This window comes from Chitinophaga oryziterrae, from assembly GCF_009758125.1.
Taxonomy (GTDB): domain Bacteria; phylum Bacteroidota; class Bacteroidia; order Chitinophagales; family Chitinophagaceae; genus Chitinophaga; species Chitinophaga oryziterrae.
The window spans coordinates 979,859-1,037,529 of sequence record NZ_WRXO01000002.1; the positions used below are offsets into that span (position 1 = coordinate 979,859).

The following is a 57,671-nucleotide window of genomic DNA, read 5'->3' on the forward strand; positions in this document are numbered from 1 at the left end:
TCAAACACAAAAGCTTTTCCTGTTTTACGGTAGTAGTTGAGTTCTTTGCCAGGAGTAAGTACTACATCGTTGATGACTTTCCTTTTATTGACAGATCCTTGTACCAACACTTTCCCGCTGTTCAGTCTTACGCTGATCATATTTTCTCCGGGAATGGCTTTTACATGAAAAAAGGTGCCCAATACGGTCGTATATAGTTCGCCGCTATACACTACGAAAGGATGTAATTCATCGGCGGCTACAGTAAAATCGGCTTCTCCTGTCAGGTAAATGTTCCTGTTTTCCCTGAATTGTTTGTTATATACCATGGTGGCTGCCGGCAGCAGCCGTACTACAGAACCATCTGGTAATACGATGGCCATGGTTTTATGGCTGGTGTTGGTGGTCTGTTGCTGTTGTTCGGAAGGAATCGTTACTGTCATTCCCGGGTTAACAACAACTATTTTTTGATGGTCACGGCGGAGCAGTAACATGGTTCCGCCAACTAATACACCAGCTGATACTGCCGCGATGGCCAGTCGTTTAATCCATTTCTTCCGGTTATCAGCCGATACTGTTTGTTGATGAATATTTTTCAGCCACTGCTGGGAAACGGTTTCCGGGAAGTGGCCGCCTTCCTGTAATTGCAGGAATTCCCCTTCCGGCAGGTATTTCTCCAGCATATCAGAATGCTCCTGCAGGTAATTGGCTATCCTGCGGGTTTCTTCCGGTGTGCATTGATTGCTGAAGAACCGCTTCAGTAATTCATCATTTATCATATTATATACGGCTGATAGATAAGTAATACGTTTGTAACGCGCGAACTACGTAGTCTGATTCAAAAATATTTTAAAACCGGCTAAACCAGGCCAGGAGAGATACCATGAACCCGAGATAATGTTTTATCTGTTTGATAGCCTGGAAAATATGTGTTTCCACAGTTCTGGATGATAAGGAAAGTTCGTGTGCAATCTGCTGGTAGCTCATACCTTTAAAACGACTCATTTCGAATACCTTACGACGCATCGGAGGCATTTCTTTCAATGCATTTGCCAGCTTCACCTGGAGTTCTTTTTCCGCCAGCTTCCCCCAGAGGTCATCTACCGGCAGGGTATACTTGTCTATTACATGGATTACCTTTTCCTTGTAAACGGTTTCCTTGCGGAGAAAGTCGATCAGGGTGGTGCGGGCAATGCGGAACAGCTGTAACTGTATATCGAGGTCATCGGCGAGATTTTCCCGGTAGTTCCAGCATTTGATGAATGTAAGCTGCGTCACCTCTTCTGCAATGAAGGATGACCTGGTTTTTTGGAGAACAAAATAGTAGACCCTTTTGTGCCAGGAATAAAAGACTTCATTAAACACCAAGAGGTTACCTTGTTTCAAAGCAGCTATAGTATTCAAAACGTGGCAATTTACCACAGCAATTTAAATAAATAAATGTGGAAATTCCTATAGATGCGGGTCGGCAGTTCTGCAGGTGGCCTGATAAATGCCAGATCTCTTATATATATTCGTTATGTTGATCAGGCGTTTCGACCGGATTTTCAACATCCTGCTTAAGATGCTTCAAAACATATCGAACATAGCCTGTTGTTGTTATAGTGCCTCTTTTATTTTAAAAAGTAATATTCACTTTCTCATTACTAATCTTATAAGTAAACTTAGTCTGCTTACGCAAATTATCCAGCACCTGACTAAGTGTAGCATGATCAAAGCTGGCAGTAACAGGGGCTACTTCCGCAGTGTTCCCGTCTACATAAATTTCTGTACCGTACCAGTCTTCCAGTTTATGCATTACGTTCATAAACGGTTCTTTCTCGAAAGACATTTTCTCATCCAGCCATTCCTTCATTTCCAGTGGTACATAAGTTTCCTTTTCCATCAGGTCAATCTCCTTATTGGCCAGGATCATATTGCCATTTCCCAGAATCTCCGGTTGATTGTCTGTAGTGGAAAGGTAGGATTTGGTCACCTGCAGCTTACCACTGACCAGGTATGCCGTAGCGCCCTGCTGTAATTCAAAACACCGGATTTTGAAAGCAGCAGCAGGCTGGGTAGTCAGGATCAGGATGTTTGTTTTTACGATCAACGGCCCGGGCGCATCAAAATAAGCTTCTCCGTCCAGCAGTACCGCATGCTGCCGCATAAAGCTGTCCGGTACCATTAACCGGGTATTCCCGTTTAAAATGACAGTGGTATTGTCAGGCAGGGTGATTTTCCTGCGTTCTCCTGCTGTGCCGGTATAAGTAGTGTAACCCTGTTGTTTATCACGCAGCTGGTGTAATACAGGCTTATTATGCCCCTGGCGGTAGTACCAGGCAGCGATAGTGGTGGCAGAAAGTATTACTACAACTACCAGGTACAGCCATTTACTCTGGAAGATTTTGCTTGGTGTATTAGAATTAGGCACTGGGAATACTGATTTTGTTGAAGGTATAAAAATAAAGAAAAGTCTGTAACGGATTTAAATAAACGCTTTTTTATTAATATTTTAATTAATGAAAGATAGGCTTGGTTTGATATTATCTAATTTTTGCGGATAGGGAGAGGGGTATTAACTTTGCGGCCCATGGATAAGCAGCTATCATTATCATTTGAGAATACAGCCATTGCCTTTGAATCAAAATCAGACCGCGCTTTAAAGAAAGCTGATTTCCTGTTTAGCAGCATGGGGAAACCCTGGCTGGTAAAGCTGGGAGGCGCCTTAACACCACTGGCCTTTAAACTGCATCTACCTGTAAAAGGACTGATCAAAAACACTATTTTCAGCCAGTTTTGTGGGGGCGAAAGCCTGGAAGAAGCGGCGCGTACTGCCGAAGGATTAGGTAAATATCATGTGGGTGTGGCGTTGGATTATGGGGTAGAGGCCATGGAAGGAGAGGAGAATTATGATAAGGCTTTACCGGAATTTATCCGGGCTATCCAATATGCTGCCGGTAAACCCAGTATCCCCTTCATCGCTATTAAGGTAACCGGTTTTGCACGTTTTTCGCTGCTGGAAAAACTGCATGAAGGAAGCCCGCTCAGTCCACAGGAAGTGGAAGAGTACTCCCGCGTAAAAGGCCGCATACTGGCCATTGCAGAAGCTGCGGCCAAACATAAAATAGGTTTGCTCATAGATGCAGAGGAATCCTGGATACAACAACCGGTAGACGACCTCGCGGACGACCTGATGGCCCGCTTCAACAAAGAAAACGTTATCATCTACAATACTTTCCAGTTATACCGTCACGACAGGCTGCTTTACCTGCAAAAGTCTTTCGACAAGGCCCGGCAGGGTGGTTACCTGCTAGGCGCTAAACTGGTACGTGGCGCTTATATGGAAAAGGAACGCAAACGTGCCCTGGAAATGGGTTACCCTTCTCCCATACAACCTGATAAGGAATCTACCGACCGCGACTATGATGCTGCTGTACGTTTCTGTATGGAACGTCTGGACAGATTGGGTGTATTTATCGGCACGCACAACGAAGACAGCTCCATGCTGGCCGCCAGCCTGATGGACAAGCAAAAATTACCACACCAGCATCCACATGTCAACTTCTCCCAGTTATTAGGGATGAGCGATAATATTACTTTCAACCTGGCACACGCCGGCTATCATGTGTCCAAATACCTGCCTTATGGCCCGGTAAAAGACGTAATGCCATACCTGCTCCGCCGCGCTCAGGAAAACACGTCTATCTCCGGACAGGTAGGCCGCGAGCTGGGACTGATCCGCCGCGAACTGAAGAGAAGAGCGCTGTAACCTTACCCGTTTCAATATAGATCCAAACGTATACTGTACGGCCACCAGGGGCCCTCTGATATTTTTTTCGTTACTTTGCCTCATGGAACAATACCTTCATCTGCTACAACATATACTGGATCAGGGAGCTGTGAAAACTGACCGGACAGGCACAGGCACTACAAGTTGTTTTGGTTACCAAATGAGATTCAATCTTCAGGATGGACTTCCGCTGGTCACTACCAAAAAACTGCACCTGAAATCCATTATTTATGAGTTGCTGTGGTTCCTGAATGGTGATACGAACGTTAAATACCTGCAGGACCATGGAGTAAAAATATGGGATGAGTGGGCCGATGAAAACGGCGACCTCGGACCCGTATACGGTAAGCAATGGCGCAGTTGGGAATCTAAAGATGGGACCGTCATCGATCAGATCAGCGAAGCCGTAAAAACGATCAAAAACAATCCGGACTCCCGCCGTATTATCGTTAATGCCTGGAACGTGGGAGACCTGCCTAAAATGGCATTAAGTCCCTGTCATTGCCTGTTCCAGTTTTATGTGGCCAACGGCCGTCTTAGCTGTCAGTTATACCAGCGCAGCGCAGACGTATTCCTGGGCGTTCCTTTTAACATCGCTTCTTATGCCATCCTCACTATGATGATGGCACAGGTATGTGGCCTGGAACCTGGCGATTTCATTCATACTTTCGGAGATGTACACTTATACAGTAACCATATAGAGCAGGCGAAACTGCAACTCAGCCGTCAGCCTTTTGAACTGCCGGTACTGAAAATAAACCCGGATGTAAAAGACATATTCGGCTTTAAATATGAAGATTTTGAACTGACAAACTACCAGTTCCATCCGCATATTAAAGCGCCGGTAGCCGTTTAACCATCATTTACCAATCAATACTTTACATGCTCTCTATAATTGTTGCTGCTTCAGAAAATAACGTTATCGGTATACATAATCATCTGCCCTGGCACCTGCCGGTAGATATGAGATATTTCAGGACCACCACCATCGGCAAGCCAATCGTAATGGGCCGTAAATCATTCGATGAACTGGGACGTGTACTGCCGGGCAGACCAAACATCGTGATCACCCGTCAGAAAGATTTTCATAGTGAAGGATTGATCGTAGTATCTTCTCTGGAAGAAGGTATTGAAAAAGCTAAGACTTTCGGTACAGAAGAGATCTTCATCACCGGCGGTGGTGAAATATTCAAACTGGCATTAGATATTGTAGACAAAGTATACATCACGCGTGTACATGCAACCGTACACGGAGATACTTATTTCCCGGAATTCAAACCTGAAGAAAAACCGGAAGAATGGAAGCTGATTAAAGATGAGCGCCATGAAAAGGATGAAAAGCACGCATATGCGTTAACGTTCCAGGTATGGGAAAGGATTACCGGAAAATAACGGTACCCAATCCCTGTGTAAGTTCTGTTTCCAGTTGTTTCAGGTGTTTGTGCATCTCGATACATCTCACCTGCTCTTCATAAACAGCAGATCTTTCCATTTCCTGCTGATTCTCCGTCATCATCTTTCTTATCTTCCGCAGTATGAGGTAGTTGGTGGTGGAGATAGTATCCTGCAGATAAGCGTTATCCCCAAATATGGTATCAATCTCGTAACGGTCTTTCCAGTTCGAACTTAACTCTGCCTCTTTATCTTCCATCAGATGCACGACAACGGCCGCTACTTCAGGATCTGAATGATAGAGGAACCACCTCTTATCCGGCAGGTTATCATCATCATACATCTTCTTGTATTCCCTTAAAATCCTTTTCACGATCTCACTGTCTGTAAGAGATTCAAAATCATAGGGCAGATGAAAAATATAATCCGCCACCGTATTTTTATCTTCTTCACTGAAAGGGCGATCTCCAAAACGTAATAAGATCTTTACCAGCTCTTTCTCCTGTTTCTCATCCGGGTTAAAGAAGTTGACAGTACCACTATCACCGCCTTCCATGGCTTCCATGGCGGCAATTGCTTCGGGCGACAAATCATCATCAGGTGCCGGGGAGTTTGCATGGTCCCTGGCCTGTTGTTTTTCATTCTTCTGAAAACGCTCCCGGATGAATTTGTTCACCAGGTTGATCAGGCCCTGTTCATCTATCTTCAATACCTGGCTGCACTGGCGTATATAATCCTGCTGCCGGGTAAAATCTTCCGTTTTATCGATCTTGGAAATAGTTTCCGCAATCTCATTTACCAGTTGCGACTTACGGGTAGTATCATTACCCGCATCCTGTAAGGTAATCTGTAATTTAAACAGGATGAAGTCCTGTTTGTTGGCCGCTATAAATTCCCGGAAGGCGGCAGCGCCGATCTTTTGCACGTAGCTGTCCGGGTCTTCCTTATCGGGGATCAGTACCAGCTTCACATTCAGCCCTTCCTCAATGGCCATGTCCAGCCCGCGTAATGCAGCCTTTACACCGGCATTGTCACCATCAAATAAGATAGTGAGGTTGTTCGTGTATTTCTTTATCAGGCGTAGCTGATGCTGGGTAAGAGAAGTACCACTGGACGCCACCACGTTCTCTATCCCTGCCTGGTGCAGGGAAATTACGTCGGTATATCCTTCTACCAGCAGGCACTCATTCAGCTTGTCAATAGCATGACGCGCAAAATAAGTACCATACAGTACCCTGTTCTTTACATAGATCTCATTTTCGGGAGAGTTGATATACTTGGGGGCACGATCGTTCTTTACGAGAATACGTGCACCAAATCCCAGTACTTTACCGCTTTGATTATGAATAGGGAAGATCACCCTGCCACGGTAGTTATCTCCCGGTTGTTCATTGCGGACGGTTACCAGTCCTGTCTTCTGTAAATAATCAAGATTATATCCTTTGGCCAGGGCGGCTTTGGTGAAGGCATCCCAAACGTTCATGCTGTACCCGAGCTGGAACTTACGGATAGTTTCCTGGGTAAATCCTCTCTCTTCAAAATAACTAAGCCCTACATTCTGTCCTTCTTCGGTATTCAGCAGGGTATCTGCAAAATATTCACGGGCAAAGTTGTTGATAATATACAGGCTGTCGGCCAGTTGTTGCTGTTGCTTAACTTCTGCGCTTACCTCTGTTTCCTCTACGGTAACGTCATATTTCTGTGCCAGCCAGCGAAGTGCTTCCACATAGGAGTACTTCTCATGCTCCATGATGAATTTGATGGCATTGCCGCTGACGCCGCATCCAAAACACTTATAAATCTCCTTGCTGGGCGTAACCGTGAAAGAGGGGGATTTCTCGTTGTGAAAAGGGCACAAACCAAGGTAATTGGCCCCTCTTTTCTTCAATTTCACGAAATCACCTACAATCTCCACAATATCAATGCGGGCAAGGATCTGCTGTATAGTCTGTTGAGAAATCAATGTTATTCTGCTGGTCTAAATGCAAACTTAGTCAATTTCTGCCTAAGGGCATTTGCCTGGCAGGAATATCCCGTTATGGCACACAGAAAGTACTCCAATAAATATGAAAACCCATTTATTACACTTTATGATTTAATGTATTATATTTGTTCCCTCGAAAGTAACAATCAGCAACCTGCATCCGTTTAATATTCACTAACATACACTACATGAAGAAACTTCTACCTATTTTCTGTACTATCATCTTTTTAGCAAACTTATCTTACGGGCAGCGTTCCCGCTACCCCAAAGAAGGACAATTCCCAAGAAAACCAGGGATAATGGTATCAACGAACGTATTAAGCCTGTTCGACCTGGAAGGGGGGCCTACCCTGGGACTGGAATACCGTATTGCATTAAATTGGGCCGTAGCTGTAGATGCTACCGCCATATTGTACACTTTACCTGAAGTATATAGTGCTGACGAAGGCGCCCACACGGGTTACCGTATCCAGCCACAGATCAAATATTATTTCGGAGGCCGCCGTCGCAGCTTCAGGGGATATATCAGTTTAATGGCGATGTACAAAGACGTGCATTACGATAAAACAACAAGTGGCGGACAATATTACAATGGTACGGAGTATATAAACATTGAGCCGGTACCTTATACCGAACATAAAAAAATAATAGCCGGCTCTTTTAACATCGGGATGCAGAAGTTTTTAGATGATGAACGCCACATTTTTATCGAACCTTACGGAGGCGTTGGGTTAAGACATAAAGAACGTACCGGCAGACCATATGTTGAAGGTGCTTATGATAATAGTTACAATAATGATGATGGTGTTTTTGATCTGAAAGATGGGATGTACCCGCATCTCACCTGGGGATTGAAATTCGGTGTCCGTTTCTAGGAATGGGTTGTATATATTTTGAAAGAGGTTGTTTTAGGACAACCTCTTTTTTTATATTATTCCTGAACAGGAAAACATCTGCAAGCTATGGAACAGAATGATATCAGGGTCTTATTTTCCATAGCCCAATACTCTTGTCTGTTTGACTTATTTTCAATATTTTGTATTCTTTGTCAAAGTGGTTACGTTATAAAAGTTATAGTTTCTTTTTTCTTTGGCAGATGTATGATCTTTATTATTCCGTCGCTTCTACTGCGTTTCCCAAACTTTTTTCCATTCCTTAAACGCTGATGGTCTAACCCGGTAACGTGCAAAGTTCCCTTCGTGTAAAGAGAGCAGTTCTGTTTCTACTATTTCAATAAATTTGGACTGATCACCGGCTGGTAAAGTATTAGCTTTATAAGCAATTACATTCATAGCTTCACTATGTGACATTGCATTGGATATGATTTCAGTAATTATTTCCCGCATTATATCCCTGTATTTTAACCGGAACGGATCTGGTTCCCCTAAAGACTGACGCAATGCAGCGTATCGCTGGGCAGAGCGCTCATAAGCCCATATAAATACATCTTTGAACAATTCAACACGATTAAGTTCATAAATGCCCATGATGCCTTGAATATAAATATCGTTAGGTACATCTACAAATGTCAATGGCGAAAGATTCCGTCTGTTCAAAGGAATATTGGCGGCCAGGCGTGATACCCGCTTGTTTACGTCATCGAAAGGTTGCAAATAGGGTAATTGAACCATCACGAAAAATGTTTGTTCAAACGGGTCTTCAATTTGTTCAGCCTTTTGCAACAGCAATTCAAACATTTCTTCGATCTGCTGCGGTATACCAAGCGGTGTAAACACAGAATGGGTGATGCCAACGCCGAAGCTACGCAACCTGCCTGATGCAGCGGGATCAGGTAACAGGTTATTGGATAGCAAAGCGTGCAAGTTCGTAAGTGTATAACGGTTAAATCCGATCTCTTCAGCATCTTGCACGATAAATTCAATGGCGTCTTTGTGGTTAAGTATCATTTGTGCTTCTGCTGCTGATTTATTATCAGCGACATGGCCTTGAGAGATAAGACGCTGTGTATCGAGCAGGCTATAAGTATTTCCTTCAAGACGGCTTGAGTTCCAGGACAGATCTATTAGCAGTCTTTGCAGAATTTCTTTCGCATAGGTCCCTGCAGGTTGATTAAGGCTTACTGTTTTGCCTAATGCTGCGAGTTTCTTTTTTTCAGATGGTGTTAAGTAACTATCTATATTGGGACGATAGCTATGCAGGAAATCAATATTATAACCAACAGGATGGCGTTTTCCGATGGGTTGGGAAACTATCGCTTTGATGTCTTGTCCTTCAGCGGATAAAGGAATGATGTCGTCATTTACTGCAATTGGTGCTATTATCGGCGTCTCCTGAACGAGATAATAAAGAGTAGAACGACCCTGACCGGAAGTTCGTATACGACCTTGTTCCTGTAGCTTTTCCAATCGCCGTTGCAGGGTGCGCAGTTCTATATTTACCTGAGCCCGAATTTCTTCAATAGAGAGCCCCTGCTTAAAATGAGAGAGGGTGCTTTCAATACTTTTTAATTCTTGGTTTATAAGTCGTTGACTTGAGCTCATTTTGACCTGTTTTGCGACAAATAATGTTTTTCGCGACACTTTCGCGACAAATATACCTCATTTTTGTCGCGTAAGTGAAGATTGCGACACTTTTTTGTCGCGAAAACGATTGCTTTGTCGCTTAAATTTCATCAAATCACTTAATGTTGCAATACGTTTTTAGCTAATTTGGATCAGAAAAATGTTCATTTTTAAGCCTTGTTCACTGCAAATGAACAAGGCTTAAAAATGAACCAATCACTAAAATTGCTTTGGAAAACTGAAGAAGAACCGTTGATCAGTGGCAATAGCTTAAACATCATATCCCAATTCTATTGGATTATTCTGATCAGTAGCCTTTTATGAAACCCATATGAGGTAAATTATATACTGGTGCTATATAGCGGCACAATTCAACAAGTACAATATTGTTCAAACGAACCCTCATGTATCATCGCATTCTTTTTCTCATTGCTTTAATGAGCTGGTCTTGCATTGCCCATGTACACGCGATTCCGGCAAGAGGTAGCACTGCAAAGTCATTTACACTATAAATATTTGGCCTGACTGTATTTTTAATTGCGCAGATAGGCCGCGTACTTTTCGTTTAGGTTTGCATCAAGATAAATTCCTTACCTGAATAAATGACTATCATGTAAAATTAATCTGCGCAAAATCCTATTGTTATGTTGTAATGGAGATTTAGTATGAACTGTATTCAATTTTAAAGGGACAAAATAAAGTAAATCAATCTACATGCGTTATCGTATTCTCTATCTCATTGTAGCAATGAGCTGTTTGTGTATTACCCTTGCTGGTGGGCGCTTAGCCCATGGCAGGACTGCCCGGCAGGTAACCCGATTATCTGACAGGTATCTGGACCAGGTCAGTGCAATCAAATTAAGAATGGGATATAATTTTTAACATATAAAGCACGAATTATGGCGTTAAGCATGGTTGTTAGGTGGAAGAATTAACCCTATATCTGATAGAACAGCAAAAGCAAATAGATCAATTAAAAGCTTCAAAGAAATAGAGATGAAAAAATATTTATACTTAGTACTGTTACTAATAGCCAGTCCCCGGCTATGGGCGCAGGTCCCCAATATGAATGTAGAGCTGTCGCGTATTGAATTTAAAGCTAAACAGGTGATACCACCAGCGCCGGAAGCGGCTGAACTGGGAAGGTATGGTAATATGCCTGTCAGCTTATTTACAGGTACAACCAATGTGAGTATTCCGTTGTATGAGTTGAAAGGGCAGTTTTTGTCCCTGCCGGTTTCTCTCAGCTATAATGCCGGCGGCTTTAAGCCGGAAGATCCTGCTACCTGGGTGGGCCTGAACTGGTCATTGAATGCAGGAGGTGTAGTCTCCCGTTCTGTATCAGGCAATCCTGATAATGAGACAAACTACTTTGGTACAAATAACCTGACCTTCCCTTCTTCAGGTAACTTTTTTGTGGAGAAGGATTTTATACATGATCTGAAGGTAGGACTTAAAGAAGCTGATCCGGATTTTTATACGTATAATTTTACAGGCAATGCAGGTAAATTTTTTCTGCTGCCCGATTATTCTGTGCTGAAAAAAGACCGGAATAACCTGGATATCACCCACTGTATAAACTGTACCAACAGCTATATGCAAATCAGGGATGAGCAGGGCAGTACTTATACGTTTGCCGATGTTGAAAGTACCAGGTTGATCCTGGGGGATGATGAAGGAACAGATCCTCCTGCCATTACGGGTTATAGTTATCCATCCAGCTGGTATCTTAGTCAGATAACATCTGTCAATGGCCGCGAAAAACTATTGTTTGAATATTATACTACGGGAGAGCATTTGCTGACACAGAATACTCAAACTAATAAATCAGTTACGTATTCTAAGAAAGCAGCCCAGACTACATATAACGCGATAAGCTTCGACAGCTATGTGTATACCAATCAGCCGCCTGCAACTTATACCAGGCGAAAGTTCCTTAAACGTATAACATTGTTGCGGGATGGGCGTATTATATCATATGTGGATTTCCAATCTGTAGCAAATGTAAGGCAGGATACCGATTTCCCGGAGATCAGGTTACTACAGGGCATCAAAGTTTACAGTATGCTTAATAACAACAGCAAACTGGTAAAAAACGACAGCCTTTACTATAGCTATTTTACCAACAATAGTAACACATTTACGAAAAAGCGTCTACGCCTGGATTCTTTGCAGGAATTGCCAGTTGCATCAGGAACTGCGTTAAAGCCTCCTTATCGTTTTGAATACAATACAAACGGGACAATGCCCGAGCGCTTTCCCAATTCTCTTGATCATTGGGGATTTTATAATGCCGCTACTGCTAATCAAAGTCTTGTTCCCAATGTTGACTTTAATGGAAGTACTTATGGAGACGGAGCTAACAGGGAACCCAGCTTGGAAGGCTCTTCCTACGCAATCCTCAATAAAATGAGTTATCCAACCGGTGGCTATACGATTTTTGACTATGAACTTAATGAGGGTGTGTATACCAATTACTCCCGTAAAGTCGGAGGGCTCAGAATTAAGCAAATAACAGACTATGCTGCGGGTGGGCAGAAAGCAACGGCGAAAATCTTTGAATACAAACTGGAGAATGATTCAACAAGCGGTAAATCTGATGCCGGATATCCAAAGTATTTGACAGAAAGCCGTTTTTATCATCTTGGGGTTAATCCATTAAACCCTGATTATACTATATGGAAAAAGACCGTTTCCGCGAATTCTATTTTTGGACTAGGCACCTTTCACGGAAGCCATATCGGGTATACACGGGTTACCGAGTCGCTGATCGATGTATTCACGGGAACCAGGATGGGGAAAACAGTGTATGAATATAACACGGCTCCATTTAACCCTTACGACGAAGATATCAGGAACGGCGATCTGCTTAAACAAACTGTTTTTGATAACAACGGAAAAGTGCTTGAGGAGCAGACCACCAATTATACCTATACTGATGTAGGGGGAATCAATATGGCCAAAGTCAGGATGCTCTATTCCCAGAATGAGGATTATTATTGGTGCAGACAGGGTGATGCCTATACCGCTTATGGTGCAGGTTCAAGTGTCGATCCACCTTCTCCATGTGACGAACAGCGTACCTATTATTATAATATGCTACTGGACAAATTTGTCCTCAATGCGCAACAAAGACAACAGGTTCAGCAGATCGTAAAGAAATATGATCAGGTAACGGACAGTTTAATAGTGAGTACCAGAAAGTATACATATGGAAGTACGGTACATACCTATCCCACATTGATCGAAGATTATACAACAGGAAATGAAGAAGTGATAACGCGGAAAAAGTATGCAGGGGATTATACAATGCCAGGAGGGTCCATCCTGTTAGATAATACGGCCAAAGGCATCAGCGTGTTGAATAGTAACAATATGCTGACAACAGAAATCGAAAGTGTGCAGTACCGTCAGAACCTCGATGGCAGCAACCGACGGTTTATCAATGGGCAGGTGACGAACTACGGCACTTTTTATCCTTTTCCGGTAAGTACTTACCGGTTGGAAACAGCTGCCCCGATCAGCACTTTAACTGAGTCCACCGTTAACAGCAGCGGCGCTTTTGTAAGTGACAGTCATTATAAACCATTGGGCGTATTTGGTTATGATGGATTGGGCAATCTTACAGAACAGGCCAAGGCTAATGATGCGATACAATCCTTTGTGTGGGATTATGATGACAGCTACATCGTAGCGGCCATTCAAAATGCGAACCAAAGCAATGTGGTATTCAGCAGTTTTGAAACAGATACTGTCCGTTCTGGTGGTGGTTGGACAAAAGATAATGTTACCGTGATTTCAACCTATGCAATGACAGGGAAGCGCTCCTGTAATCTTGGATCTGGAAGGGTATACAAATTGTTTGTTACCGCAGTGAACAAACCCATGATCGTAGCTTATTGGTCCCGCAGCGGGGCTGTTACTGTAATGCAAAACAATACAACGACTATTGCCGCTACGACGACCGGTTCTACTGTCAATGGATGGACCTATTATGAACATCTGTTACCTGCTTCTACCTCACAGGTGGCCGTATCTGGTGCTAATGCCATCATAGATGAGTTGCGGTTATACCCATCCGATGCACAGATGACCACGTTTACTTATGACCCTTTGATTGGTGTGACCAGTCAGACCAGTTCCAAAGGATTACCTGTGAGTTATGAATATGACGGTTTGAACCGTCTCGTCAATGTGAAGGATGAAAAAGGAGCTATCCGGCAGAACATGAAATATAACTATGGGGCGGGTAGTGCATTAGCGGCTTCAGCGCCCTCTTTGTTTTACAACCGGGATACTTCAGTTAGTGTAGTTAAAACGGGTTGTACTGCCGGAGAGCCGGAAACAGTTACCTACAAGGTGCCTGCGGGTAAATATATTTCAGCGGTAAGTCAGGCAGATGTAAATGCAAAAGCCGGGCTGGATCTTGCTACAAACGGACAGGCTTACGCGAATACAACCGGTAATTGCTTCTTTTATAACAAAGCAGATTCGGTTAGAAAAGTGAAAAATGATTGTGCAGCGGAAAACGGTTTAGGCTCCTTCGTTACATACAAAGTAAATGCCCGCAAATGGCGTTCTCCTGTAAGTCAGGCAGAAGCCGATACATTGGCGGCACACGATCTTCGCGACAATGCGCAGGCGTATGCCAATGCGAATGGTCATTGTGCCTGTGAAGGAGCAGGGAAAAAGCTGATTAATGGGGTCTGTACAACCGGTACCCGTGTGAATATCGGCTCCTGGCAGCAGTCTGATGGGCAATGGAAATGTGTATATATCTATCATTTCAGTGACAATACAGATAGTGAAGAATATACCGAGTATAATACCAGTGCCTGTCCTGTTCTATAATCCCTAAATGAATCTCAACATGAAAAAGTTATTACGATATATATTACCTGTATTGCTTGTTCCCTTATGGACATTCGGACAGGCCAGTACGGACAGGAACTACGTCCTACGTCGATTGCGACCCAGCCTGATATGGTATCAGCGATTTTAAATGCCTTTAGTGGTTCAGGGATTAGTGACGGAATTCACGGGGCCTTTGGTATTGGATCAGCTATCAGCACCGGTCTTACTCCTGGTGTATTCAATAGCTTGAAACAGATTGATACTTCGCAGAATCTTTCCACTAAACCCAAAGCATACCTTAACTTCGCCCTCTTTGATGACCAGTTCGCCCTTGTGAATGAGAATAGTGGGGTTCGCCAGGTTCAAGGTAGTGCTAATGTTCTGCAGGCTCTGTCTGTAGGAAAGATGGCGATAACGTTTTTTCCAATTGTAAAAAGTGGCCGCCGATATCTGAAAAGCAGTGGTAAAATCCTTCACACTAACGTTACCTGCCTGAGTAAATTGTTCAAGAGCTGAAACGATCTCCTGCTCACTGAAATGATTGCGACCGGCTACGGAAGATTTTTTTTGTTTCATGTTTGCTATTCTTTCGAACGCAAAGTTAGTATCTGATCAATGTTGTTGATGAATGCTCCGCGTCGAATGCTTACCTAGGAGGGGAGTGGTATTGATTTTTACAATCAATAAGATCTCTCTATTCAAACGTGCTTTCAGTAAAATATATTGATGTTAAACGAGCTATTTTTGTAAATTATATATCACATTAGTATGAAGATTATAGTCTCGATTTTATATTTGTCTGATTTTTACAAGCTATGATATCATTCTTTGCAAACAAGAACAAATATCCCAGTTATGAAAAGCTTGCGAAAGAGGTGGGACATAGCTTTATGCTGAAATGATTTATGCCTGTTTAAGATCTTTCTGAAAGAAGAGTTTATGGGTAAAAGGAGTGCTTTGTTGAGTTACGATCATTACAAGGCTTTTTGCAATTCTGTTGTCGGAAGTTTTGAAAGATATTTCTCTAAATTGTATTCTTTCTGAAGGACTTCCAATACCGCTTACCTGTCTTTGCCATGACCATGAAGTGGGCATAGTAAAGTTTGGAGGAGTGAATCGTTTACTTGTACGCCTGAATGCGACAAGTTTATAATTATATTGGTTTAGTACAGCGTTGATGCTTTTCTTCATGCTACGTTTTGTTGCAGAAAAAAAAATGAGAGCCAGCGGCATGAAAAAGAAGATGCCCATAATAATGAAAGGAAAATACATAAATATTGGATAGGTTAAAAAATGCGCTGGAAATTTCCAGGGCATTTTCATTATATAAGGTAATTATGATTTGTTCGTAGTATTCATGAAAGTATCCAGGGTTGTGGTTATAAGCGTACAGACCTGCATCAGTCAGTTTCTGTGCCTGGGTTTCAGTAAGCATACCCCGGGGTACAGCAAACTTCCATCCCCATTTCGTTTATACCTTTACCATGTCCAGTACATGATCGAAGCCGCGGTTATCGCATAGTTCCCTCCAGGCAGCGCCCATACAGAAGCGGGTAGAACTTGTTTCGCGGGCTTTGTGCGTATGCTACTGCGTCTTTCTGCAGAAGGCTGTGAACGTTGATGTCTGTATTATAACGGGCTGCCTGTGAGTAGCTGGAGCAATCTTTCTCTTATTTCTTCAATGGGCCAGTGATGGACCTGCACATCTTGCATAATAATCTAATTTGAATAGCGAACTTACAAAAAAAATTAATGTTCAAAAGCCCCGGCCAGGTATTCTTACCAGGGCATCAGGATGTATCATGTATCTGATTGCCAGTTCTTTGTATGTTATAGGTAATGGTTATTACAGATATTGATTTAATCAGACCGAAACCACATGATATGTATGATATGATTCCCCAATATGACGTAATGTCTGATGGCAATGCGGTAATTGATTATAGAACTAAGCCTACTCCTAGTATAGGTAGCTTAGAATAAACATTAAATCAGTTAACTGATTTGACAAGAACAAGTGGGAATCAAGGTGTGATAAAGAATTATTATCTTCTTAAGTTTGGTAATCAAATGAGTAATATTATGATTAAGAATATAGCAGTAGCTATTGTACTCTTATTTATGTTTGGCTATTTATTTTATAAAATTGGTAAAAGACAGCTAACCGGATATTTGTTTAAACGCGAGGGTTTACATACCAGGTGCCTGATCCTGCACGCACACAAGCCATTAAGCAAAAATTTTGAATTATCTACTTAAATAGGTTAAAAATGTTAATAGTTCATTTTCTCAAAAGTATGTACAGGTTATATTATGTCAATAAAATAATCAGTACCGATATATTGAAGATTGACGGAGTATTTTATAATAAAGACTCGAGTTCAAAGCAAAATGATGGGTTTATTGGTTTTTTTGACTGGCTTAGGGCAGATGAACAAATAATCGTCGGAATAAGGATTTGTTATTTTGAAAATCTGCCATACAATAAGTTGTTGATGTCTTTACCATATATGCGTCCAACTTTTGAAAGTAAGTGCGTAGAATTGTTATTTGGAGAGAGTGCCTATCCTCCAGATATCAGTGGTGATCAGGATTTTACTAACAACTATGTATTCAAATCGGAGGGAGATGAATATTTATTTACTTTTGGGCTGGATCACCTGACAGATAAAGAATTGAATTGCTTGTTAAAATATTGCACAGTTCTACCCGGAGAGAGCTTAATGACCTCTTGGGATGATAGTAATTTGTAAATAATGGAATCCGCAGGCATTGCCTGCGGATTTTTCATGTGTGATTATAAGTTGCTTTATTTTAAAAGTCCAGAATCATCATATTAATATGGTTGAGGATATATACCCTGGACTCCTAGGGCAGGGTGTTAATATAGCCTTATTCAGGACGAGGTTAGTTTTACCTACAAGGTAATCAATCGAAACCGCCAGGATATCTGCAGTAAGGCCTTATCTAAATCGTAAGGGCTTTATTATTTATAACATTAAATAGAGCATACTATGGTAAAAAACATATGGATTTTTAATGGTTCTAATAGCCGTTTTGCAAGTGGTGTTTTTGAAGATATAGAAGAAGCCGAAAAATGGATAGATAAATATAAGCTGACAGGCGTTCTGACTAGTTATCCAATAAATATAAGCGTTTATGATTGGGCTATTGGGAATGGTTTTTTCACTCCAAAGAGGGAAGAGCATCGTAGCTCTGAATTCATAGGCAAGTTTAGTTCTGCAAGTCTGGAACATTTTCATTACGAAGATGGTAAAAGAGACTAATAGAAAGTATAAAGGAAAGTCGGCTCATAAATCGATGAGCCGGCTTTCCTTTATGCCCGATCCTAAGCAGGAGCGCCTGGTTGTTCTGAGCATCAAAATTATCTGATAAATACTCCAGGGGAAGAAGTCAAAAGGAAAATAAATTTGATATCCTCACAGATATACAGAAGCCAGATCTGTTTTAGCAAGCGCAAAGACGATCAATGCTAATACCAAGACGGCTACGGGAGCGGCTATATCTGGAGTTGCAGGTATTGTAAGTGAGAAGGTATCCGATAGAAATGGTAACGCATCACAGATTAAGTTTAATCTTCCTCAACCGACTCAAACAAGAGATAATACTAATATTATAAGAACATCAAAAAGGTAAATGAAAAATAAATTAATATATCTGATTCCCGCCGTAGCATTTCTGCTGCTATTAATACCCGTGAGTATTTCCTTCAAAAAAGATTATGATGTATATATGAATGGCAATTTTGTAACAGTGAAAATTATAAAATTGCCGGGGACATACTTTACAAAAAATGAGTTTATGTATTTTGAATTGAATGGTAATACATACCATAAATCAATAAATAAAAATACAAGAGATTTACTCCAGGTTGGAGAAGAAATTAAATTGAAATGTCTGGTAGGAGAGAGGGATCGCTTTTTATTTCCTGAGGAAAATCCTCTTTATTGGGGATTTTTCACGATAGGTCTTTTTGTTTTATTTTCAATGGCTGGTTTCTATTACGCATTTAAGAAATAAAATTGTATTAGTATACTTAAAAAAAACGGAGGTACAATTTTTCCTGCAGCTTTTGTTATGAATATAAGAATGGTTTTTAACATGGTATATAATAAGTAGTCACGGAGTTACTAATTCTCCATCCAAATAAACCATTTATCTTATGAATACGAAATCCGCATATGGTTATGCATATTTAATAGCTTTTTTGTATGTTGGCCTGGGAACGTTATCCGTGTTGTCAATGTATCCGGATAATTTATTTTACAGAGAATGGGTGGTATGGGTATTGCTAATTACGGTGCCTGTCAACTTTATAAGCTGGGGTATATTGTATGCGGATCCTACACAACAACTTCTTGTAATATTTATTCAATTTCTTATTTTTATATTAATAGGGCAACTAATATTTGCATTCTTTTTTAAAAAACAAGTTTCTAGGTAAGTTAGGCTATTGTAATTGATAAAGCAGCAGGAATTGCCTGTTGCTTTATCAATTACAATAATCATTGGACTCCATTTTAGTGATAAAAGTTATAAATGATTCTCAAAAGGTTTATGCGATATTTGAAGATGTAGATACAGCTTTTATCTATTAGATCTGCGCTGGTCGCCAGTGCTGGGATATTGGATAAAGACGAATCTAATACAACTCAAACTGATGTTCCAGGTACTACCATAAAGAAATATGGACCATGTGGTAATGTTCAAAAAGAATATAATCATGATACCAGGGAGAGGGAGTTCTTCAGGATGAACAGTCAGATCATATATATGACTATAAACCTAATCCTCATAATCCCACTGGTAGAGGAGATCGGCAACCAGGAAGAAGTAAGAGCTGTAGTAGATTATATCGAAGGAACTTCAAGAAGGAATAAATATTTAAGCATGAAAAGTAAAGTCCAAATACTTATCTCACTCTTTAATTTGAATACAATTTCTTTTCATCTCATAATATTATTACTCTGTAGTTGTAATAATAGGAATGACAAAAGCACTAAAGTTATTAATAAAGGAGATTCATTATTAAAAAAAATAACAATGAATTCAGCCTCTCAACTGAAGACAAATAGGATAGATACTGCCAGTTTTACAAGCAATTTTGAAAAAGGGGTTAGTCCATTCGCTCTGGACGACCACAGAAATATAGAGTTAAATGACAAACGAATTAGTGTTAGCCTAAATGAAAATAAGAAGGGTTCATATGATTTGGCCATTAAGACCGATAGCACTTTAATCTTTGGGAAAAAGAATATTGATGGAATATCAAAAATATTTTATGATGGGACTTTTCTTTTGTTCAGTATGTATACTTTCTATAATGAAGATGGCGCGAATGAAGGGGTTGCGGTTGTTATACAGATGAATGGCTTAAGAATTAGACAGTATCATGAGAAATTATCCAATACTTGTAATCCTGTAGTATTTAATAACAAATTTTACTTTGTTAGTGATCTAAATCTTATTGAAGCAGATTCAAGTCTGAATTTCAGCAAATCATTGTCTATCAAATATCAGGGGGCAAATGAAAGCGATGAATATTTAGATACTTATCAGATTTGTGGCTTGTCTGTTACCAAACAGAATTCTAAACTGGCAATCGAATTTACTCCCAATAAATCTGATTTTAATTGTCATTTTTATGTGGGAGCGTTACGAATGAAGGATAGTTTGATTTTACTGAAAAAATAAAAGGTATTCCTTTATTACTAGAGTAGAAGAAAAAATGAATATTTAATGAAACAAAATTTGGTTGGATTTGACTTGTTAATATTGGAAATGGGTCCGGTAAATTAGTCTATAGTTATTTTGAATGAAAAAATAAAGAATAGAATATGGAAAACATCAAACTAGCGAAAGCTATATGGACAGAGGAGGACTTTGATGCAATGGGATGGCATGATAGCTATATCTATTCAATTTCATTTGGTATTAATTATGAGCTTATACTTGATATTGACTATACTTTTGAATTAGTTCAACCAACAGAAGCCAATGGATATTTTAAGTTTTGGGTTTCTCCGTGCACATTGGTTTTTGAAAATGTGAATGACTTAAAGCTTGATGTTGAAATTTCAGCGCCTTTTGAACTTCAAATTTCAGATATAACCAGAAGCAATCCACGGCGTCCAATTAATACAGAGTATATAAAACGAGAAACGGAGTATCATTGGACGATTGCAACTCAGCAAGGTGATATAGCATTAAAATCTGTAGGGTATAAACAATACGTAAGACAGCAACCAGTATTGCAGGATAGTCCGCTAATTGGTTTTATTGAAAGAGGCAAAACTTCATTTGATAGAGCTACTTCACTGATTGTTTAACGTGTGGATTGATTGAATTATATTAGCCGCAGGCAACCCCTGCGGCATTATTATTTATTCGAAAGTCCCTGCTTGAGTCTAAACTTTATTTTTCCTTCTGATAATTACGGTATAAATTCCTTTAGCCAATCCTTCACATTAAAAGACGGACATGCTTTGTGCACACCGGGGAAATCCCTGTGCCCCTGAATAACAGCCGCGGGATACTTTTCTCTCAGCACACAAACCATATAGTACATAGCAGCTTTCTGGCTTAGTGTTCGCGTATCCTGAGGATTGTTATCCCCGTCGACACCGCCGATATAGCTAACATGAATGCAGACATTGTTGTAACCTGCAACGCCATTTGCAACCAGCTCTTCATCAAGCAATTGCTGTATAGTACCATCTGCAGGTAAGATGTAGTGATACCCGGGATTCTTCCAGTGAAGCTGTGTTCTCCAATAGTTCTGTATGGCGGCAACCGGCGTTAAAGGCGGCGTTGCCGTACAGTGGATAACGATATATTTTATGTTTCGCATAATCAGAACTTTATAAATGAATATTGTAACGAGATCCCTACAGAAGGTGTAAACGCTTTTCCATTCCATCCGTAACCGGCATATGGGCCGATTGAAAAATGTTGCCTGTTTATCATCCTCAGCGCAGTAATACCTGTTAAGTGAACATTTGGATTCAGACTATAAGCATCTACGTAAGTTTTTTTATGCCGCTGATAAGCGGTGATGATAATCGAATCCGTGAACCGGTAATTAATAACCGGCTCTTCTCCTATTTCGCCTGTAAGGTGCAGCCAGCGGTTATGGAAGCGTAATTTGTATATTGTAGTAGAATCCGGCAGATAGACGGTGTCTACCGCTGGATGCAGGAAGCCCGAAGCCGTGGTGCCGATGGCGGTTGCTTCCCGGACGTCCTTCTGCTTCGTCTGGTTCTTTACAGCGTTTAAAAAAACGGACGGTACTTTTATGTTGCCGGCCATTTTGCTGATATGTTCCGTATTGTATTTGTCCTTCCAGTATACTGCACTGTCCTGTGTAACGTTGATATATTCCTGTTTGTGAAAACATGTTCTTAGTGTTATAATAGTGATGAATATGAATAACAGAATAATGATGATGTGTTCCTTCATTTCTTAGCGTCTTTTGTCTTTACTGTCCGGGGAAAAAGCGATCAGGTTGCACATTTGCCGTAAGCGGCTGCGAAGCCGGAGTCCGTAACGTTTTTCCAGTTCTTCCCCATCCATGTTTGTGGTGAGATAAGTGATCATGTGTGCTTCCATGAACAGGTCGTAACGATGGAAGAGGATGTCTGCCATTACGTTCATGCTGTTACCGAAATAGTTTACGTCTGTTTCCTGTCCCAGGTCATCAAAACAACTGGGGCGCGGAGCACCTGATTGGATATCAAAGCATTGTTTGCTGTAACGACTTATCACCATATAACCCTCTCTCATAAATTCCAGGCTTACTTCTCTGCAGGAACGGATGAGAAATCTTTCACGAGGTGATACCAGTGCCCGCATGATGCGCATGATAGCCGTCTTTCCACATCCGACAGGGCCATTGATGATCAGCCCTTTGTACAGGTCTATTCCCAGATGATCGGCCAGGTTTTCATCCTGAAGGAAGTAGGTCATCAGTTTCAGGATGGGCGCGCGATCAATATCATCGATATCGTAATCCGGATGGAACATCTCCTTTCCCTTTGCTATTATGAGTTGTAAGATCTCATGATAGTCATAGGGGGTTTGAATAGTTTTTGTTATTCTTTGTGTGGAGAGGATTTGGTCGCTCATTGCCGAATGATTTTTTTGTTGTTAAAAGCCATTTTGAGGCCGCTGCCTGCCATTTTCTGATGGGTTGCTTACCCATCATCCAGCCGTTGGCTGAATAGTGGTAAAAAAAGGCGAGGGCCGTTTCTGCGTTTGCATGTTCTTTATCAAACCAGGCTAAAGTTTCCTGCATGGATGGATACTTTGGCGCGTGTGTCTCACACTCATTTGTTTTGCATTGTTTATAAGATTGTTTTTTATTGTGTACCACTTTTGGTACTACTTCGGTACCAGAAGTGGTACCTGTTTTGTCCAGATCTGGTACTATCCCTGTACCAGATGTGGTACTACCCCCGGTATCAGAAGTGGTACTACTCTCCGGGAAGAGATTCAACTGATTTTTCATAATCTCATGATCAGTTAACCGGATAACTGTTACTTTGGGGTAATGCCCTTTGTGCAGCTCCGGCTGATAGATAATGTAGCCGTATTCGTGCAGTTGTTTAAGCGTTTGGGCAAACGTATTCTTGTTGCCTATACGACTGCTGTTCATCAGCAGGTCACGTGAGATCCTGAATACAGGCGTAAAATGGTACTTGTTCCAGATATTGAACAGTGCGATGTACAAGGTAATGTGACAGGGTCTCAGACGTTTATCCCTATCTACCAGGTAGTAGAAATTTTGCATATGAAGAATGTAATTCATCGTTTAGTTTTTTTGCGTTTAAGAATTTGCTGATAGTTCTGTGGCCGCAGTATTCTACGGTTTGGCAGGTTTGTCTTTTTGAGAGGGGAGATAAATTTCCTTACTTGTTGTTGCTCTTTTTGAGCCAGGGGGATGTTTGTTTGCATATGTGGATGTTTTTATGCAAATCAAAAAAAATAATCAATACAAGAACAGGTGCAGGGGGGTTCGCACCCCCTTGCACCTTATTGATTATCAATAAATTGTAGAAAAATAAATATTTATAGTTTTCTGAGATGGCTGATCATCCGGGTAAGAAACCCGATTGCATCGTCAATGGCGGCCCGTTCAGGATGACGGTAATTCTTCTTAAACGTTGTAATTGCCAGATCATCCGTTTGTTTGGAAGTAAAATTCTCAACTACAAAGGGTATAAGTTCCTCCTGAGCTTTCCTGGAGATATGTGGCGTTGATTTTACAAATGCTTTTGTAAGAACTGCCATTCCTGCTGCAGAGATATCCAGTTTCATTTTTTCTACAGCAGTAAAGTTCCGGACAGAAGCTGAGGAGCCTTCCTTTCGAACATTTGATGTCTGCGAAAAATGATACCGTACGAAGTAATTAAGTACTCCGGTGTGAGATAAGACTTCTTTCAGCAATTGTGTGGTGAAAGAAAATTTGTTTCCTTTTTGGGAAATTGCCTCTTCTAACAAACTTTCAAGTAATGTTAGTATACGATATTTATGTTTGATAAACTGCTGGTGCTCCTCTTCGTTAACAATCGAAGCGGCATTTATAACAATGGCTTCCCTGATAGTGTGGATTTCCGCTAAGAGCGCGGCTTTCTGAGCTTCGTATTGTTTCTTGTCTCTAAGGTTATCTTCTTTTACATTGCAAAGGTGGTAAACAATACTGGTCAGAGTAATAACTGACGTCGACATAATGATCATTTGTACGATTAAAAATTCCTGTTTCAGACCTGGTTGTTACTGACCTTGCGATATCTATTTTCATTTTAGTAAATTTTTATGACAGCTAATTTATGCTTTCTAATATTCTGGCAAAATTTTTCTTTTGTCCATTTTAGCAAAAAAGTTGTCTTAAAAGTAACTAATGCTTTCCTGATATATTTGCGACAAAATGAAAAGGGGGTGTATCAGTTATTTTTGACACACCCCCTGACTGTTAATCTACATCAACAGCGATGATTGTAAGGGCATTGAAACTACCTGATTTTAACTGGTATAGAATACCGTTAAACTCCTGATAAAATTCAACTCCCAGCACCAGAAATATTGGGTCTATGCTGTTCGCCGGCAGATTATGCGTGAGCGTTAGCAGGGCTTCCTGCTGCATACCATAGACTATTCCAGCACTACTTGCGAATACTGACTGATAAGTTTCACTTAAGAAATTTATTACCGCAGCGGCACTTATCAGTTTAACGTGAGTAGTCCCTTCAGGTGCTTTAATAGCATCCAGCGGAATGTAAGCCGGAATAGAAACCGATGCCACTCCCGTTGCACGGTTGATCGTGGTCGTATACTGTTCTGATATGACAGTACTGAGCGGGCTATTAATGTTGAAGTTAAATCCCTTCAGGAGCTTGGCATTTCCACTCCAGACATTACGCTCTCCACGCGCACTTGTGGCATCCGATTTCTGCACGTTCATAATAGCCTGCAACAAACGGCTGATTACTCTGCCATCGGCACTTTTGGATAAAAGTTTGTTAAAGGCAGACCTTACCAGCTTACCAGCTTTACCGGCCCTTCCAAACTCCTGCGCATTTTCCCTTACACGGGCGAATGCCGGATCCGATAAACGATTGGCACTTACGCTTAGTTTTTGTCGTGCCATCATCCCGTCCTTGGATTTATAGAAGGTAATATCTCCTATTGTTCCCTCTAATTTTGTTATTCCTAATTGTCTGGCCATGGTTAAAATTTTGTAAATTTGTGTATAACGTTTACGTAGGTACGTTATACTTAAACCCCGGTTCCTGCAGTAACCTTTTACAATAATACGCCTGATGATAACACTAAAAAAATGTGCCGATCGTCCATATTATATTTAATCACTTTTGATCAATTTTAACAGTATGATACCACCTATTCCATATAGAGCCGTAGTTTATGTGAAAGACGTGAAAAACATTACCGGCAAGGAAGACCAGGCCGCGCGGCGGCTCTTAAAACAAATAAAAAAACAACTGGGGAAAGCACCACAGGAATTTGTGACAATGCAGGATTTTTGTCTGGTGACGGGGATACCCGAAGAAGTAGTATTGCCGTTTCTGAAGTACTAAGACAAAGCAATGCTTAAGGTAGTATAAGCCCCATATAAGCCCCCTCATAGCCCCCTCATAGTCCCCTATAAGCCCACCTTATTTAAGGGGGGCTTATAGGGAACTTATACTTGTCTTACCAGGAGATTTTAAGTAAATTGTAGTATACATTACACAGCATATGGCCCGACTTAGAGAAGGTATCGATTTCACCGGAAAAATCGGAGGTTTGTCTGCCTACAAAAGAAAAGATATGGATGGTACTTTTGTCCGAAGGGCAGAAGGAGTATCCAAAAATAAAATCAAAACAGCTAAAAGTTTTGAAAGAACACGGGAGAATAATCTCGAGTGGAAAGGTTGCGGCAGGGCAGCCGCCAGAATCAGATGGGCATTGCTGTTTGTAAGACATCTTGCAGACCACAATATCGCCGCTGAATTTTCCAGATTATGCAAAGTAATGCAGTTGCAGGATACCGCAAATCCGAGAGGACAACGGTCTATTCTGCTTTCGAAGCACAGGGACCTCCTGGAGGGATTCCGCATTACGCAAAAGAATCCTTTTGATGGCGTGGTAAGACATCCGTTGAAATGTGAAATTATAAGAGAAACCGGTAGTGCATGGGTAGAGTTGCCTAACCTGATGCCGGAAATAAACCTGTTCATTCCCTGGCAGTATCCGTTATTCCGGTTTGTAATTTCACTGCAGGCTGTTACAGACCTGCATTATAACTATCCTGCTTTTACAAAAAATGACACCGATGCTGCACCAGCGGCTTATACAGCGTGGCAGCCAGCAGGACAGAATTATACTGGAGAACGTATCGAATTACAATTAGAAGGAGGACAGAAACCGGATGATTCCTGGACTTTTATACTGTCTGTGGGATTGGAAATGGGTACGCCCATCAGCAACAATGTTGTAAACACGGTGAAATATGCAGGCTGTGCCAGGATATTGATAGTAGGGTAACTGTCATCCTAAACTTTGAGCGCCTGTATTTAAGATCGCCTCTTTTCAATTCGTACGAATGATATCACATTGCATACCGGAAAAGCCATTAAATCTATTAAAAGCACTTCGGTATGGGTTTAAACCCAAAATTCCCTCACTCCCTAAAAAAAATTTGCTTAAAATAAAATAAGTGGTAATTTGACACTTATTATCCACGTGCCATACTACTAAATTGCAAACATTTAAGATCACCGAGCTTTGGGACTGCATGCGGTCGGGAGATGTGAATGCATTAAAAGAGTTGTATAATTCATTTTATAACAACCTCTTTTCTGCAAACTTCTCTATTTGTACAAATCGGGATATGGTAAAAGACAGTATTCACGAAGCTTTCATTAGTATCTGGGTTAATCGCGACAAACTTCCGCCTGTAACCTCTGTTGGGGGATATATCAGCACCTGTGTACGTAGAAAGGTGATTGATGCTTTAAAGAAAGAATCTCAGCTTGAAACCGCCTTTTTAAGAATGGATGACGAACATGAACTTTCATACGAGGAAGTCATTATTGCTTTTCAGGAGCAGGAAGCCATCCGTAAAACCCTTAAAGAAGCGCTTTCCTATTTAACCAATAAACAAAAAGAGGTAATACGTTTACGTTTTTTCGAGAATAAAAACTACGAAGAAATTGCGCAACTGGTTGGTTGTGAGCAACGTACGATTTATAATTGCATCTATGAGGCAGTTAAACGCCTCAGGCATCACTTCGCCTCTAAACATATTTCTTAAAATTTTCCGGTAAAAAATGAAGGTTCCTCCGTCATACTATTAAGTAAACCACGGAATGAAGGACTATTTATCGTACCACGTTGTGGATTTCATCACAGATGAGTCGTATCTACGTTATTATTATAAGGAAAATGAAGAGGATATTAAATTCTGGACAGAATGGATAATACTCCATCCTGAAAAACTGGACATTGTCATATCAGCCAACAATTATATTGACGCCTTCTCCGTGCGGATTTCTGAATCTGAATTTCAGAAAGAACAACAACGTTTTGCCTATACATTAAATGCTCTTTCATTGGATAGCGATTTATGCCACAATGAAAGACCTAAACCGCGAAGACTCGGAAGAAAACTGGCCCTGACCTTTATAGCACTGGGTGCTATTGTGTATCTGGCCTTGCAAAAATCCGCTCCTCTTCAACCGGAAAAGGTGACGATAATAGAAAAATACGTCCCCAAAGGCCAGCTCGCAAAAATTACGCTTCCGGATAGTTCAGTAGTAGAACTGAATGCTGATAGTAAGTTAACGTATCCGTCGAAATTTACCGGCTCCTCAAGGGAAGTGCAGCTAACTGGCGAAGCGTTCTTCAACGTACAGCAGGATCCGCAGCACCCTTTTCATGTAATCACCAATAACCTCACTGTCACTGTACTCGGCACTTCTTTCAATTTGAAATGTTACCCGGATAAAGGCCAGACAAAAGTGGCACTGGTTACGGGTAGGGTTGAATTAAAGAAAGCAGACGAAACAATAGCATTAACACCTTCCGAAATGGGCGTTTTAAATATGTCAGATTTATCGCTCAGGAAAACGAAGTTCGATATAAACGAAGAAATAGGATGGCGACAGGGCATCGTTGTATTTAAGAATGCAGATTTTAAGGAAATAGCCGACCGCTTTGATAAGATGTACAATATCCGGTTAATAAATCTAAGCCATAAAACGGCATTCAGATTTAATGGATCATTTACCAAAATTTCACCAGAAGAACTAGTAAAGAGCATTTGCCTGTCAAAACAACTTTCATTTACAACCAATGGAAATGTAATAACGATTCATTAAATATTCCTAACACTAAATGAACAATGCCATGAGTAGACTAGCTATACTCAAAGGGAAAGTATTGCATGTACTTTTCCTAATGATAGCGATTTCCCTGTATCAGAATGCAAAAGCCGGACCTGTTGAGAGAGATCAGGATTATATCGGTTCTATTATTAAATTGAACAAAAAGAAGTTTTCATTAGTTGAACTGTTTACTATTGCGGAAACACAGACCGGTGTGAGGTTTGCTTATGATGCGCTGGAATTGAACGTGAATGAGCCCGTAGAAGTATCGGCTAAGAAACTCAGGTTAAAAGAACTCCTTTCCGAAATAAATAAACAATCAGGCGCCTCTTTTGAATGGTCGAAAAATATAGTTACAGTAATACCGCCTCAAAAGAATCAGAGGAATATCACAGCAGATCAAACCCGGACGGACGTGAGCGGAAAAGTGGTGGACAAAAACGGACATCCTGTTTTTAAGGCAGTGGTTTTAGTAAAAGGGTCCACAACAGGTACAATGACGGATGAAAATGGCAAATTCAAAATTAATGCGAAGCCGGGCGATGTACTGGAAATCAGGTATGTGGGTTACCAATCCATTGAAGTAAAGGTGACGAATACCTCCGACATCACAGTAGTGCTGGAGGAAACCAATGTAATATTGAACGATGTAGTGGTGGTTGGTTATGGTACGCAAAAGAAAACGAACTTAACAGGCGCTGTTGGAGTAGTTAAAATGGAAGATATGGAAACCCGGCCATTAACGAATGCCGGTATGGCTTTGCAGGGTACCGTTGCTGGTGTATATGCGCTGCAAAGTTCAGGGAAACCGGGAGATGATGGTGCTGTAATTGATATACGTGGGGTAGGTACATTTGGTGATAATTCTCCACTGGTATTAATAGATGGCGTTCCGGGCAATATAAACGATGTCAGTGCAAACGACATCCAGTCCATATCTGTGTTGAAAGATGCTGCTTCATCTTCCATTTATGGTAGCAGGGCTGCTAATGGAGTGATCCTGGTTACCACTAAAAAAGGCACTGCCGGAAAAATAAAGGTTAATTACAACGCGTATATCGGCACGCAAAGCCCCACCAGGCTACCTCATGTCCTAAACTCCGTTGACTATACAACACTTTATAATGAGGCTTCTTTAAATTCAGGTGGCGCTATCGTATATCCCGATGCTACCATCCAGAAATATGCGGCACATAATGATCCGATGTTCCCGGACATCGATTATTTTAAGGTATACTATGGAGATGCGTCCACCCGGAATCACCGCCTGAGCCTTTCTGGCGGAGCTGATAATATTAACTACGCATTCATGGTTGGTCAATTGAACCAGGATGGTGTGCTTGTTGGGACCAATTATAAGAAGACGGACTTCCGGTCGAATATTGATGGCTATTTCCTAAAAGATAAAAAGTTAAGAATTTCAGCAAAATTAGCCGGTAATCTGGGTGTTAAAAATGAACCTACTGATCTGTGGAGTGCGGAGTGGTACGCGACCCTTGCACCTATTCATCCTCTAAAAAATGCGGATGGAAAATGGGTGTCTGTGAACGGGGAAAGGAATTTCTATGGTGAAATTAAAGAAGGGAGTACCGCGCAGTCAAAACGTTACAATTTCAGCGGACAAATGGAAGGCGAATATAAGATCCTGAATGGTTTAAGCGCTCAGGTTACCTATGGGTATAACGTGACCTCCTCCAAGGCGAATGCGTTTCATGCAAATGTAACATTGTATAATGAAAGTGGCTCTACCACTGATTTGGCTTCAAATTTAACCGTTACCAATGAAACAGATGTTCAGACATTGCTGACTTCACTCTTAAAGTATAACAAGGCTATCGGGAAACATGAGGTGACTGTTCTCGGAGGTTATTCCGAAGAGGAATTCACTTACGATTGGGAAAGCGGCTACCGTGCCAACTTTGTTAATAACACACAGCGGGTGCTTAGCCTGGGAGACGCTTCTACGCAAACCAATAATGCAGGGAGCTACGATCTTGGATTGCGTTCCTATTTTGGTCGCATCAATTATAATTTCGACGGGAAATATCTCTTTGAAGCAAATATCAGAAGAGACGGTTCGTCCCGGTTCGCGCAGGGAAATCAATGGGGTACATTCCCTTCTTTTTCCGGAGGCTGGGTAATGTCAAAGGAAAGATTTATGGAAAAGCTGGACTGGCTGAGCCATCTTAAACTGCGTGCTTCATGGGGTAGATTGGGTAACCAGAATATAAACACCTATTACAACGGAAGCGATATTTTATCTTCAGGACGGAACTATTCTCTTGGTGGTACCTTATATTCAGGAGTAGCTGTTACTGCTATGACCAATAAACAACTGACCTGGGAAACTGCACAGCAGCTCGACTTTGGTGTAGACCTGGTTTTGAAGAATAACTTTGAATTTACTGCCGACTATTTCGACAAGAGAACAAAGAACTTATTGCTGATCCAACCTATACCGCTTACAATGGCATTGTCTGCGCCATATGCAAATGCCGGAGAAGTACAGAACAAGGGTATCGAAGCCTCCCTGACCTACAGAAAGGAATTCTCGAATGGCCTTAAATTGAGAGGAACGATCAATGCCTCTCATATAGTGAATAAAATAACCAGTATGAATGTAGCTGAGCAGCTCACTTCTCCTAAAGCCATTAAAGTAGGTGCAGCTATCAACTCATTCTATGGATATAAAATGGACGGAATTTACCAGATCTCAGATTTTACCTGGCAAAATAACAGCGATCCGACAGTAGCCTACGCCGATCGTACTTACACGCTGAAACCAGGAGTAGTGAAGGTATCTAACTATACAGCACAACCAGGTGATATCAAGTATAAAGACCTGAATAAGGATAACGTAGTTGATATGAATAATGACAGGGAAATAATTGGAAGCCAGTTCCCTGATCTCACCTATGCCTTCAATTTCAATGCGGAATGGAAAGGATTTGATTTGGGATTCTTCTTACAAGGAGTGAAGGGTGTTCAGGGCTATACTTATTATGAGATAGCTACTCCATTCAGCGGTTTTGCAAATATGGGCTCGTGGTGGCTGAACAGATGGACACCACAGAATCCATCCAACACTTTACCACGACTGACACTGGACGGTGTCCGGAATAACATTCATTCGTCTTTTTACATGGAAAATGCTTCGTATTTACGTCTGAAAAATGTTGAACTGGGCTACTCCATAAGTCCGAGAATTCTTTCTCGTGCAGGTATCAAATCGCTCAGACTTTACGGAAATGTGCAAAATGCCTTTACCATTACAAAATTCAAAGGTTTTGATCCGGAGCAGACAGTTAGTCAGACCAGAGCTCAGGCGTTCCCACAGGTTCGCGTAATGACGATGGGTGTAAATGTTAATTTTTAATTGAACAGTTATGAAGAACATACATAAAATCACTCTTTTCATTTCTATATTGATTTTTACAGGTTGCTCAAAGGACCTTCTGAATAAAACGCCAAAAGACCAGTTGTCGCCTGCTACATTCTTTAAGAATGAGACACAGTGCAAAATGGCCCTGATAGGAATTTATAACGCTATTCAGCCCAATGCCACACCTGCACATTTTTATCAGTTCGACTTTATGTCAGATAATGGTTATTGCCAGGATTCATGGCAGGGATCGAAAGAAGTGGGAGAGTGGCTTACCAACTCCTCAAGTTGGGCGCCCTACGCTAAATGGACACAGGATTATAACATTATATCAAGGGCCAACGAATTCCTTCAGGATATCGCCAGTGCAACCGTGAGTGATGATGTAAAATCGGCCATGTCTGCGGAAGCTAAATTTTTGCGGGGTTATGCTTATACCGACCTTATCGCTTATTTCGGGGACGTTCCGCTTATTACGAAAGTGTTGGGATTATCGGATGCTTATGTGTCAAGAACTGCCAAAGCCGATGTGCTTACTCAGATTCTTTCAGACTTTAATGAGGCTGCAGCGGCTCTTCCAACTTCCTATTCCGGAACAGATGTAGGCCGCGCTACGAAAGGCGCTGCGCTTGCCTATAAAGCAAGAGTGTTGCTTGCAAACCAAAAATGGGCCGATGCTGCACAGGCAGCCCTGGACGTGATGAATCTGACAAAGTACGATTTATACCCCGACTATGCAGCTACGTTCACCGAAGCTCACGAAAATAACATAGAGGTTATTTTTGATATTCAATATATCCCTACAACGCAGGCCCAGCCATGGCCATCGGCAGCCTTGTCGCTTACCAGCTGGCCCACAGCAAATGTTACCGCCGACCTGATTAATTCTTATTACATGCAGAATGGATTGCCCATCACGAATGCAGCCTCAGGCTATGATGCGCAAAATCCTTTTGTGAATCGTGATCCACGATTGGCGGCATCAGTGGTATTACCAGGTTCGCTATTCGGTACAGGTACATTTATACCATCCCTCGATCAGGTTCCTTGTGGTGCAAGGCCACGTAAGAATGCCAGTATTGGTATTGCAGATGTTAATAATTGTTCGCTCAACACGATCTTAATGCGTTATGCTGATATATACCTGATGCGGGCGGAAGCACTGATCGAATCCGGAAGTACGGATCAGGAAATTTATACATTGATCGATAAAGTCAGGGCCAGGGTAAATATGCCAACAGTGGAAGCTGTTGAAGGGACCGGATTGAACCAGACTCAGTTAAGGGCTATCGTACGACACGAAAGAAGAGTGGAATTCTATAATGAAGGAACACGCTATGCTGATATGTTAAGATGGCAGGATGCTTCCCTGGTGCACGATGTATATGGTTACGATAAATCCTTACTATCAGACCCTTCATCCCCGGCAACATGGACATTTAAACAGGTTAAAATGGAAACGAGGACTTTCGATGCAACTAAAGCATGGTTGTGGCCCGTTCCTCAGGGCGATATTGATATCAATAAAAATTTGCTTCCCAACAACCCCGGTTATTAATTTTTGAGTGCGGGGCGAAGCCCTGCAAAACCCCTTCAATTTTTTGTGATGGTGCAACGCACCATCACAAAAAATTGCTCTTGATCAAAATAAATCAAACTGAGTTACTCCGTATTCTATGTATTAGTTATTCCACACATAAATACAATCCACATGAAAAACAACATCTTTGTTCTGTTAATTTTTTTACTGGCAGTTTTGGCCGGTTGTTCAAAGAAAGAAGCGGTTTTACAAAAGCCACTTTCTTCTTCTGTTGCAGTAGCCGGTACGGCTACCGTAAATACAAATGGTTTCCGGGGGATAAACTGGGCAGACCCTAACGGGAACGAGGCCCCCTCGAGAGTAGTCACCCCCAGTGGCCTGACATCTACAATATCCGCAACAAATGCGGCCATTGTTGCGAAGCGGATCTCTGATTCTTTAAAGGCAAGCGGCGGTACAACAATCCGAATGCCAATTACTCCTTTAACGGCCAGCAACTCTACTTACTGGCCGGTATATCAGGCGGCCATTAATGCAATTGTAGCGAACGGCTGCAATGTGGTGCTTTGTTATTGGCCGGACGGAGTGCATCATGTACCCGACACTACACAATGGTACACGATGTGGAAGCAGGTAGATACTGTTTATAAAAACAATGGGTCTGTGTATTATGAACCCATCAATGAACCCGTAGATTATTCAGGTACTGATTTATGTAATCTGTATGCCAATTTTCTAAATACGCTTCATCCCGTTTCCTGGAAATGTATATTAGATGGTACGGGATATGCGGGAGAAGTGATCACGGTAGGGAATGATAGCCGGTTAACCAGCCACTATCTTGGGCTTCATTGCTATTGGTGGTTTTATGGATCATATAATGTATGGTCAAGTTACTATAATATAGTATCAGGTAAAGTGGGTTCATATGCAGCAAGGACTGTGATTACGGAAATTGGTGTTGAAACATACCGTAATGTTAGTTTCTGGTGGCAATGGGATACGGGCGTATATGAAGATCAGGCATTCTTAACAGGAGGTTTGGCATATTCAAAGGACAATCAGATGGGGACTATCGCCTGGTCGGGTGTAAATGATATTGACACATATCGCTGGTATGTATCAAACACGAATCCTGTGGAGGTTAATCCGGGTTGCGCTAATATGTTCAGATGGGCATGGGGGCTTTCTACCGCACCGAAATGGCAGGGACCCATTGCTGATGGAAGAATTAAACTGAAGAACCGGGCCAGCGGCCTTATGCTTGATAATCTGGGCAGTACAACGGACGGTGCAACGGTAGCGCAATGGGCTGATGGCACCAGCGCCAATCAGCAATGGAATGTGAGCTATACTGCCGGCTATTATACATTAAGTTGTGCTACCGGAAAAAACTGTCTAGACGTAGGCAGCAATACTACTGATGGTTCTGTTGTGCAACAGAAAGCCTTAAGCTTTAGTAACAACAGCCAGCGTTGGTCGCTTGTTTCTGTTGGGGGTGGTTACTATAAAGTAGTTAACCTCGCTACCGGTAAATGTCTTGATACGGGTGGTCAGACTACTAATGGTTCCTCTATGCAACAATGGTATAGCGGTTCAAGTTATAACCAACAGTGGTCAATAGTGCAGCTATAACAAGGATAATCCTGATGGTCAACACCCCCTTGTTTTTGCAAGGGGGTGTTGTTTTATAGGGTATAAATGAAATTTTCCAGACAGCAATTATATATATATGAAACACTTCAATTGTTCACTTTAAAGCCTTGTTCATTTGTAGTGAACAGTGTTTAAAAGTGAACAAAATCACTTAAATCGCTTTGTAAATAGGAAAATGTTCATTAATTTACATTGTTCACTGTAAATGAACGGTGTAAAAAAATGAACAAAGGAGAAATTATTCAAATAGCACTTAACCAGCTTAAGGAGAAAGCCGGGATACATGGCACTTATGATCCACATAACAATGAGGGTACAGATGGTCAGCTGGTTATACACCTGAAAAATCAGGATTTACATTTGAATATCCTGATTAAGAGTGAATTACGGCCATATAATCTGCCAGAACAGCTTGGCAATAAACTAATTGATCTGCTAGTAGTAGACAAGTTGTATCCGGTAATAAAAAATGAACTGAGAAATAAACATATAGGTTACCTGGACACAGTGGGTAACCTATATATAGAGAATGGTGACACCGTGATCTGGTTGGAGGGCAATAAACCAGCGATTGAACACAAGAAGAGTGCAAACAGAGCCTTTACAAAAACAGGTTTAAAAGCGGTTTTTTACTTTCTTTGGAAGAAGGAGGCCATCAATTACCCTTATCGCAAAATCGCTGCTGATACGAAGATCTCACTTGGTAATATTCCACAAATTATTGAAGGCCTGAAAGAAGGAGGTTATATATTGGAAATAGATGAAAAGCGGTTGTACATAAAGAATCAGCGGGCCTTACTTGATAGATGGATTGAAGGCTACCGGGAAGTACTTAAGCCGACATTACATATAGGTGATTATCGTATAAAAAATGATGATCTCAACATGTTAGAAGCTACATTGTTTCCTTATAAGGAAACAATGGTAATAGGGGGAGAAGCGGCAGCGGAGCATCTTACAAAATACCTTCAGGCGGAAATTGTAACCCTGTATACAACCATGCCCAAAATGGAATTGATGTATACACTGAGACTGATACCGGAAAAAGAAGGCCGGCTGCAGATTTTCGAGAAATTCTGGCACGATGATACTAACATAGATGACCTTTTTGCTCCTACATTATTGGTATATGCAGATCTTGTCATTACTGATGAACCGAGATGTTTGGAAACAGCAGCCATTATTTACGATAAATATCTTAAAAATGAGTTTGGAGAATATTAGGGAGATTAAGGAAGGTGACTTAAAGGAAATATTTGATGCATTGGAGGAAGCCTTTGTGGCTTTGGAAATAGATTTCTATTTAATAGGTGCAATTGCAAGGGACGTGTGGTTTTCAAGAGCAAACAAAGCATTCAGAAAATCAAAGGATGTAGATTTTGCCATATTAGTAGGTAGCCACGAAGAATATGATGCGCTAAGAGCATATCTGAAAAAATATAAAGATTTTCAGGATACGAAAGACAACTCGTTTGTAATGTTAACACCAACTGGTATCCAGATTGATATTCTCCCTTTTGGAGGTATCGAGATAGATAGTGATGTTAAGTTGGATGGAGTTGGATTTACAAGCATCAGGGTAAATGGTTTTTCAGAAGTACATAAGGCGGGAACCGCAGATGTTACAATGCAGACGGGACATGCGTTCAAGGTTGCAACACTACCGGCGATTGTTTTATTAAAGTTAATTGCTTTTGATGATAGACCTGAAAAAAGGCATAAAGATCCGGGCGATATTTCAAATATCATCGCGCACTATTTTGAAATGCAGTCTGATCTAATATACAATGAGCATAATGATCTGTTCATTACAGGGCAACTTGACAAAAGCCTGGAACAGATAGCGGGTATTGTCATAGGAAGAGAAATAAAGAAGATCATTGCAGAAAATGGAGAATTAACCCAAAGGGTTAGTAACATACTCACCCGGCATAGTAAAGAAGAAGAAAAAAGTGTTTTTATCAGGCAAATGGTAGCGGAAACAGGGACGACTGTTAGGGAAATGGTTGTCTGGATAAAAGCAATATCATCAGGCTTAATGGAATAAAATAAGTTGAATAAGATATTTTTGTAATAGAGAAGACGCTTCGAATAATAAAATGAAAAAGAGGAGGCTGTCAAAAGTATGAATAGCCTCTTTTCCTTTATATTTGAAGTATACCAACTCAATCTTACAAAAAGTCTCACGGATGAAAGAAGTATTTATAGTTTCAGCAGTACGCACGCCCATTGGCTCTTTTAACGGCGGACTGGCCGCCTTGCCCGCTACACAATTAGGGGCTATCGTCATCAAAAATGCACTGGAAAGGGCAGGAGTAGCAGCCTCAGAAGTCAACGAAATTTACATGGGCAATGTGCTCAGTGCAAACCTGGGGCAGGCGCCGGCCAATCAGGCCAGCATTTACGCAGGTGTGCCTGTAAACGTTCCCTGTACGACCGTTAATAAAGTATGTGCCTCCGGGATGAAAGCAATCATGCTGGCCGCTCAGAGCATCATGCTGGGGGATAACGACCTGGTAGTGGCAGGTGGCATGGAAAGCATGAGTAACGTTCCCTATTACCTGGATAAGGCCCGTAATGGTTATCGCCTGGGACATGGCGCCGTTACCGACGGTATTATCCGCGATGGCCTCTGGGACCCTTACAAGGACTTCCACATGGGTAACGCCGCAGAACTCTGCGCCACAGAATACAAGATCTCCCGCCAGGACCAGGACGAATACGCGATTCAAAGCTATCGCCGGGCAGCTACCGCCACAGAAAGCGGTTACTTTAAAAATGAGATCATTCCGGTAGAAGTACCAGGCAAACAGGTTGTGACCGTTGCCGAAGATGAAGATTACAAAAAGGTCAACTTCGATAAGATCCCAACGCTTAAACCTACTTTCCAGAAAGACGGTACCATTACCGCAGCTAATGCTTCCAACCTGAACGATGGGGCAGCAGCAGTGGTACTGGTAAGCGGTGAAAAGCTGAAGGAACTGGGATTAAGGCCACTGGCAAAGATCATCAGTTTTGCCGATGCCTCCCAGGCGCCGGAATGGTTTACCACCACACCCGTAAAGGCCATCAATAAAGCATTGGCGAAAGCCAAACTGACAGTAGCCGATATGGATTTTGCAGAGATCAACGAAGCATTTTCCTGTGTACCTATCGCCAATGAACGCGATTTAGGTATGGAACCAGGCAAAGTGAACGTATGGGGCGGGGCAGTAGCAATGGGGCATCCTATAGGCTGCAGTGGCGCCCGTATCGTAGTGACACTCAACTCTATATTACATCACAACAAGGCCCGTTATGGCGTTGCCGGTATCTGTAATGGCGGAGGTGGTGCCAGCGCTATCATTATTGAAAGAATATAAATAATTACTGATGCAGGCTGATGACGGTATCAATCTTGTTCCCCAGTCTGCCTGCATCTTCCATTGCCCTGAATTGCATCCGGACACTGTCCTTACTGGTTTTCTCCATTTTAAGTCCGCGGATGCCATAAGGCACATCAAACCGGGTATTTTTTTCAAATAACCAGTATTTATCTTCAACCAGGCTATAATCAGGTTCCCTGTTTAAAATCTCTACTGTTTTAGCCTGCAAGGCATAATCATCATCTATTTTATAAGATTCCAGATGACCATCGGCCAGCAGCCCCAGTCCCATTACCACGGTAAAAAGCCGCAGTGGTGGCAGCAGTAACCCAAATATCAGCAGGAAAGGAAAACCGAAGAAGCAGGCGAGATAGGCAAACTTACCGGAAGTATCCTGTGGCGTTAGTCCGTACAGCACAATCCCCGAACCCGCATAGAAAGTAAAGAATACCCGTTCCGTATAACTGCCCTTGAACCCATATCCGCTGACCAGCAGCAACAGGCATAAAGCGGCAAAAAAGAGGAATACAAAATGGAAATACCAGAGTAAACCGGTGATCATAGGTACTTTCACCTTTTTTATCTTGCAGGAAATGGCTGCCAGGAAACAACCCGATAGGACGGTAACGGTAAACATAGGACAGGATATTACTGCTAATATATATAATATTTTAAATATACAATATTATAAGCGCAAATTATTGCCCGAAACATTTAATAATGGGGATTGTAATCACTATGGTAACTTTTCCTTTGCTTTTTCACCAACAAACGATAATTTTGCCCCTGCCTTTATAGAAAGGTGTTTTTAAACTTTCAAACTTTAAGAGTAACAGCATGCGTCAGATAGCTTTCAGACAAGCATTACGAGAAGCCCTGCAGGAAGAAATGCGCCGTGACGAGCGGGTTTTCCTGATGGGAGAGGAAGTAGCCGAATACAATGGGGCCTATAAAGTTAGCCAGGGAATGCTGGACGAATTTGGGGCAAAGAGAGTAATAGACACACCTATTGCCGAGCTGGGATTCACTGCTATCGGCGTTGGTGCCGCACAGAACGGTCTTCGCCCGGTACTGGAATTCATGACCTGGAACTTTGCGGTATTAGCGCTGGACCAGATCCTGAATACAGCCTCTAAAATGCTGGCAATGAGTGGTGGACAGGTAGGTTGCCCTATCGTTTTCCGCGGACCGAACGGTTCTGCCGGTCAGTTGGGTGCACAGCACTCTACCGCTTTTGAAAGCTATTATGCTAATATCCCTGGTTTAAAAGTAATATCAGTTTCTAACCCATACGACGCTAAAGGTTTGCTGAAATCAGCTATCCGCGATAACGACCCGGTTGTTTTCATGGAAAGCGAGCAGATGTACGGTGAATTAGGCGATGTACCTGAAGAAGAATACCTTATCCCTATCGGTAAGGCTGATATCAAACGTGCCGGTAAAGACGTAACCATCGTTTCTTTCAACAAAATGATGAAAGTAGCTTTGGGTGCAGCAGAAGAACTGGCTAAGGAAGGTATTGAAGCAGAAGTAATTGACTTACGTACTATCCGCCCGCTGGACTGGTTCACTATCCTGGAATCAGTAAAGAAAACCAACCGCCTGGTGATCGTGGAAGAACAATGGCCTTTCGCCAGTATCTCTTCCGAGATCTCTTACCGTATCCAGAAAGAAGGTTTCGACTACCTGGATGCTCCGATCCGTCGTATCACTGCTGTAGATGCTCCTATGCACTACGCACCTAACCTGGTGAAACTGTACCTGCCCGATGTTGAGCGTACCGTGAAACTGGTAAAGGAAGTGATGTACATGAAGAAATAAGTGTAACATAACGTATAAAGAGGAAAGGCCCGCTGATATCAGCGGGCCTTTCCTCTTTATACGTTAATGCATGCCTGAAGCATGGATGAGCCATATTAACCGCGTACTTTGATCATCCAAACAGGTCAGAAGATAGGTAGCGGTCGCCCCGGTCGCAGATAATGCAAACAATGATCCCCTTATCCAGCTCTTTGGATATCCTTTGAGCTGCTGATACAGAACCTCCACTGCTCATCCCGCAGAACACGCCTTCCTCACGCGCCAGACGCCGTGTCATATTACGTGCTTCTTCCTCAGATATATCCATCGTCCTGTCTACCCTCGATTTATCAAAGATTTTAGGAAGATAGGCTTCCGGCCATTTCCTGATCCCGGGGATCTTAGACCCCTCAGTAGGCTGACAACCAACGATCTGCACTTTATCACTCTGCTCTTTCAGGAATTTGGACACGCCCATGATCGTACCGGTAGTACCCATCGCACTCACAAAATGGGTAATAGTACCCTGTGTATCCCGCCATATCTCAGGACCGGTGGTCTTATAGTGCATATTGTAGTTATCCGGATTGGCAAACTGGTTCAGCATCAGGTAACCACCCTTTGCCACCTGCGCATTGGCATAATCAATAGACCCTTCCATCGAAGCCTCTTTAGGGGTCAGTATCACTTTAGCGCCAAAAGCTTCCATCGTCACCACCCGCTCGCGGGTAGCATCTTCGGGCATCACCAGTTCTATCTCTACGCCAAACAGACTGGCAATCATAGCCAGCGCAATGCCTGTATTCCCGCTGGTAGCCTCTATTAGCTTAATCCCCGGCGTAATCTCTCCACGGTCCAGCGCTCCTTTGATCATGCCATAGGCGGCCCTGTCCTTCACACTGCCACCGGGGTTGTTTCCTTCTAATTTAGCGTAAATCGTTACGTTGGGGTTTGCGCTGATATGTTTCAGTTCCACCATGGGCGTATTGCCCACAAGATCTAATATTGTAGCCATCACAAATTAATAACTGTTTTCAATGAAATTCATACTGCCATCCGCCTTGTAATACACACGGCTGAACGGGGCAGTGCTTTTAATTAACCACACATTACCGCCTATCACACTGTGATGACCTACTATGGTATCTCCGCCCAGGATAGTAGCCCCGGCATAAATCACTACATGGTCCTCTATGGTAGGATGCCGTTTACTGCGTGCCATATCCTTGTCCACACTCAGCGCCCCCAGGGTAACGCCCTGGTAAATCTTCACATGGGACCCGATAATGGTGGTTTCGCCTATCACGATACCCGTACCATGGTCCATGCAGAAATAAGGCGCTATCACTGCCGCCGGATGGATATCAATGCCGGTGCGGCTATGCGCCTGCTCGGTAATCATACGGGGCAGTAACGGAATGTGCAGCTTGTGCAGGGTATGTGCTATACGGTAAAAGGCAATGGCCGCAAAACCGGGATAAGCGCGTATTACCTCATAAAGGCAGGTCGCAGCAGGGTCTCCCTGGTAAAGGGCTTCCGCATCTTTGGTAAGGGCATCATAAATAGCAGGAGCGTGAGACATGAATTCCTTACTTAGTTGTACGGCATCAGCAGGCAATTGTGACTGCATCGGCTCCAGCAGGTGTTGCAGTTCTATCTGCAGCATATGCGCATATTCCTCTACCAATACAATATCGGGCATCACTTTGCCCATATATTCGGGAAATAACCAGTTAATGAAATTGTTCGCAAATTCGTTCACCGCCGCCGTAGGAGGATATGCAGTCGCCATGGCAAGCAGATGCCTCCTCTTTAATTCTTCTAAAAGTTGTTGCATATGCAAGAAATTACAGGATATCTTCTTTCAGATATTGAAATTACGGATTAACCGTGATAAAGTAGCTTTAGTTCATCGGTTTAATGGAATAATCGATGTGAAACTAATCAACTAAATCTCCTAAATTTGCCTGTTGCTTACTAAAATAATGATATGGCCAACATTCTGATAATTGATGATGAAAAAAGTATCCGTAAAACTTTATCCGAGATCCTTAGCTACGAAGGCTATAAGGTAGATGAGGCTGCGGATGGTGCAGAAGGATTTAAGATGTTTAAGGAAAAGCAGTATGATGCTATTCTGTGCGATATCAAGATGCCTAAAATGGACGGGCTTGAATTCCTCGAAAAAGCAAAGGATACAAACCCGGATATTCCCATCATCATGGTATCCGGCCATGGTAACATTGATACCGCTGTTGATGCTGTAAAGAAGGGGGCGTACGATTATATCTCCAAACCCCCGGACCTGAACCGCCTGCTCATCACATTGCGTAATGCAATGGATAAGAGCACGTTGGTGACAGAAACCAAAACACTGCGCCGTAAGGTGAACAAAACGCAGGAAATGATAGGTGTCTCTGCGCCTATCGTCAAAATAAAAGAAACCATCGAAAAGGTGGCGCCTACCGATGCCCGTGTACTGGTAACCGGTGAGAACGGGGTAGGTAAGGAGCTGGTGGCCCGCTGGTTGCACGAACGCAGCAACCGGGCCAGTGGTCCGATCATCGAGGTGAACTGCGCGGCTATTCCAAGTGAACTGATTGAAAGCGAACTGTTTGGCCATGAGAAAGGGTCCTTCACATCTGCCGTAAAACAACGTATCGGTAAATTCGAACAGGCCAGCGGTGGTACACTGTTCCTGGACGAGATCGGCGATATGAGCCTTAGTGCCCAGGCTAAAGTACTCAGGGCTTTACAGGAAGGTAAGATCACCCGCGTGGGTGGAGATAAGGAGATCAGCGTGGATGTACGCGTAGTGGCTGCAACCAACAAAGACCTGTTGAAAGAGGTAGATGAAAAGAACTTCCGCCTCGACTTATACCATCGCCTCAGTGTAATATTGATCCATGTTCCTTCCCTGAACGAGCGTCGTGACGATATTCCCCTGCTGGTAGAACATTTCCTGGAAAGCTGCTGCCAGGAATACGGTATGGCACGCAAAACCATCGAGAAAGATGCTATGAAAGGGCTGCAACAGCATAACTGGTCGGGTAACATCCGCGAACTGGGGAACGTAGTAGCACGACTGGTAATCCTGTCCGGCAAAACGATTACGGCGGAAGATGTATACGATTATGTGGTTCCGGTAAGAGATAAGAAAGGGGTAAATGCATAAGCACATTTACCTCATCAGTGGGATGGGGTCGGATGAACGCATTTTCAGATACCTGCGTTTCCCGGAAGGGTACACCGTACACCATCTCCACTGGTTGCCTACCATTCCCGGCGAATCTGTTGCAGATTATGCCACCCGGATGGCAGCAGGTATTGAACACGATAATCCATCCCTGCTGGGCGTCTCCTTCGGGGGCATGATAAGCCTCGAAATTGCCCGCCAGCGGCCGGTAGAGAAAGTGATTATCGTCAGCAGTATCAAACATACCAGCGAAAAACCCGGTTACTTTGGCTGGGTAAGGCGACTGGGCCTGCTGGCTCTCCTCAAACTACCCGATACACTTCTTTTCAGACGCCGGACCTTCATCGTGAAACGCTTCCTGAATATAGAAACAGCGGAAGACCGGCAGTTGATCAACGACTATATGCAAAAAACGTCGTACGACTATCTCCGTTGGGCTATTCCCGCTGTCATCCACTGGAAAAACGACTTCATTCCATCCTCTCTCATTCATATCCACGGTAATAAGGACATACCTTTCCCCGTCCGTAATGTAAAACCTACCTATACCATTGCCGGAGGCGGCCATTTCATGGTCCATAACCGTGCAGCCCAGATCAATGAAATCCTGAGTAAAGAATTGCTCCCCTGATTATCAGAATGATAATCATATTAATAATTACCATATATCTTACTGATTAGTCTTAATTTAGTTGTCGCATTGTTAACCATTAAAACCTATACGATGAGAGTAATTCGCCTCAAGCTGGGGAACATAGGCGTTTCTATAAGGAAAAGCAGTAAAGATCTGGTCATCGCTCAACTGAAGAATGATCAGATACCATTTATAGTGAAAGAAGGTGTGGCAGAACCACTATCAGTACCGCCTACCCTGGATAATCAGTTGCTCATGCACCTCAAATGGGCTATTACTCATTATTTCGGATGCAAAAAAAATGACTAAATCAATATAATCCGCTTATTTTAGCAAAACTTTTGCAAGGCAGTAATGTGCTTGTAGACAGTAGAATATTATATTTGTTCTTTTAAAATATCTTAAATAAATCTTAATGAACCTGGCTTTTTGGAAGAGAAACAAAGAGGGTCAGCCAAAGAAGAAGAAATCTGCCGTAAGAGAGTGGTTTGATGCTGCTATATTCGCAATCATCGCTGCTACCTTGATACGCACTTTTATTTTTGAGGCGTACACAATTCCTACCCCATCTATGGAAAAAACTTTGCTGGTGAACGATTTCCTGTTCGTTAGCAAGATCAGTTACGGACCCCGCGTTCCGATGACACCACTGGCAGTTCCTTTTACACACCATACTCTGCCCTTCACCAAATATTCAAAAGCCTATTCAGAAGCGGTTAAATGGAAATACCGCCGTTTACCCGGGTTTTCAGATGTACAACGCTATGATGTAGTGGTGTTCAACTTCCCCGAAGGCGATACGGTAGCCCTGGAACAACAGGAACAGAGCTACTACCAGTTGATCCGTTACCAGACCCGGGAAACCGTTTGGGAACAGAATCATGTGGTATCCCGTCCCGTAGATAAAAGAGAAAACTATATAAAACGTTGTATGGCTGTTGCCGGAGATACCATCAGCATCAGAGAAGGTGTCGTATTTATCGATGGGAAACAGGCGCCTATCCCTCCGGGAAGCGAGCGTAAATACTGGGTAAGGACCAATGGAGACGAGTTAAACTCTTCCAGGCTGGATGAACTGGATATAGATCCCTCTCCGGAAGGACGCTACGATTCAAGTAAGTTCAAATACAATCTTACAGCAGAAGCAGCGGCTACCCTTAAATCATGGCCGGTTGTTACAGAACTCAGACCTTATGTAAATCAGGCTTCTCAGCTGGTGGACGTATTTCCGCACGATACTGCCCGTTACAAATGGACAGAACACAACTTCGGCCCTCTCTGGATCCCTAAAAAAGGGGTTACCATAAAAATAGACAGCAACAATATTGCTATCTATGACCGCATTATCCGTGTATACGAAGGCAATACAATGGAAACCAAAAATGGTCAGATCTACATCAACAACAAACCGGCAGATTCATATACTTTCAAAATGAATTACTACTGGATGATGGGGGATAACCGCGATAACTCCCTGGATTCCCGTTACTGGGGCTTTGTTCCTGAAGATCACGTAGTTGGTAAAGCCTGGCTGATCTGGATGAGCTACGGTAAAGGCAGCATCCGCTGGAGCCGCCTCTTCAAAGCAATTAAATAACTGCACAAATAGTACGTACGGATTACAAATGATAAATTACATCATTTGTAATCCGTATTTTTATTTTATGGACCCACGCAAATACTCATCATTCGAATACCTCTCTTATCCGGACAGCTCGGCCCTTTCTTCGGAAGACCTGCATTTATTACAGGAAGCAAGGGAGGTAACCGCACAGGCATATGCACCCTATTCAAAGTTTAATGTAGGTGCCGTGATCAGGCTTTCTAATGGTTTACTCGTACGTGGTACCAACCAGGAAAATGCCTCTTTTCCCGCCGGTATCTGCGCCGAACGCGTAGCCTTGTCTGCCGCTTCTTCCCTTCAGCCGGGAGTAGCCGTAGATACCATCGCTATCAGCTACCATAACCTGAACGGTAGCAGCGATACCCCCATTTCACCTTGTGGTATCTGCCGCCAATCACTCTCCGAACAGGAAAACAGACAGCATCAGCCCATTCGCCTGATCATGGGCGGTCAGACCGGACCCGTATATATCATCCAGACAACCAGACATTTACTGCCCTTCGGGTTTTCCTCAGAAGATATGAAATGATATATAATATAAAATTTAACTACATTGTGCTGTCTCGATAACCCGCTATGCTAAAAGTCCCTATTTTGTGTCTGATATTCCAGGCATTTTTTATTACGCCATCTGCTATTGTCTCTCCTGGCAATAAAGTTAAAGCACTATATAAAGAGGGGATGCTTTGCATCAAATCCGGCCGTCTCAGTGCAGCACAACAATGCTTCAGCGCTGCTATCCGGAAGGACAGTGGGTTTACAGCTGCTTATCTGCAACTGGGTAACGTATACGTATTAATGCACGATTTACCCGCCGCCAAACAACAGTTCCGGCAGGTGCTGCAACGGGAACCCACACAGCAGGAGGCCCTCAGCTCACTGGCAAACATCTTTTTCGAACAACAGGACTATGAAGATGCGCTCAACTATGCAGACCAGGCCTGCCAGGCAGGCGCCTCGCAGATGACACGCCTGAAAGCATTGTGTTATTACAAACAGGGGCAACAGAAGAAAGCGATCTCCCTATTGCTGGAAGCTCAAAAAGAAACACCTGCCGATGCAGGTATCACCTACACACTGGCAGGCTTTTATTTCAACACTAAAAACTTCCCTGCAGCGGTAACCGCCTTTGAACTGGCTGCTACCAAAGGGTATCCTGCCAATGCAGATTTTCACCTGAACACAGGTACATCCTACTTACAAATCAAACAAACAGAGATAGGTATCCGTCACCTGGAGGCATGCCTTTCCCTGCGCCCCGATGATGCACAGGCCTTACAGGCCCTCGCACATAATTATTATAGCAGCAGCAACTACGGTAAAGCTATCACTTACTGGAACAGGTTACTGTCATTACAACCAGCCAACGCATTCGTACGCTTCATGCTGGGAAAATCATATATCGGCAACGGTGAACCCGCCAAAGGGGAAGTGCTTTGCGACAACGCATTTGATTAACACTAAACTGGAATAACTGCTGATCATTATCGGCAAAACGTATGACCGCCATCATTATATAATAGACAGACTACAATTAAATTTAACAGAGCAGGATGCCGGATCGGATAACCACTGGTTAAAAATGACTCAAAGGTTTAATAAATGCGGATCTTGATTATAGAAGATGAGCTGGATGCATTTCAGCAGTTGAAAAAGCTGCTGAAAGAACTTGCGCCGGAAAAAAAAATAATTGGACATTGCTGCAGTATTAAGGAAACAATGAAATGGCTGCAGCATAATCTGGCGCCAGATCTTATATTCTCTGTAGTACAGCTTCCCGATGGTCTGAGTTTTGAGATCTTCAGGAAACTTAAAAACAATATCCCTGTTATTTTTACCTGCAAATATGAGAAACATGCAATAGAGGCTTTTAAAGCCAATGGCATTTATTATATCCTGAAACCCGTAAAAAAAAGAGAACTGGAGGACGCTCTTACAAGATATAAGGACTTTTTCTCCCCTTCCCGCAATCAATATAAAAAAAGTCAGCTACAGCCGCAATCCCACTACCAGGAAAGATTTATGGTACCCACCGGTGCACAAATGAAATTGCTGAAGACAGAAGAAATCGCATATTTCTACACTGAAAACAAAGTTGTCTACCTTGTTACTTTTGAAGGAACGAAATATGTTATGGACTATACCCTTGAGCGATTGCAGCTATTGCTGGACCCCCGGTTTTTCTTTCGTATCAACAGACAATTTGTTATAAACATATCCGCCATCGTACAGATAGCTCCTGCCAGTAAATCAAGGCTGCAACTAACCCTCCGGCCGGTAACAGACCATAATACCATTACAAGTTTCGAACGTACCGACAACTTCCGCAAATGGGTACTGGGTGGTCTCTAAATCCATATTAAAACGCGGCTTTCTACTATCTGGCGTTATATTATTGCTATTCGGAAATGATCTTCTACCGTTCGGTAACTAATAGCAGTCATAAGAAAATATCTTCTTCAAAAAAAAGTTTAATGGATAGCATCAGATTTACTGTTCTGCTTAAAGCCATATATTGTGAAACTTACCTTAGTAGCACTGATTACAGCCATCATTCTGTGGGCTATCGCCTGTAAACATGAAATACCTCTTACCACGCCGGATACCGGGGGAGGCGGCAATGTTGATTCTCTCCCGACAGGCGGTACCTGCAGCCCTGATACTGTATATTTTGTAAACAGCATCTTACCCGCGCTCAGCTCCGGTTGTGCGCTTAGCGGTTGTCATGACCAGGCTACTCATCAGGAGGAGCTGGTTTTGAGCAATTATAACGGCATTATGCGTATCGTGACGCCGGGAAATGCTATAGAAAGTAAACTTTATAGGGTAATTACCGCTGGTAATGAAGATATCATGCCGCCACCACCCCATGCCCCGTTCTCATCTGCGATGATAGCATCTATCCGGAAATGGATCGATCAGGGGGCTCGGAATAATCAGTGCATAAGCGCATGCGATACTTCCCTGTTCACTTACTCAGGAGCTGTAGCTCCTATTATCAGTATTAACTGTAAAGGATGTCACAACCCCGCTTCATTGGGCGGTGGTGTGGATCTAAGCACCTATAACGGAGTAAAAGTAGTTGCGCTGAACGGAAGGTTAACCGGCAGCATTAACCACGCTTCGGGTTATATCGCTATGCCACAGGGAAGCAACAAACTGCAAACCTGTCAGATAAGACAGATTGAGAAATGGGTACAGGCCGGTGCAAACAATAACTAATTGAATGAAGAAAAACATGAAGACAATACAAACAAACATGGGGCGTCTATTGCAAGCGCTGTTCTTCTTTATGTTAATAACCACGCTTATTGCGGGATGTTATTACGATAATGAAGCACTGCTTTACCCAAGCAATACTGCTGACTGTAGTAAAGTATCCGGTACGTTCACTAATGTTAAATCCATAGTGTCCGGAAAATGCGCTACAGCCGGTTGTCATAACGCTGCCGGAGCGGCCGGGAATACCGTACTGGAGACATATGACCAGATCAGGTCTGCTGCAACCAGGATCAACCAGCGGGCAATCGTTGAAAAGACGATGCCACCGGCAGCCCCGCTTTCAGCAACCGACATTGCTGTATTGAAATGCTGGATTAGTTCCGGTACACCTAATAATTGAAAATGACTTATGCATATGTGGAAAAAGACCATAACTATTTTAGTAATACTGGTAATTGCAGGAGGGGCATATGGGTGGTACCTGTATAACAAAAAACCTGCTGACATAAGGAAGCAAACCAATTGTATTGAGCTCAAAGCGACAGCCCTGGCAGAGGCCTTCAATCAGGATGAAGCAGTAGCCAACCGGTTATATGTTGAAAAGGTATTGATCGTTTCGGGGAAAGTATCCAATGTACAGGTAGATAATGCGGGACATGCAACGGTCTTCCTGGAAACCGGCGACCCTCTGTCTTCCATTACCTGTGGCTTTTATGATGATGAAACAGGCTCAGTGAAAAAGATGGTCCCGGGAACAATAGTACGTGTTAAAGGTAATTGTACCGGCAAATTAGTAGACGTCATCTTAAATAAATGCAGCCTGGCTGAATAGTATATTTCCAAAATCCAATAATATGAAACAATATATTTTGCTGAGCGCAATACTCCTTTTAGCAGTTACTGCTTTTTCCCAGGAAAGGTATTTTACAAAAAATGGTCATCTTTCTTTTGAGGCAGGCACTGACCTGGAAGATATCAATGCAGTCAACAATGCTGCTACCAGCGTATTTGATGCGGGTACGGGTCAAATTGAATGCGCCGTTCTGATAAAGGGTTTTGAATTCAAAAGAGCCCTGATGCAGGAGCATTTTAACGAAAATTACATGGAGAGTGATAAATACCCTAAAGCCATTTTTAAAGGGAAGATCATCAACATTGATAAAGTAAACTTCCGGAAGGATGGTTCCTATCCTCTTACAATAAAAGGATTGCTTGAAATACACGGCGCAAAGAAAGAAATAGAAACCAACGGAACAATGATTATTGCCGGTCAGGCCGTCAGTGCTCACGCTGAATTCACCGTATTATTGGCTGATTATAATATCTCTGTCCCTGGCGTGGTGAAAGACAAAATTTCCAAAACGGCTACCGTTAAAATAAACTGTATCTACAGTGTATTGAAGTAAAATAGTAAAGCATGAAAAAATTAATATCAGCGCTTTTATTGCTTTTAATTGTCTCAAACAAATTACTGGCACAGGATAATCTCCTTTCGCTTATTGAGAAAGATAGCGTAGCGCAGAAAGAACACATTAAAAATGCGTTCAAATCAACAAGAGTAATTAATGGGCAATCGATGGAGTTACTTGGCAGAGGTGTTCTTGATGTACGTATCCTCCACCGTTTCGGAGAGGTGAGTTCCGGCGCTAATAATCTGTTTGGCCTTGATCAGGCCAACATGCGTTTTGGTTTCGATTACGGCATCCTTAACAGTCTTTCTGCCGGCATCGGCAGAAGCAATGTTGGCAAGGAATGGGACGGTTTCCTGAAATTTCGTCCTGTGTGGCAATCTAAAGGCCCGGGGGCTTTTCCGTTCTCCATTATCTTAGTAAGCGGGATAACGGTAAGCTCTCAACCCTGGAGTGATACTACACGGAAAAACTATTTCAGCAGCCGTATGGGATTTTATAGTGAGATCATTATCGGTCGTAAATTCAGCGAAGAATTCAGCTTACAACTTTCCCCCATTTTTGTGCACCGGAACATAGTTCCCCTGGTTACCGATAAAAACGACGTATATGCTCTGGGTATAGGTACAAGGCTGAAATTATCTAAACGGGTGGCCTTTGTGGCAGACTACCATTATATTATCCAGGGACTGGATAAAACAATCTATAAAGACCCTTTGTCGCTGGGTTTTGATATTGAAACCGGAGGCCATGTATTTCAGCTCCACTTTTCAAATGCTACCGGTATGAACGAAAAAGCCTTTATCACAGGTACTACGGGAAGCTGGGCTAAAGGTGAGATTCGCTTTGGGTTCAACTTGTCAAGAGTATTCACTATCAGTAACCGGAATAAACTTTAAATTGACAGACAGCTTTTCTATAGCTGATAGTTACAAAAAGGCTGACCTTTTTGGTCAGCCCTAAATCTCTTACATCTTCTCCGGAACATCGATCCCCAGCAACTTCATACTCCGCTCGATCGTCCTCGCGGTCAACATTGCCAGTTGCGTACGTAACTTCTGTTTCTCAGGAGATTCCGCTTCACGTATAGAATAAGTATACTTCCCTTCTACCTTCTCTGCATAAAAAGAATTGAACTGCTGCGCTAACTGAAAGGCATAACTCGCAATCACCGACGGACTCATTTCTTTCTCTGCATCTTCCAGTACGGTATCAAACTGCTCTGTTAAAACAATCAGCGCCTTCTCCAATGGCAGCAGACTGCCCTTATGACAGAAGCCTTCCAATTTATCCGTATTCAGGTCCACCTCACGCAATATCGATTTGATACGTGCATGCGCATACTGTACAAACGTACTGGTAAAACCATGCAGATCTATAGACTCTTTCGGGTCAAATACCATCTTCTTTTTAGGGTCCACCCTCAATAAGAAAAACTTCATCGCCCCTATACCGATCATTTCGTACAACCCCTGGAGTTCATCCTCGCTAAAGTCTTTGGCTTTCCCGGCAGCCAGTGTCTGCTGCTCGGAAGCTGAGATCATTTCATCTATCAGGTCATCCGCATCAACAACGGTCCCTTCACGGCTCTTCATACGTCCATGTGGTAATTCCACCATACCATAAGACAGGTGGAAGATACCATCAGCACTAGGCTCCTGTAGTTTCTTCATGATCAGTTGCAACACTTTAAAGTGATGATTCTGTTCATCCGCTACCACATAAATACTCTGATCCATTTTATAATCATCGTATTTAAGGCGTGCAGTACCCAGGTCCTGGGTCATATATACAGAAGTTCCGTCGCCGCGAAGCAGTAATTTCTCATCCAACCCTTCCGCTGTCAGATCAATCCACACGGAGTTATCTTCTTTCTTAAATAATACGCCTTTACGTAATCCTTCTTCTACCAGGTCTTTCCCAAGCAGGTAGGTACTGCTTTCATAATACATTTTGTCGAAGGTGATGCCCAGGCGTTTATAGGTTTGTTCAAAACCTTCATATACCCAACTGTTCATCGTATTCCACAAAGCCCTTACTTCCGGATTACCGGCTTCCCACTGCTGCAACATGATCTTCGCCTGCTGCATGATCTCCGTATTCTTACGCGCCAGTTCTTTGATATCATCCAGCAGCTTGGCGCTCTTTTCCTTATCCTGTTGTACTTCTGGTTTATGGAACGCATTCACCAGTTTCTCCACCTTCAACAGATCGGTTCCTTCAATATCTTTAAAGTCGTTTTTAAGAATGCGTGCTACGATAGGTTCCGCCTGTTCTTTCAGGATGCCTTCGAATTTCACGTAATAATCACCTACCAGGTGATCTCCTTTAATGCCACTTGATTTTGGCGTATCTCCATGAGCAAACAACTGCCAGGCCAGCATGGACTTACAGATATGGATACCCCTGTCATTCACCAGGTTCGCTTTGATCACCTCATAACCATTGGCTTTGAGGATCTCTGCAATCGCAGAACCCAGGAAATTATTACGCAGGTGACCCAGGTGCAATGGTTTATTAGTATTGGGAGAGGAGTACTCTACCATTATCTTTTTACCATTAGCTGGCTTCTTACCAATATTGCGGTTATTAAAATGCTGTTGTAAATATTGAGCCCAGTACTGTTCACGGATTTCCAGGTTAAGAAAACCTTTGATCACGTTAAACCCCGCTACCAGGTCGGGGTAATGGGTCGTAAGATAAGTACCCAACTGTTCTCCGGTTTCCTCGGGTTTCAGTTTGCTGAATTTGGTGAAAGGAAATACCAGGATGGTATATTCACCTGCAAATTCGGGTTTTGTGGTATTGATCGCAATGTCCTTTGCCGGGATTGCCTGTTCGTAAAGAGCCTTGATGGCTGCGGCTGCAGCCGTTCTGATGTTTTGTACAACACTCATGCTGAATAACTGTTAATGCGAAAAGTAACAGCAAAGGTATACAAAAAGGCCGACTAAAAAGTCATACTGTCACTCAAAACGGTGATCACACTGCTTTTTAGTCAGCCTGTTAAATTATTTATGATGTTTCTTTGCCGGCTTGTGACTGAAAGCCTTACCAAAATTATAGAACACCCCTATCTGTGCAACAGAGTTCTTGGCATTAGTACCATTAAAGGTTCCGCTATTATCTTTATATGTATTAGTCAGGCCAAACATATACCGGGCGCCAATGCCTAATCCAATAGGGAACTGGTAGCCTACACCAAAACCAAGACCAAAATCCGCTGAGCTGGTCTGATCTTTTACATCTAGCGTTACGTTACCCATTTTTGTTTTTGAAGCCACAAGGAGACCCAGCTGGCCACCTGCTTCCAGGTAAAACTCGGGAACGATACGGTACTGCATCATCACTGGCAGATTAATATAATTCACTTTATCAGTGACTGTAACGTTATTTACATCATACTTATCACCTTGTCCTGAATACAGTAATTCAGGCTGGATAGATAAATATTCATTAAATGCAATGTTTACCAGACCTCCGATATATACAGAAGGACGAACTTTAGAATGATCAACGTTGGTCAGCTTTGCAATGTTCAAACCACCTTTTACACCAAATGATACATCTTGTGCTTTAGCGGTAAATAATGCGCCGGAGGCGATAGCTACAGTAAGTAAGATTTTCTTCATGATAGGGTAATGATTTTTTTCCAGTATTATCAAATTTCATACCAGGTATTATGTAATTTAATTATGTGATAATCCATCTCCATCTACCAGGATGAAAGAGGTTGTATCGTATTTATGATACAACCTCTGCTTATCTATGTGGCAATCAATTCAGGATTGTCTCTATTGCTTTTGTCTGTCAATCAATACAACGTAAACTCTACCCGTCTGTTCTTCTGACGGCCGGCAGCTGTTTTATTACTGGCTATAGGCTGATTCGCTCCATAACCTACGGCCTCTATCCTGGACGGATTAGCGCCCTGTGTTACCAGGTACTGCTTCACCGATTCCGCCCTGTCTTTTGATAAGATCATATTCTTTTCAGCGCTGCCTATATTATCTGTATGACCCCCTAATTTCAAACTGAATCCCTTGGTAACAAGTAATTTAGCGACCCTGTCAAGCGAAGGGAAGGAGGTGGGTTTGATACTCGCCTTCCCAAATTCAAATTCAAGATTTTGTATCGCCTCCCGCACCAGCCTTCTGTCGGCTTCTGTAATATTGGTAACCTTTGTAATCAGTTGTCTGGGTGTAGTATCTCTGGGCAAATCACAACCGGAACCATCTACTTTCATGCCTGGCGCGGTATTGGGGCACTTGTCAAAGTAGTCGGAAACCCCATCTCCGTCAGCATCTTTCAGCAGTTTGTCTACATCAGCGCTTAGCCTCGTATTGTTGGCATTCACTGTTTCCAGTTCCTGCATCACCTTTGCCTTCTGCTCTACCATATCGTCATACATCACCTTAGCGGGGTTCTGCCAGGCAAGCTGGGACTTGTTGCTACTACCCAGACTGAATTCCAGTCCGGCATAGCCATACGAGTATTTGTCCTTATTAGGGCCATAGTTATAACCATCCAGGTTATCCCCGTCCACATAATACATAGTATAACCAAGATCAAGGTTTATGACCGGAGATATCTTAAACTTGAGGCCCGCGCCTACCGGGATAAAAAACTCCTGTATATTCTTCCCGCCAGCCTTATAGTCAGTGGTAGTCCCGCTTTTATCCGTAATCCTGGGAGAATAACCTGTTAAGCCACCACCGGCAGATAAATAGATCTGCACATAATTGTGACGGTACAGCCAGTTGATAGTCGCTACATTCACTACCGCACTCAGGCTTGCAGCATACTTCAACTTGGTTTCAAAGGAATTAAGGCCCCGGTTGGGAACACTCCCGTCCCCCAGTTTGCGGTCATTATTGCCTGCCAGCTTGCCACCTGTATAGTCGGCACGAATGCCTAATGCATGCAGTAACTGCCACTTTATGTAAGCGCCATAACCGGCAGAAGCCTTCCATTTGGTAAAATCATTACTGCCGCCTGTGGCCGCGACTGGTGCCAGAACACCACCATTAACGCCTATTGACCATCTGCGGTAACCAGGGCCATCCGTGAAAATGCCCGTTTGGGCCTTGCTTAACAAGGGTATGAAGAGAGTAAGCACAAGGGCAACGTGAAAAATGGAATACTTTTTCATTATAAATCAGGGTTAGTTTACATTACTAGTGCATGTATAACCCCGATAGCCGGCCATTTGTTCGAATTGTCAGACGTAACTGACATATTTGCATAACTACCCCGTTGGCATAATCATTGACATTTGGTCACAGGAAGACAAATCTATCTACAACTACAATCGAGAATATTAATCATTATGGGAAAAATAATAGGCATTGACTTAGGAACTACCAACTCATGCGTATCCGTTATGGAGGGCAATGAACCAGTAGTAATTGCAAATGACGAAGGCCGTAGAACTACGCCTTCCGTAGTGGCGTTCTTAAAGAACGGGGAAAGAAAAGTAGGTGATCCTGCTAAAAGGCAGGCGATCACTAACCCGGTGAACACCATTCAGTCCGTGAAACGTTTCATGGGTCGTCACTTCGACGAAGTTGCCGGTGAAATAAGCCACGTTAGCTATAAAGTAGTTCGTGGTGATAACAATACTACACGTATTGATATCGATGGCAGGTTTTATACACCGCAGGAAATTTCTGCGATGATCCTGCAGAAAATGAAAAAAACAGCTGAAGATTACCTGGGCCAGGAAGTTACCGAAGCAGTTATCACTGTTCCGGCTTATTTCAATGACGCTCAGCGTCAGGCTACTAAAGAAGCGGGTGAAATCGCAGGTCTTACAGTACGTCGTATAATCAATGAGCCAACTGCAGCAGCACTGGCTTATGGACTGGATAAAAAACATCATGACAGTAAAATAGCTGTATTCGACTTAGGTGGTGGTACATTCGATATCTCCATCCTGGAACTCGGAGAAGGCGTATTTGAAGTAAAATCTACCAACGGTGATACTCACTTAGGTGGTGATGACTTCGATAAAGTGATCATGGACTGGTTAGCAGATGAGTTTAAGAAAGATGAAGCGGTAGACCTGCACAAAGACCCAATGTCATGGCAGCGTTTAAAAGAAGCATCTGAAAAAGCAAAAGTTGAGCTGTCTTCTTCTCAGGAAACAGAGATCAACCTGCCTTACATCACTGCTGTTGACGGTGTTCCTAAACACTTAGTGAAAAAATTAACCCGTGCTAAATTCGAACAACTGAGCGATGTGCTGGTTGAAAGAACCCTGGAGCCTTGTAAAAAAGCGCTGAAGGATGCCGGTTTAAATACTTCTGATATCGACGAAGTAATATTGGTAGGTGGTTCTACCCGTATTCCTAAGATCCAGGAAGTTGTTGAAAAGTTCTTTGGTAAAAAAGCCAACAGAAGCGTAAATCCTGATGAAGTAGTTGCCGTTGGTGCTGCCATTCAGGGTGGTGTACTGACAGGTGAAGTAAAAGACGTACTGTTACTGGACGTTACTCCACTGTCTCTCGGTATCGAAACAATGGGCGGTGTATTCACCAAACTGATCGAATCCAACACTACTATTCCAAGCAAGAAGTCTGAAACATTCTCTACTGCTGCTGATAGCCAGCCTAGCGTTGAAATTCACGTACTGCAGGGCGAACGTCCTTTAGCTTCTCAGAACCGTACACTCGGTCGCTTCATTCTGAATGATATCCCGCCGGCACCACGTGGTGTACCGCAGATCGAAGTAATCTTCGATATCGATGCCAATGGTATCCTGCACGTAACTGCAAAGGATAAAGGCACTGGAAAAACTCAGAATATCCGTATCGAAGCAGGTAGCGGTCTTAGCAAGGACGAAATCGAAAAGATGAAAGCCGAAGCTAAAGCAAACGAATCTGCAGATAAGGCACAACGTGAGCAGATCGAAAAAATGAACCAGGCTGACAGCCTTATCTTCCAGACTGAAAAACAGTTAAAGGAATATGGCGATAAGATCCCTGCTGATAAAAAAGCACCAATCGAAGCCGCACTGGAAAAGTTGAGAAATGCGCATAAAGCAGGAGATGGCGCTCAGGTAGATGCTGCTATGACAGAAATGAACACCGCATGGACCGCTGCTTCTGAAGAGCTGTACAAAGCTACTCAGGACGGTCAGGCAAACGGTGGCGCTGGCCAGCAGGAACAACCACAGGGTAATACCGGTGGAAGTGAAGGTGTAACCGACGCTGAGTTTGAAGAAGTGAAATAGTATACACAAAGTATAAAGCAAAATGCCGCGAATGACCTTCGCGGCATTTTTGCGTTATACAATCCCGCTTTTCTTCTTATTTTGTAATATGCAACTGACATTACATCCATTTGAATTAAAGTTTAAACATACTTTTACCATCTCCCGTAAATCCAAAGATGTACAACCCTTACTCGTTGTTGCACTGGAACAGGATGGTCTC

55 protein-coding genes (2 of these 55 running past the window's edge) are annotated in these 57,671 nt (G+C 42.6%); 36 read left to right on the top strand and 19 right to left on the bottom strand.

Features of this window, described 5'->3' with window-relative positions:
- From GO495_RS11465 to GO495_RS11475, 3 genes are all read right to left on the bottom strand, one after another.
- A protein-coding gene (locus GO495_RS11465; protein ID WP_157299808.1) for a FecR family protein crosses the window boundary here: on the bottom strand, nt 1-758 show its 5' portion. 292 nt of this gene lie to the left of the window's left edge; the window shows 758 of its 1,050 coding nt (coding positions 1-758); it begins with the start codon at nt 756-758; its stop codon lies beyond the left edge, outside the window.
- Between the two features lie 70 nt (nt 759-828).
- On the bottom strand, nt 829-1,383 hold the full coding sequence (locus tag GO495_RS11470) for a sigma-70 family RNA polymerase sigma factor (protein WP_157299809.1): 555 nt from the start codon (nt 1,381-1,383) through the stop codon (nt 829-831).
- A 214-nt stretch (nt 1,384-1,597) separates the two neighbouring features.
- Entirely contained in the window at nt 1,598-2,392 is a 795-nt protein-coding gene (locus tag GO495_RS11475; RefSeq protein WP_157299810.1) for a FecR domain-containing protein, read from the bottom strand.
- Between the two features lie 159 nt (nt 2,393-2,551).
- Here GO495_RS11475 and GO495_RS11480 point away from each other — a divergent pair, with 159 nt between their 5' ends.
- From GO495_RS11480 to GO495_RS11490, 3 genes are all read left to right on the top strand, one after another.
- Complete coding sequence (locus tag GO495_RS11480; protein WP_157299811.1) at nt 2,552-3,730, top strand: proline dehydrogenase family protein; 1,179 nt, start codon at nt 2,552-2,554, stop codon at nt 3,728-3,730.
- Between the two features lie 82 nt (nt 3,731-3,812).
- Entirely contained in the window at nt 3,813-4,607 is a 795-nt protein-coding gene (locus GO495_RS11485) for a thymidylate synthase (protein ID WP_157299812.1), read from the top strand.
- Nucleotides 4,608-4,633: 26 nt separating this feature from the next.
- A complete protein-coding gene (locus GO495_RS11490) occupies nt 4,634-5,143 on the top strand; it encodes a dihydrofolate reductase (RefSeq protein WP_157299813.1) in 510 nt (169 codons plus the stop codon).
- Here the strand turns inward: GO495_RS11490 and dnaG are convergent.
- A complete protein-coding gene (dnaG, locus tag GO495_RS11495) occupies nt 5,130-7,106 on the bottom strand; it encodes a DNA primase (protein ID WP_157299814.1) in 1,977 nt (658 codons plus the stop codon). The genes GO495_RS11490 and dnaG overlap by 14 nt on opposite strands.
- 209 nt (nt 7,107-7,315) lie before the next feature.
- Here dnaG and GO495_RS11500 point away from each other — a divergent pair, with 209 nt between their 5' ends.
- Entirely contained in the window at nt 7,316-8,002 is a 687-nt protein-coding gene (locus GO495_RS11500) for a DUF3575 domain-containing protein (protein ID WP_157299815.1), read from the top strand.
- Between the two features lie 249 nt (nt 8,003-8,251).
- Here the strand turns inward: GO495_RS11500 and GO495_RS11505 are convergent, their stop codons facing one another.
- Nucleotides 8,252-9,628, bottom strand: coding sequence for a Fic family protein (locus GO495_RS11505; protein ID WP_157299816.1), 1,377 nt, complete (start codon nt 9,626-9,628; stop codon nt 8,252-8,254).
- 1,017 nt (nt 9,629-10,645) lie between these two features.
- Here GO495_RS11505 and GO495_RS11510 point away from each other — a divergent pair.
- On the top strand, nt 10,646-14,500 hold the full coding sequence (locus tag GO495_RS11510; RefSeq protein ID WP_157299817.1) for a DUF5977 domain-containing protein: 3,855 nt from the start codon (nt 10,646-10,648) through the stop codon (nt 14,498-14,500).
- A gap of 19 nt (nt 14,501-14,519) precedes the next feature.
- A complete protein-coding gene (locus tag GO495_RS32370; protein WP_276611809.1) occupies nt 14,520-14,651 on the top strand; it encodes a hypothetical protein in 132 nt (43 codons plus the stop codon).
- A 56-nt stretch (nt 14,652-14,707) separates the two neighbouring features.
- Here the strand turns inward: GO495_RS32370 and GO495_RS11515 are convergent, their stop codons facing one another.
- Both GO495_RS11515 and GO495_RS11520 read right to left on the bottom strand, forming a co-directional pair.
- Nucleotides 14,708-15,079, bottom strand: coding sequence for a transposase (locus GO495_RS11515; RefSeq protein ID WP_157299818.1), 372 nt, complete (start codon nt 15,077-15,079; stop codon nt 14,708-14,710).
- Nucleotides 15,080-15,406: 327 nt separating this feature from the next.
- Nucleotides 15,407-15,826, bottom strand: coding sequence for a hypothetical protein (locus tag GO495_RS11520; protein WP_157299819.1), 420 nt, complete (start codon nt 15,824-15,826; stop codon nt 15,407-15,409).
- 1,019 nt (nt 15,827-16,845) lie between these two features.
- On the opposite strand from GO495_RS11520, the gene GO495_RS11525 reads away from it, so the two are divergent.
- The 5 genes from GO495_RS11525 (at nt 16,846) to GO495_RS11545 (ending at nt 20,853) form a co-directional block, all read left to right on the top strand.
- Nucleotides 16,846-17,256 (top strand): hypothetical protein, encoded by a 411-nt coding sequence (locus GO495_RS11525; protein ID WP_157299820.1) that lies wholly within the window; start codon nt 16,846-16,848, stop codon nt 17,254-17,256.
- A 261-nt stretch (nt 17,257-17,517) separates the two neighbouring features.
- The gene (locus GO495_RS11530) at nt 17,518-17,790 is read left to right on the top strand and encodes a DUF7710 domain-containing protein (protein ID WP_157299821.1); all 273 of its coding nucleotides are present in this window, start codon (nt 17,518-17,520) and stop codon (nt 17,788-17,790) included.
- A gap of 370 nt (nt 17,791-18,160) precedes the next feature.
- Entirely contained in the window at nt 18,161-18,544 is a 384-nt protein-coding gene (locus GO495_RS11535; protein ID WP_157299822.1) for a hypothetical protein, read from the top strand.
- A gap of 606 nt (nt 18,545-19,150) precedes the next feature.
- Entirely contained in the window at nt 19,151-20,218 is a 1,068-nt protein-coding gene (locus GO495_RS11540) for a hypothetical protein (RefSeq protein ID WP_157299823.1), read from the top strand.
- Between the two features lie 143 nt (nt 20,219-20,361).
- Nucleotides 20,362-20,853: a hypothetical protein gene (locus GO495_RS11545; RefSeq protein ID WP_157299824.1), complete on the top strand. Its 492-nt coding sequence runs from the start codon at nt 20,362-20,364 to the stop codon at nt 20,851-20,853.
- 104 nt (nt 20,854-20,957) lie between these two features.
- Here GO495_RS11545 and GO495_RS11550 read toward each other — a convergent pair whose 3' ends face one another.
- From GO495_RS11550 to GO495_RS11575, 6 genes are all read right to left on the bottom strand, one after another.
- Nucleotides 20,958-21,374: an N-acetylmuramoyl-L-alanine amidase gene (locus tag GO495_RS11550; RefSeq protein ID WP_157299825.1), complete on the bottom strand. Its 417-nt coding sequence runs from the start codon at nt 21,372-21,374 to the stop codon at nt 20,958-20,960.
- Between the two features lie 2 nt (nt 21,375-21,376).
- Nucleotides 21,377-21,982, bottom strand: coding sequence for a hypothetical protein (locus tag GO495_RS11555; RefSeq protein WP_157299826.1), 606 nt, complete (start codon nt 21,980-21,982; stop codon nt 21,377-21,379).
- 3 nt (nt 21,983-21,985) lie between these two features.
- On the bottom strand, nt 21,986-22,648 hold the full coding sequence (locus GO495_RS11560; protein WP_157299827.1) for a P-loop NTPase family protein: 663 nt from the start codon (nt 22,646-22,648) through the stop codon (nt 21,986-21,988).
- Nucleotides 22,590-23,330: a hypothetical protein gene (locus GO495_RS11565; protein ID WP_157299828.1), complete on the bottom strand. Its 741-nt coding sequence runs from the start codon at nt 23,328-23,330 to the stop codon at nt 22,590-22,592. The genes GO495_RS11560 and GO495_RS11565 overlap by 59 nt, the downstream gene beginning before the upstream one ends.
- A gap of 260 nt (nt 23,331-23,590) precedes the next feature.
- The gene (locus GO495_RS11570; RefSeq protein WP_157299829.1) at nt 23,591-24,250 is read right to left on the bottom strand and encodes a hypothetical protein; all 660 of its coding nucleotides are present in this window, start codon (nt 24,248-24,250) and stop codon (nt 23,591-23,593) included.
- A gap of 244 nt (nt 24,251-24,494) precedes the next feature.
- Nucleotides 24,495-25,247 (bottom strand): hypothetical protein, encoded by a 753-nt coding sequence (locus tag GO495_RS11575; RefSeq protein WP_157299830.1) that lies wholly within the window; start codon nt 25,245-25,247, stop codon nt 24,495-24,497.
- Nucleotides 25,248-25,410: 163 nt separating this feature from the next.
- Between GO495_RS11575 and GO495_RS11580 the strand changes: the two genes are divergently transcribed.
- The 10 genes from GO495_RS11580 to GO495_RS11625 all read left to right on the top strand — a co-directional run bounded on the left by GO495_RS11580 (nt 25,411) and on the right by GO495_RS11625 (nt 38,347).
- Entirely contained in the window at nt 25,411-25,617 is a 207-nt protein-coding gene (locus tag GO495_RS11580; RefSeq protein WP_157299831.1) for a hypothetical protein, read from the top strand.
- A gap of 160 nt (nt 25,618-25,777) precedes the next feature.
- The gene (locus GO495_RS11585) at nt 25,778-26,566 is read left to right on the top strand and encodes a hypothetical protein (RefSeq protein WP_157299832.1); all 789 of its coding nucleotides are present in this window, start codon (nt 25,778-25,780) and stop codon (nt 26,564-26,566) included.
- Nucleotides 26,567-26,780: 214 nt separating this feature from the next.
- Nucleotides 26,781-27,335 (top strand): RNA polymerase sigma factor, encoded by a 555-nt coding sequence (locus GO495_RS11590; RefSeq protein ID WP_157299833.1) that lies wholly within the window; start codon nt 26,781-26,783, stop codon nt 27,333-27,335.
- A gap of 55 nt (nt 27,336-27,390) precedes the next feature.
- On the top strand, nt 27,391-28,401 hold the full coding sequence (locus GO495_RS11595; protein ID WP_157299834.1) for a FecR family protein: 1,011 nt from the start codon (nt 27,391-27,393) through the stop codon (nt 28,399-28,401).
- 28 nt (nt 28,402-28,429) lie between these two features.
- A complete protein-coding gene (locus GO495_RS11600; protein ID WP_157299835.1) occupies nt 28,430-31,783 on the top strand; it encodes a SusC/RagA family TonB-linked outer membrane protein in 3,354 nt (1,117 codons plus the stop codon).
- A gap of 10 nt (nt 31,784-31,793) precedes the next feature.
- Entirely contained in the window at nt 31,794-33,347 is a 1,554-nt protein-coding gene (locus tag GO495_RS11605; protein WP_157299836.1) for a RagB/SusD family nutrient uptake outer membrane protein, read from the top strand.
- A 153-nt stretch (nt 33,348-33,500) separates the two neighbouring features.
- On the top strand, nt 33,501-34,964 hold the full coding sequence (locus tag GO495_RS11610) for an RICIN domain-containing protein (protein ID WP_157299837.1): 1,464 nt from the start codon (nt 33,501-33,503) through the stop codon (nt 34,962-34,964).
- A 243-nt stretch (nt 34,965-35,207) separates the two neighbouring features.
- Nucleotides 35,208-36,209 (top strand): type IV toxin-antitoxin system AbiEi family antitoxin, encoded by a 1,002-nt coding sequence (locus GO495_RS11615; RefSeq protein WP_157299838.1) that lies wholly within the window; start codon nt 35,208-35,210, stop codon nt 36,207-36,209.
- Nucleotides 36,190-37,032, top strand: a complete 843-nt coding sequence (locus GO495_RS11620; protein WP_157299839.1) for a nucleotidyl transferase AbiEii/AbiGii toxin family protein — start codon at nt 36,190-36,192, stop codon at nt 37,030-37,032. Before GO495_RS11615 ends, GO495_RS11620 begins: the two co-directional genes overlap by 20 nt.
- 142 nt (nt 37,033-37,174) lie before the next feature.
- A complete protein-coding gene (locus tag GO495_RS11625; protein WP_157299840.1) occupies nt 37,175-38,347 on the top strand; it encodes an acetyl-CoA C-acyltransferase in 1,173 nt (390 codons plus the stop codon).
- Nucleotides 38,348-38,351: 4 nt separating this feature from the next.
- Here the strand turns inward: GO495_RS11625 and GO495_RS11630 are convergent, their stop codons facing one another.
- Nucleotides 38,352-38,987 carry a hypothetical protein gene (locus GO495_RS11630; protein WP_157299841.1) on the bottom strand — a complete coding sequence of 212 codons (636 nt, stop codon included), beginning with the start codon at nt 38,985-38,987 and terminating at the stop codon, nt 38,352-38,354.
- A gap of 200 nt (nt 38,988-39,187) precedes the next feature.
- Here GO495_RS11630 and GO495_RS11635 point away from each other — a divergent pair, with 200 nt between their 5' ends.
- Nucleotides 39,188-40,171: a pyruvate dehydrogenase complex E1 component subunit beta gene (locus tag GO495_RS11635; protein WP_157299842.1), complete on the top strand. Its 984-nt coding sequence runs from the start codon at nt 39,188-39,190 to the stop codon at nt 40,169-40,171.
- A 112-nt stretch (nt 40,172-40,283) separates the two neighbouring features.
- Here GO495_RS11635 and cysM read toward each other — a convergent pair whose 3' ends face one another.
- Together cysM and GO495_RS11645 are read right to left on the bottom strand one after the other, a co-directional pair.
- Nucleotides 40,284-41,165 (bottom strand): cysteine synthase CysM, encoded by an 882-nt coding sequence (cysM, locus tag GO495_RS11640; protein ID WP_157299843.1) that lies wholly within the window; start codon nt 41,163-41,165, stop codon nt 40,284-40,286.
- Nucleotides 41,166-41,171: 6 nt separating this feature from the next.
- Nucleotides 41,172-41,987, bottom strand: a complete 816-nt coding sequence (locus GO495_RS11645) for a serine O-acetyltransferase (protein WP_157299844.1) — start codon at nt 41,985-41,987, stop codon at nt 41,172-41,174.
- A gap of 153 nt (nt 41,988-42,140) precedes the next feature.
- Here GO495_RS11645 and GO495_RS11650 point away from each other — a divergent pair, with 153 nt between their 5' ends.
- The 12 genes from GO495_RS11650 to GO495_RS11705 all read left to right on the top strand — a co-directional run bounded on the left by GO495_RS11650 (nt 42,141) and on the right by GO495_RS11705 (nt 51,134).
- A complete protein-coding gene (locus tag GO495_RS11650; protein ID WP_157299845.1) occupies nt 42,141-43,325 on the top strand; it encodes a sigma-54-dependent transcriptional regulator in 1,185 nt (394 codons plus the stop codon).
- Nucleotides 43,318-43,977: an alpha/beta fold hydrolase gene (locus GO495_RS11655; protein ID WP_157299846.1), complete on the top strand. Its 660-nt coding sequence runs from the start codon at nt 43,318-43,320 to the stop codon at nt 43,975-43,977. The genes GO495_RS11650 and GO495_RS11655 overlap by 8 nt, the downstream gene beginning before the upstream one ends.
- A 93-nt stretch (nt 43,978-44,070) precedes the next feature.
- On the top strand, nt 44,071-44,289 hold the full coding sequence (locus GO495_RS11660) for a hypothetical protein (RefSeq protein WP_157299847.1): 219 nt from the start codon (nt 44,071-44,073) through the stop codon (nt 44,287-44,289).
- Between the two features lie 106 nt (nt 44,290-44,395).
- On the top strand, nt 44,396-45,577 hold the full coding sequence (gene lepB, locus GO495_RS11665; protein WP_157299848.1) for a signal peptidase I: 1,182 nt from the start codon (nt 44,396-44,398) through the stop codon (nt 45,575-45,577).
- Between the two features lie 67 nt (nt 45,578-45,644).
- Nucleotides 45,645-46,133: a cytidine deaminase gene (locus GO495_RS11670; RefSeq protein ID WP_157299849.1), complete on the top strand. Its 489-nt coding sequence runs from the start codon at nt 45,645-45,647 to the stop codon at nt 46,131-46,133.
- Nucleotides 46,134-46,198: 65 nt separating this feature from the next.
- Nucleotides 46,199-47,062 (top strand): tetratricopeptide repeat protein, encoded by an 864-nt coding sequence (locus GO495_RS11675; protein ID WP_170302665.1) that lies wholly within the window; start codon nt 46,199-46,201, stop codon nt 47,060-47,062.
- Nucleotides 47,063-47,206: 144 nt separating this feature from the next.
- The gene (locus GO495_RS11680) at nt 47,207-47,956 is read left to right on the top strand and encodes a LytR/AlgR family response regulator transcription factor (protein ID WP_157299851.1); all 750 of its coding nucleotides are present in this window, start codon (nt 47,207-47,209) and stop codon (nt 47,954-47,956) included.
- Between the two features lie 165 nt (nt 47,957-48,121).
- Complete coding sequence (locus GO495_RS32150; RefSeq protein WP_157299852.1) at nt 48,122-48,826, top strand: c-type cytochrome domain-containing protein; 705 nt, start codon at nt 48,122-48,124, stop codon at nt 48,824-48,826.
- A 16-nt stretch (nt 48,827-48,842) separates the two neighbouring features.
- Nucleotides 48,843-49,226, top strand: a complete 384-nt coding sequence (locus tag GO495_RS11690) for a hypothetical protein (protein ID WP_157299853.1) — start codon at nt 48,843-48,845, stop codon at nt 49,224-49,226.
- Between the two features lie 15 nt (nt 49,227-49,241).
- A complete protein-coding gene (locus GO495_RS11695; RefSeq protein ID WP_157299854.1) occupies nt 49,242-49,658 on the top strand; it encodes an OB-fold protein in 417 nt (138 codons plus the stop codon).
- A 22-nt stretch (nt 49,659-49,680) separates the two neighbouring features.
- Nucleotides 49,681-50,232, top strand: coding sequence for a YceI family protein (locus GO495_RS11700; RefSeq protein WP_157299855.1), 552 nt, complete (start codon nt 49,681-49,683; stop codon nt 50,230-50,232).
- Nucleotides 50,233-50,243: 11 nt separating this feature from the next.
- Complete coding sequence (locus GO495_RS11705) at nt 50,244-51,134, top strand: DUF5777 family beta-barrel protein (RefSeq protein WP_157299856.1); 891 nt, start codon at nt 50,244-50,246, stop codon at nt 51,132-51,134.
- Between the two features lie 69 nt (nt 51,135-51,203).
- Here GO495_RS11705 and GO495_RS11710 read toward each other — a convergent pair whose 3' ends face one another.
- The 3 genes from GO495_RS11710 to GO495_RS11720 all read right to left on the bottom strand — a co-directional run bounded on the left by GO495_RS11710 (nt 51,204) and on the right by GO495_RS11720 (nt 55,387).
- Entirely contained in the window at nt 51,204-53,132 is a 1,929-nt protein-coding gene (locus tag GO495_RS11710; protein WP_157299857.1) for an arginine--tRNA ligase, read from the bottom strand.
- Between the two features lie 114 nt (nt 53,133-53,246).
- Nucleotides 53,247-53,867, bottom strand: coding sequence for a porin family protein (locus GO495_RS11715; RefSeq protein ID WP_157299858.1), 621 nt, complete (start codon nt 53,865-53,867; stop codon nt 53,247-53,249).
- Nucleotides 53,868-54,049: 182 nt separating this feature from the next.
- Nucleotides 54,050-55,387 carry an OmpA family protein gene (locus tag GO495_RS11720; protein ID WP_157299859.1) on the bottom strand — a complete coding sequence of 446 codons (1,338 nt, stop codon included), beginning with the start codon at nt 55,385-55,387 and terminating at the stop codon, nt 54,050-54,052.
- 177 nt (nt 55,388-55,564) lie between these two features.
- On the opposite strand from GO495_RS11720, the gene dnaK reads away from it, so the two are divergent.
- Together dnaK and GO495_RS11730 are read left to right on the top strand one after the other, a co-directional pair.
- Nucleotides 55,565-57,469: a molecular chaperone DnaK gene (gene dnaK, locus GO495_RS11725; protein WP_157299860.1), complete on the top strand. Its 1,905-nt coding sequence runs from the start codon at nt 55,565-55,567 to the stop codon at nt 57,467-57,469.
- A gap of 88 nt (nt 57,470-57,557) precedes the next feature.
- Nucleotides 57,558-57,671, top strand: partial view of a dipeptide epimerase gene (locus GO495_RS11730; RefSeq protein WP_157299861.1) — the start only. The gene runs 900 nt beyond the window's last position; only the first 114 of its 1,014 coding nucleotides appear in the window; the start codon lies at nt 57,558-57,560; its stop codon lies beyond the right edge, outside the window.

What these genes read in the sequence shown, in the direction of transcription:
- GO495_RS11635 (WP_157299842.1), top strand. Translation starts at nt 39,188, where the DNA reads ATGCGTCAGATAGCTTTCAGACAAGCATTACGAGAAGCCCTGCAGGAA.
- GO495_RS11645 (WP_157299844.1), bottom strand. Translation starts at nt 41,987, where the DNA reads ATGCAACAACTTTTAGAAGAATTAAAGAGGAGGCATCTGCTTGCCATG.
- GO495_RS11550 (WP_157299825.1), bottom strand. Translation starts at nt 21,374, where the DNA reads ATGCGAAACATAAAATATATCGTTATCCACTGTACGGCAACGCCGCCT.
- GO495_RS11700 (WP_157299855.1), top strand. Translation starts at nt 49,681, where the DNA reads ATGAAACAATATATTTTGCTGAGCGCAATACTCCTTTTAGCAGTTACT.
- GO495_RS32370 (WP_276611809.1), top strand. Translation starts at nt 14,520, where the DNA reads ATGAAAAAGTTATTACGATATATATTACCTGTATTGCTTGTTCCCTTA.
- GO495_RS11650 (WP_157299845.1), top strand. Translation starts at nt 42,141, where the DNA reads ATGGCCAACATTCTGATAATTGATGATGAAAAAAGTATCCGTAAAACT.
- GO495_RS11560 (WP_157299827.1), bottom strand. Translation starts at nt 22,648, where the DNA reads ATGAGCGACCAAATCCTCTCCACACAAAGAATAACAAAAACTATTCAA.
- GO495_RS11580 (WP_157299831.1), top strand. Translation starts at nt 25,411, where the DNA reads ATGATACCACCTATTCCATATAGAGCCGTAGTTTATGTGAAAGACGTG.
- GO495_RS11585 (WP_157299832.1), top strand. Translation starts at nt 25,778, where the DNA reads ATGGCCCGACTTAGAGAAGGTATCGATTTCACCGGAAAAATCGGAGGT.
- GO495_RS11695 (WP_157299854.1), top strand. Translation starts at nt 49,242, where the DNA reads ATGTGGAAAAAGACCATAACTATTTTAGTAATACTGGTAATTGCAGGA.
- GO495_RS11660 (WP_157299847.1), top strand. Translation starts at nt 44,071, where the DNA reads ATGAGAGTAATTCGCCTCAAGCTGGGGAACATAGGCGTTTCTATAAGG.
- GO495_RS11575 (WP_157299830.1), bottom strand. Translation starts at nt 25,247, where the DNA reads ATGGCCAGACAATTAGGAATAACAAAATTAGAGGGAACAATAGGAGAT.
- GO495_RS11615 (WP_157299838.1), top strand. Translation starts at nt 35,208, where the DNA reads ATGAACAAAGGAGAAATTATTCAAATAGCACTTAACCAGCTTAAGGAG.
- GO495_RS11710 (WP_157299857.1), bottom strand. Translation starts at nt 53,132, where the DNA reads ATGAGTGTTGTACAAAACATCAGAACGGCTGCAGCCGCAGCCATCAAG.
- lepB (WP_157299848.1), top strand. Translation starts at nt 44,396, where the DNA reads ATGAACCTGGCTTTTTGGAAGAGAAACAAAGAGGGTCAGCCAAAGAAG.
- GO495_RS11625 (WP_157299840.1), top strand. Translation starts at nt 37,175, where the DNA reads ATGAAAGAAGTATTTATAGTTTCAGCAGTACGCACGCCCATTGGCTCT.
- GO495_RS11505 (WP_157299816.1), bottom strand. Translation starts at nt 9,628, where the DNA reads ATGAGCTCAAGTCAACGACTTATAAACCAAGAATTAAAAAGTATTGAA.
- GO495_RS11515 (WP_157299818.1), bottom strand. Translation starts at nt 15,079, where the DNA reads ATGAAACAAAAAAAATCTTCCGTAGCCGGTCGCAATCATTTCAGTGAG.
- dnaK (WP_157299860.1), top strand. Translation starts at nt 55,565, where the DNA reads ATGGGAAAAATAATAGGCATTGACTTAGGAACTACCAACTCATGCGTA.
- cysM (WP_157299843.1), bottom strand. Translation starts at nt 41,165, where the DNA reads ATGGCTACAATATTAGATCTTGTGGGCAATACGCCCATGGTGGAACTG.
- GO495_RS11670 (WP_157299849.1), top strand. Translation starts at nt 45,645, where the DNA reads ATGGACCCACGCAAATACTCATCATTCGAATACCTCTCTTATCCGGAC.
- GO495_RS11510 (WP_157299817.1), top strand. Translation starts at nt 10,646, where the DNA reads ATGAAAAAATATTTATACTTAGTACTGTTACTAATAGCCAGTCCCCGG.
- GO495_RS11705 (WP_157299856.1), top strand. Translation starts at nt 50,244, where the DNA reads ATGAAAAAATTAATATCAGCGCTTTTATTGCTTTTAATTGTCTCAAAC.
- GO495_RS11485 (WP_157299812.1), top strand. Translation starts at nt 3,813, where the DNA reads ATGGAACAATACCTTCATCTGCTACAACATATACTGGATCAGGGAGCT.
- GO495_RS11630 (WP_157299841.1), bottom strand. Translation starts at nt 38,987, where the DNA reads ATGTTTACCGTTACCGTCCTATCGGGTTGTTTCCTGGCAGCCATTTCC.
- GO495_RS11565 (WP_157299828.1), bottom strand. Translation starts at nt 23,330, where the DNA reads ATGAATTACATTCTTCATATGCAAAATTTCTACTACCTGGTAGATAGG.
- GO495_RS11530 (WP_157299821.1), top strand. Translation starts at nt 17,518, where the DNA reads ATGGTAAAAAACATATGGATTTTTAATGGTTCTAATAGCCGTTTTGCA.
- GO495_RS11535 (WP_157299822.1), top strand. Translation starts at nt 18,161, where the DNA reads ATGAAAAATAAATTAATATATCTGATTCCCGCCGTAGCATTTCTGCTG.
- GO495_RS11600 (WP_157299835.1), top strand. Translation starts at nt 28,430, where the DNA reads ATGAGTAGACTAGCTATACTCAAAGGGAAAGTATTGCATGTACTTTTC.
- GO495_RS11680 (WP_157299851.1), top strand. Translation starts at nt 47,207, where the DNA reads ATGCGGATCTTGATTATAGAAGATGAGCTGGATGCATTTCAGCAGTTG.
- GO495_RS11690 (WP_157299853.1), top strand. Translation starts at nt 48,843, where the DNA reads ATGAAGACAATACAAACAAACATGGGGCGTCTATTGCAAGCGCTGTTC.
- GO495_RS11605 (WP_157299836.1), top strand. Translation starts at nt 31,794, where the DNA reads ATGAAGAACATACATAAAATCACTCTTTTCATTTCTATATTGATTTTT.
- GO495_RS11555 (WP_157299826.1), bottom strand. Translation starts at nt 21,982, where the DNA reads ATGAAGGAACACATCATCATTATTCTGTTATTCATATTCATCACTATT.
- GO495_RS11480 (WP_157299811.1), top strand. Translation starts at nt 2,552, where the DNA reads ATGGATAAGCAGCTATCATTATCATTTGAGAATACAGCCATTGCCTTT.
- GO495_RS11720 (WP_157299859.1), bottom strand. Translation starts at nt 55,387, where the DNA reads ATGAAAAAGTATTCCATTTTTCACGTTGCCCTTGTGCTTACTCTCTTC.
- GO495_RS11655 (WP_157299846.1), top strand. Translation starts at nt 43,318, where the DNA reads ATGCATAAGCACATTTACCTCATCAGTGGGATGGGGTCGGATGAACGC.
- GO495_RS11500 (WP_157299815.1), top strand. Translation starts at nt 7,316, where the DNA reads ATGAAGAAACTTCTACCTATTTTCTGTACTATCATCTTTTTAGCAAAC.
- GO495_RS11490 (WP_157299813.1), top strand. Translation starts at nt 4,634, where the DNA reads ATGCTCTCTATAATTGTTGCTGCTTCAGAAAATAACGTTATCGGTATA.
- GO495_RS11570 (WP_157299829.1), bottom strand. Translation starts at nt 24,250, where the DNA reads ATGTCGACGTCAGTTATTACTCTGACCAGTATTGTTTACCACCTTTGC.
- GO495_RS11620 (WP_157299839.1), top strand. Translation starts at nt 36,190, where the DNA reads ATGAGTTTGGAGAATATTAGGGAGATTAAGGAAGGTGACTTAAAGGAA.
- GO495_RS11595 (WP_157299834.1), top strand. Translation starts at nt 27,391, where the DNA reads ATGAAGGACTATTTATCGTACCACGTTGTGGATTTCATCACAGATGAG.
- GO495_RS11610 (WP_157299837.1), top strand. Translation starts at nt 33,501, where the DNA reads ATGAAAAACAACATCTTTGTTCTGTTAATTTTTTTACTGGCAGTTTTG.
- GO495_RS11715 (WP_157299858.1), bottom strand. Translation starts at nt 53,867, where the DNA reads ATGAAGAAAATCTTACTTACTGTAGCTATCGCCTCCGGCGCATTATTT.
- GO495_RS11545 (WP_157299824.1), top strand. Translation starts at nt 20,362, where the DNA reads ATGGAAAACATCAAACTAGCGAAAGCTATATGGACAGAGGAGGACTTT.
- GO495_RS11520 (WP_157299819.1), bottom strand. Translation starts at nt 15,826, where the DNA reads ATGAAAATGCCCTGGAAATTTCCAGCGCATTTTTTAACCTATCCAATA.